Below are 56,827 nucleotides of genomic sequence, written 5' to 3'. Positions count from 1 at the left end.
CGACTGGAGCGCACACAACGAGCCTACGAGAATTCCCTGACAGGAGATGTCAGGGATAGGCGCGCACACTGGTCGACATGACCACCTGGCAGCAGTTCACCGACGAGGCCCCGACCCTGGCCGCGGCCGTCGAAGCCCGACTGACCGCGCACAAGCACCACGTACTCGCGACCCTGCGAGCGGACGGCTCACCGCGGGTGAGCGGCACCGAGGTGGAGATCTACGAGGGAGTGCTCCTACTCGGCTCGATGCCCGGTGCGCGCAAAGTCCTCGACCTGCAACGTGATCCGCGCTTCGCCCTGCACTCGAACCCTGGACACCACACGATGGACGGCGGCGACGCCAAACTTGCCGGCCGCGCACGACAACTGGCGGGCGACGAACTGGCCCCGGTGATCGCGCACTACCCCGAGGAGGTCCGCGACGCCGAGGTCTTCGAACTGGACCTCGCCGAGGTCGCCCTCACCACGGTGAGCGAGGACAAGCTCCACGTCGACCTGTGGCGCCCGGGGCGGGCGGTCGAGCGCTTCACCAGGTGAGTCCCGGTGTGCTTCTGCTACATTCGGATCGCGCCCCAGATGGGCCTACCCGGAGGTACTGGCTTTCACGCTCGAGTCACTCGACGACTGAGTGTCTTTCCGTGCATTGCACACCTGCCTTCGAGGTTCTGATCTTCCATGTGTGCACAGGGTGCGGCAGCTCATCTCCCGGGTGTCGACGCGCGCCGATCCAGCCCTTCGGTTGCCACACAACCGAAAGGCACGACAGCGATGTCAGCGACGTTCAATCACACGATCATCCCCGCAACCGATCGCAACGAATCGGCAACGTTCTTCCGTGAACTGCTCGATCTGCAGGCGGCGCCGGCGTGGGGCATCTTCACCAATGTTCGCCTCGACGGCGACGCCCTCCTCCAGTTCGCCGAGCCGCCGTTCGAGATCCAGATGCAGCACTACGCATTCCTCGTCGACGACGCACAGTTCGACCGGACTCACGTACGGCTGCGGGGGCGAGGAATCGAGTTCTGGGCTGATCCACAGATGACACGGCCGGGCGAAACGAACACCGAGCACGGCGGGCGGGGCGTGTACTTCAAGGCCCCAGCCGGTCACGCGATCGAAGTGATCACGCGGCCGTATCTGTAGGCCTGCCGGCGCTGCCCCCGGCGGATCACCGCAGGACGACTGACCCGCGGGGCTCTACCAGGTGAGGTTCTCCTGACAGTGTGAGCCCTCCGCACCGGACTCGACCTGCACGGTCGCGTGGCTGAGGCCGTGCCCGTCGAGCACGGCCTTGGCCGCGCCGAGCACCGCCTGACCGTCCACCTCGGTGGTCAGGTGCACGGTGGCGACGTCCATACCGGTGGTCAGCGTCCACACGTGCAGGTCGTGCACGTCGGACACCCCGGGCAGCGCGAGCAGGTCCGCCCGGACGACGTCGACGTCGACGTTCGCGGGCGAGGCCTGGGTGAGGATGCGCAGCGCCGCCCCCGCCAGTTTGAGGGCGCGCGGCACCACCCACAGCGAGATCGCCACGCCGACAACGATGTCCGCGTAGGTCCAGTTGAAGAGCAACACGACCGCGCCCGCGATGAGCACACCGACGCTGCCGACGGCGTCGGCGAGGACCTCCAGGTAGGCGCCGCGCACGGCGATGGAGTCCTTGGCGTCCGCGCGCAGCAGCAGCATGACCACCAGGTTCGCTGCGAGACCGGCGGCTGCGGTCAACATCAGCGGCAGGCCGGGGATCTCGGGTGCGTCGCCGATGCGACCGATCGCCTCGTACATCACCCAGGCGGCCACGGCCAGCAGCAGCACCGCGTTGGCCATCGCGGTGAGCACCTCGGCGCGGTGCCAGCCGAACGTCCGCGCCGCGGCCTTCGAACCCTGCCTGGCCAGCAGCAGCGCGACCAGCCCCATCGACATGCCGACCACGTCGGTGAGCATGTGACCGGCGTCGGCGAGCAGCGAGAGGGAGTTGATCGCGAGGCCGACGGCCACCTCGAGCGCGAGGAACGCGAGCAGGATCCCGAGCGCGATCAGCATGCGCCGGATCCGCGCCGACGACGGCCCCACTGTGCCCGTTCCGGTCGTGCCGTGGCCGTGGCCGACTCCCATGTCCGCTCCCCTTACCGGTTCGGCACCGCGCCGACCTCGCGGCCATCATATGCATATATTCGCATGTATTGAAACCCTCAGCCGCCGCACTCGGACTCACGAACACCCCACACCCACGCGAACCCAGACCTACACTTGAGCTCAACTTCAGCCAAGCGGCAGCGTCGCCCGACCGACGGGAGCCGCAGCCTCCAGCAGTTCGTCGCCGGGGAGATCACCGGCCCGCTCGGCGCCGACTTCCGGTACGTCGACCGCGCCGACTACGGACGGGTCGCGAACGTCGTTCCTCCACCGCCACTTCCGATCGACTTCGCGTCCCTGGACCCGGACTCGATCCTCGTCAAGACGTTCGGCAACCCGCCCGTCGACGCGACCGTCTCGTAGACCGACGGCTGGCGCGGCGCGCAGGTCGTCGCGGCCGCCTTCGCCGCCCTCGACTGACCCAGCCGTGAGTCCTTCCGGCCCGCATGGGGGCCAGAAGGACTCACGGGCGCGCAGCGCCTACAGGTCCGGCGGGTAGGCGGGCTTCGGCACGGTCGGCGGGAGCGTCGCGATCGCCGAGATCCGCGACAGCCCCGCGACCTGCAGCAGGTCCACGATCAGTGACCGGATCTGGGCGAACACCACGGTCGCCGAGATGCCCGCGTTCTGCACGAGCTCAGCCTTGGCGCCGGCCGCCACCGACCGCAACACGCGAGCTGCTTCGGCCCGGTCCGGCTGCTGACCGGGATCGGCGAGGACCATCCGGCGCAGCACCTCCACCGCGTGTGCGAGTTTCTCCACCTCGTCCACCAGGCGCGGGTCCAGGATCTCGTCGTCGCGCACCAGCGACAGCGACCGCCGTGCCAGCACCCGAATGTTGCGCAGCGCGTTGTCGATCGGGTCCGCCGCGCGACTGAGTCGCTCGAGCCGGTCGCGCGAGTTCCAGTACAGCGGCGAGAGTCGGCTGATCTCCCGGCCGCCGGTCAGGCTCGACCGGAGCCCGTCGATCGCGGCCTGTGTGTCGCGGGCCTTGTGCAGCGCCGTCACGATGGGCTCCGGGTCGTTGGCGACCAGACCGTCGGCCACCAACTGGAGCACCTCGGCCGCGGTGCCGAGAATGCCCGCGGCGCTCTGCCGCGCCCGCAGCACCGGGTGGGTCGGGACGAACGCGATGACCAGCAGGCAGACGAGCCCGCCGATCAACGCGTCGATCATCCGGTCCGGCCCGCCGCCCGCGCTCGGCGGGATCAGCGTTGATACCAGCACCCCGGAGGTGCCCGCCTGCATCGCGATGATCGGACCACCGTCGAGGAAGATCGCGGTGGACATCGCGAGCGCCACCACGAGCACGATCTGCCAGGCACCGGTGCCGATGAAGGAGATCAGCAGGTCCCCGACGCCGATGCCGACGGTGACGCCGGCGATCAGCTCGAACGACCGACGCACCCGCGCGCCGAGCGAGAGCCCCAGCGACACCACCGCCGCGATCGGCGCGAAGAACGGATTCGGGTGGTGGATCAGGTCGTTGGCGATCCACCACGCCAACCCGGCCGCCAGCGCGCACTGCAGGACCGGGAACGCGGACGCACGTAGCCGAGTGACCGAGGCCCGGAGGCGTTCCCGGCCACGGTCGAGGTTGAACTTGCGGAATCTATTCGACGCCAAGTGCTTCGGCGGCTCGGGGATCGCAGTCCTCCAGCAGGTCCAGGCAGCGGGCATGCTCGTCGGACTCGCCGATCCCCTTGGCCGCCTGCGACAGTGCGGCGACGCAGCGCAGGAATCCGCGGTTCTGCTCGTGGCTGTAGGGGACCGGACCGAAGCCCTTCCAGCCGTTGCGGCGCAACTGGTCCAGGCCACGGTGGTAGCCGGTGCGGGCGTAGGCGTACGCGGTGATCGTCTCGCCCTCGGCGAGCGCCGCCTCGGCCAGGTACGCCCAGGCGATGGAGGCGGTCGGGTGGTCGGCCGCGACCTGCTTGGGGTCGACATGGTTGAGGAGATCGGACTCGGCGTCCTCGTCTCCGGGGAGCAGAGTGGGCTGAGGGCCGAGCAGATCGCCGAAAGAAGTCATGGCCACCATTGTGCCCCGAAGGCCCCCGGCTCGATAGGCTGCCCACAGCCACGACCTCCGGTGTCGCCGTGACACCGGTCGAGCAACGAGGGGGCGCACGTGCCGGACGCCAAGGACCCCACCACCTCCGCCGCGCCGGACGACGCCGTCACCGCCGTCGTGCCGCACGTCGCCCGCGCGACGCCGGCCAGGGTGGGTCCCGGACTACCCCCTCCCGCCGCGGCGTCCGCCCCCGCGGCGGCCCCCGCCAAGATCCCGGCCCCGGAGACCGCCCGGCGCAGTCGCTGGCCCCTGGCCGCGGCGGCCGTCGTCGTCGTGGCGCTCGTCGCGGCCGGGGTGGCGTACTTCGTGACCGGCCGCGGCGACGGGTCGACCAGCCCGCAGGCGCAGGTCGAGTCCACGATCACCACCTTCGTCGGCGCCATCGCGGCAGGAGACCTGCCGACGTTGCGTGCCACCTCCTGCGGCCAGCTCGGCGACTACTACCGACAGATCCCGGACGCCCAGTTCACCGACGTGTACCGCTCGGCGCTCGCGCAGCAGTCGATTCCGGTGGTCGAGAAGGTCGACGCGGTCTCGATCACCGACGACGTCAACGCGATCGCGCAAGTGACCGTGCACACCGCCGCCGCCCCCGCCGACAGCTCGGCCCGCTCGTTCACACTGCAGCGCCAGGACGGCAGCTGGAAGGTCTGCAGCTGACCTCGGGTGTCAGGACCCCGGCCGCAAGACGTCCAGAGGGACAGCGCGACCGGCGGTACAAACACGAAAGTGCAGTTGCCGTCGCATCGGTCGAGTGACCGCGACGGCAACTGCACTTTCGGCGGGAGAAGCTAGCTGCCGGAGACCGAACGTCCGGCGGACTTGAGGTCGTTGCAGGCCTCGATGACGCGGGCGGTCATGCCGGCCTCGGCCTTCTTGAGGTAGCTGCGCGGGTCGTACACCTTCTTGTTGCCGACCTCGCCGTCGATCTTGAGGACGCCGTCGTAGTTGGAGAACAGGTGTCCGGCGATCGGGCGGGTGAATGCGTACTGGGTGTCGGTGTCGACGTTCATCTTGACGACGCCGAAGTTGAGCGAATCCTCGATCTCGGACTTGAGCGAGCCCGAGCCGCCGTGGAAGACGAAGTCGAACGGCTGCGAGCCGGCGGCCAGGCCGAGCTTCGCGGCGGCGACCTTCTGGCCCTCCTCGAGCACGGCGGGCTTGAGCTTGACGTTGCCCGGCTTGTACACGCCGTGCACGTTGCCGAAGGTCGCTGCCAGCAGGTACCTGCCGTTCTCGCCGACGCCGAGCGCGTCGACAGTCTTCTCGAAGTCCTCGGACGAGGTGTACAGCTTGTCGTTGATCTCGGCCTCGACGCCGTCCTCCTCGCCACCGACGACGCCGATCTCCACCTCGAGGATGATGTTCGCGGCCGCCGAGAGCTTGAGCAGCTCCTTGGCGATCTCCAGGTTCTCGTCGATCGGGATGGCGGAGCCGTCCCACATGTGCGACTGGAACAGCGGATTCCGGCCGGCATTGACGCGCTCCTGCGAGATGGCCAGCAGCGGGCGGACGAAGCCGTCCAGCTTGTCCTTGGGGCAGTGATCGGTGTGCAGTGCGATGGTCACGTCGTACTTCGCGGCGATGACGTGCGCGAACTCGGCGAGGGCGACCGCACCGGTGACCATGTCCTTGACGCCGAGGCCGGAGCCGAACTCCGCGCCGCCGGTCGAGAACTGGATGATGCCGTCGCTGCCTGCGTCAGCGAAGCCCTTGATGGCCGCGTTGACGGTCTCCGAGGAGGTGCAGTTGATGGCGGGGAAGGCGAAGGAGTGCTCCTTGGCCCGGCCGAGCATCTCGGCGTAGACCTCGGGAGTTGCGATAGGCACGGCGGCTGTCCTCCATAAGACGAGTGGTGTGGGCGCTTACCGATCGGGTCGGCCCGCGCGCGGGTGCTCCTTGCAGTATGGCAACCCGCGCGCGCTGCGTCTCCCCTGCCTCCGAGGATCGGACGTATGCGACTCAGCGGACTCTCAGCGGCCGCCGGTAGTCTGGTCCGCGTGATTGTGCAGGCGGCCTCGGAGCTCGCGACCAATGGACAGGCGTCCGTGACCAACCTTGCGCTGATGCCGCAGTGGATGGACCCGATGTATCTGCTCACCGAGTCCTGGCTCAAGAGTGCGGTGCTGCCGGCGATCCTGGCCATCGTCTTCATCGAGACGGGCCTGCTGTTCCCGATCCTCCCTGGCGACTCACTGCTGTTCACCGGTGGTCTGCTCGCCGCGCAGCCGAACCCGCCGGTCAACATCTGGGTGCTGCTCGTCGCCGTCTCGGTCACCGCCATCCTCGGCGACCAGTGCGCCTACTGGATCGGCCGCCGGATCGGACCGGCACTGTTCAAGAAGGAGGACTCGCGCTTCTTCAAGAAGGAGTACGTCACCGAGTCGCACGCCTTCTTCGAGAAGCACGGCCCCAAGACGATCATCCTGGCCCGTTTCGTCCCGATCGTGCGCACGTTCACCCCGGTCATCGCGGGTGTGTCGAAGATGAACTACCGCACGTTCCTCTCCTACGACGTCGTCGGCGGCATCCTCTGGGGTGGCGGCGTCACCGTGCTGGGCTACTTCCTCGGCAACGTCTCCTTCATCCGCGACAACGTCGAGGCCATCTTCCTGCTGATCGTGCTGATCTCGGTGCTGCCCGGCATCATCGCGATCGCGAAGAAGACACTGGCCGGGCGCCAGGCCAAGGCCGCGTCGGTCGTCGCCGCCCCGCAAGACGAGCCCACGCCGTAGTTTCATGATGCTCGCCGCCGGCAGTTTCGGCCCGCTCGAAACGGTCGGTCCGGTGGTCGTGTGGCTTGTCGTCCTGACGTTCGTCTTCCTCGAGTGCGCATTCATCATCGGACTGTTCCTGCCCGGCGACTCCCTGCTCGTCACCGCGGGCATCGTGCTCGCCGGCCAGTACACCGGGACCGCCCACGTGTGGCTGCTGGCCGTCGGCGCGGCGGTCGCGGCGATCGCGGGTAACCAGGTCGGCTACGCGATCGGCCACCGGACCGGTCACAGCCTCGCCGCTCGACGGGGAGGCAAGTACCTGAACACCGCGAACCTGCACAAGGTCAACGCCCTGCTCGACCGGCACGGGTTCTGGTCGGTGCTCGTGGCGCGGTGGATTCCGTGGATTCGCACGCTGTGCCCGCTGGTCGCGGGTGCCGCCCGGATGAACCATCGCAGCTACACGATCGCGAGCACTCTCGGCGCGGTGGCCTGGGCGCCGGTGCTGCTGCTGCTGGGGTTCTATGCGGGCGGCTTCCTCGAGCGGGTGCCGTGGCTGCTGCCCGCGGTGCTCGGTGTCATGATCGCGGCACTGGTCGTCGGGACCGTACTGGGGGTGCGCCAGTACCGGCAGGAGCTCGCGAGGCCGACGGAGGAGTACGAGGTCGAGTGAGGGGCCGCCGGAGCCCGGCGCCACCCGAACCCGGACACAACCCGCGCCGATACCGGTAAACTCCCTGCACAGCAGCGGTTTCTGCGACAGCGCGCGAACCTCACCCGGTGACTGCGAAGGACGGCCAACCATGTCCGACTTTCCACCGATCGACGACTACGCCTTCCTGTCCGACTGTCACACCTGCGCCCTGGTCGCCCCGAACGGCAGCGTGGAGTGGATGTGCGTGCCACGACCCGACTCGCCGAGCGTGTTCGGCGCGATGCTGGACCGCTCCGCGGGGTTCTTCCGACTGGCACCGGCGAACATGACCACCCCGTCGCAGCGCCGCTACCTGCCCGGGTCGCTGGTACTCGAGACCACCTGGTGCACCCCGACCGGGTGCCTCGTGGTGCGGGACGCGCTGGTGATGGCGCCCTGGCCCGGGGGACCGCGACTGGACGGGCACCGCCGCCCGCCCAGCGACTTCGTCGGGCTCGCCACCCTGGTGCGCACCGCGGTGTGCGTCGAGGGTCGGGTGGAGACCACCACCAACTGCATGCCGCTGTTCGACTACGGCCGGGCGGTCGGGTCGTGGGAGTACACCGGCGAGGACTACAGCTCGGCGCGGTGCGGCAGCGACGGGCACCAACCCGACTTGAGGCTCACCAGCAACATGCGACTGGGCCTCGGCGGTGCCCGGGCCGGCGCTCGCACCGACCTCGACGCCGGCGAGAGCGCGTTCATCGCACTGTCCTGGGGACCGAGCGCACCGGCGACGGTCGAGGAGGCGGTGGAGCAGATCGACACCACCGAACGGCTCTCCCGCGCCTGGCTCCGACATGCCAGGCTTCCCGACCACCGGTGGCGCCCCCACCTCGAGCGCAGCGCACTGACGCTCAAGGGCCTGACCTACGCCCCGTCCGGTGCGATCATGGCCGCGGCCACCACCTCGCTGCCGGAAGCACCCGGCGGCGAACGGAATTGGGACTACCGTTTCTCGTGGATCAGGGATTCCTCCTTCATCCTGCGGGCCCTCTTCGAACTCGGCCACGACTGGGAGGCGTTCGAGTACTTCGCCTTCCTGATCGACGCGCTGGCGGGCGGGCCGCTGCAGATCATGTACGGGATCGACGCGGAACGGGACCTGACCGAGCGCACCCTCGACCACCTGTCCGGCTACGACGGTGCCCGACCGGTCCGCGTGGGCAACGGCGCGTGGAACCAGCACCAGCACGACATGTGGGGCATGGCGCTCGAGTCGATCGCCACCCACGTCAGGCATGCCAGCCAGATCGGGCCGCCGGCCTGGGTCCTGGTCACCCAGCTGGTCGAGGGTGCCGCCGAGGCCTGGCGCGAACCCGACTGCGGGATCTGGGAGATTCGCGGCGAGCCACAGCATTTCACCGCATCGAAGGTGCAGTGCTGGGTCGCCCTCGACCGCGGCGCGAAGCTGGCGGCGGACCGCGGGGACGCCGAGCACGCGCGCCGCTGGCGCGAGATCGCCGACGAGATCCACGCCGACGTGTGCGCGAACGGGGTCGACGAACGCGGAGTCTTCGTGCAGCACTACGGATCCGCCACCCTGGACGCCGCGACGCTGCTGCTCCCGATGATGGGCTTCCTGCCGCCCGAGGACGATCGGGTCCGGGCGACGGTCCTCGCGATCGAGCGCGAACTCACCGACCACGGCCTGGTACTGCGCTACCGCACCGGCGAGACCGACGACGGTCTGAGCGGAGTGGAGGGCACGTTCGTGATCTGCTCGTTCTGGCTGGTGACGGCCCTGACCATGATCGGCGAGGTCGAGCGCGCCGCCGCGCTGTGCGATCGCCTCCTCTCCCTCGCCAGCCCGCTCGGGCTGTACGCGGAGGAGATCGACGCGGCCACCGGCACCCACCTGGGGAACTTCCCGCAGGCGTTCACGCACCTCGCGCTCATCGACGCGGTCACCCGGGTGATCAAGGCCGAGGGCGATCGGGGCCCGGCGCCCCGGCGCTGACCGTCTCGGACTGCGGAGCCGATTCGGCAACCCGCGTCGGCCACCAGAACGGGCGTCCCTCCAGCGCCGCAAGGCCCGGCACCAGCAGCGGCGCCATCGCGAACGCCGCGATCAGAATGCCAACGGCCACACCGAAACCCAACTCGGACAGGTTGGCCAGTCCGGTGAGCATCAGCGACGCGAAGGTGCACGCGAGGATCACCCCGGCGGCGGCGACCGTGGCCGCGTCGTTGGAGATCGCGATCCGGACCGCCGAGCGCGGGTCGTGACCACGGCGGAACTCCTCGTGGATGCGCGCGGCGATCAGGATGTTGTAGTCGGTCCCGATCGCCACCACGAACAGGTACAGCACGATCGGGATCGAGAAGTCGATGCCCGAGTAGCCGCGCACGTGCAGGAACAGCAGCACCACCGCGCCCAGGGTGGCCGCGAACGTCAGCGCCACGCAGGCAAGGAGATTCAGCGGGGCGAGGATCGCCGTCAGCAGGAGCGCGAGGATCACGAAGATGATGACCGCGGCGACCGGGAACACGCTGCGGGTGTCGGCGTGCAGTTGCGACCGGACGTCCACGTAGGTGGAGGTCTGCCCGCCGACGTAGACCTGCGCGCCCGGCACCGAGCCGTGCGCGGCCGCGCGCAGCGGACCTTCGACCAGGTCCAGGGCCGCGTTGCCGTACGGGTCGTCCTGGAGGACGACGCTGATCAGCGCCACCGCCGGGTCCTGGCCCGGCTTCGGTGGCGCGACCGAGGCGACGCCGGGCACCTGGGCCAGGTCCGCCCCGAGCGCGGTCAGCGCGCCCGGGTCCAGCGGGCCCGGACCGACGACGTAGACCTGCGTGGGGCTGAGCGCGCCCGCGGGGAACGACCGGCCGAGGGTGTCGAACGCCTGCTGTGAGGAGGTGTCCGACGGCAGTTCGCCGAGGGTGTTGTAGGTGGACCGGTAGCCGGTCGCGAACAGCCCCAGCACGATCAGCACCACCCCGACCGCCGCCGCGGACACGGCGGGCCGGCGCGCGGTGAACGCACCGACGGCCGCGAACGGACTGTGCGCGCTGTCGCGCCCCGGACCGCCCGGCCAGAACAACCGCGGGCCGAGCAGCGCGAACAGCGCGGGCACCAGGGTGAGCGCGGTGACCAGCATGACCGCGACCGCGACGATCAGCCCCGGCGCCAGTGTGCTCAGCGACTCGAGCTTCGCCAGCAGCAGCGCGGCGAACGCGCCGATGACCGTCAGCGCCGACGACGCGACGACCCGTCCGACCACGGCGACGGCGGTGACCAGCGCCTCGCGTGGTTCGACCCCCGAGCGCACCAGTTCCCGGTAGCGGAAGAGCAGGAAGACGATGTAGTCGGTGCCGATCCCGAACAGCACGACCACCAGGATCGACTGCAGCGTGGTGCTCACCTGGAAGTCGAGCAGGTACGCCAGTAGCGCGGTGAGGCCGCTGACCACCCCGAGCACCACCCCGATCACCAGGACCGGGATCACCGCGACGACCGCACTGCGGAAGATCGCCCCGAGCAGCGCCAGGATCAGGATCACGGTGGCGACCGTGATGATCCGGTCCGCATGGTCGTACGCCGCAGTGGTGTCGACCTGGATGGCGGCGTTCCCGGTGAGCCCGCTGACGAGCCCGGTGTCCTGCAGGGCCGCGGTGGCGTCGTCGCGGAGCACCGGGACCGCGGCGTCGACCTGGTCGTCGCCCGGCTGCCCCGCGAATGCCACCTGGATCGCGACCACCCGACCGTCCGGTGACAGCGACTGCGGGGTGGCCTGCACCGCCAGCACGCCCTCGATCGCCGCGTTCTGGAGGGTGGTGGCGAGGCCGGTCGCAGTCGCCTGGTCCGTGGGCGAGAGCGGCGCCCCGTCTGCCCGGGACACGACCAGGGAGCCGGTCGCGCCGGACTGCGCCGGGAAGTACTCGGTACCCACGGCCTGCGCCTGCACCGACTCGAAGGACTGCGGCAGGAAGGACTGTTGGTTGCCGGTTGTGTACTTGCCGAGACTCGGGGTGAACACGAGCACCGCGGCCGCCGCGATCACCCACAGCGCGATGACACGCCAGGGGTGGGCGACGACCGTGCGAGCGAGGTAGCCGAACATCGGATCGCCTCGATGGATGTCGTTGGTGACAAGCGCCGTTCCCAGCCTCGCACTCGTGCCCCGCCGTGACAAGGAGCAGGTCTACTGACGCGCGAGCGCTCCCGCCGCCACGTACGCGGCCTCCATCAGCATCCACCCGCCGAGTTGCACCGAGAAGTCGCGCTCGGCGATGTCCGAGGACCGCACGGTCCCGCCGGTGAAGGTGGCGATCCCCTCGCCGAGCCCCGGCAGTCGCGCCGGCTTCGACCAGTCGGACCCGAACAGCGGCAGACCCTCGACCTGCAGCCGGTTCTCCCAGGCAGCCTCCGCCGAGTCCACCACGATCCGGGCGGCCAGCAGTCGGGCCCGCACGTCCGCCTCCGTGTCGCCGGGCAGGTGCGAGGCGACCAACGCCAGGTACCGGGCGAGAATCCCGTCGAACAGGCCCCCGTCACCTCCCCCACCGCCGACGATCACGCCGTCCACGGTCAGCTGCTTGTCGACCGCGTCGACGAGCGCGTGCACCCGTTCCCGGTGTCGCGGCGTCCCGAATCGCACGGCAAGTTCCGTCTCCACCCCGAGCACCACGCCCTGGCAGTAGCTGTAGATCTCCCGGTCGAGTTCACTGGTGATGCCGGGGTTGCCCCCCGCCGTGCCCTCGGTGCGGACGCCGTCGAGCATCAGCCCGGTCGCGGGGTCGCGCAGGGTGTCGTCCATCCAGTCGGCCATGGCCTGGGCCCGCCAGAGCCGGCCCGTGCGGGCCAACAGGATTGCGGCCGGACCGTTCGCGGGGGTGTTGTAGAAGTTCGACTTCTTGCACCACGGGATGCCGCCTCCGCACTCGGGCGCCCAGGCGTCGAACAGTTCGGACTCCAAGTCGCCGATGGCGTTTCGGTAGTCGACGTGCTGCAGTCGCTGGACACGTTCCAGTGCGGCGCCGAGCCAGGCCATGTCGTCGTAGTAGCTGTTGGTCCAGCCGGTGATGTTCCGAATCCGGTGCGCCCGAGCTATTTTCGTGATCCTGCGGCGCCGCTTGGGACTCGGCGCCCGCTCGGCGGCATCGACCACACAGTCGAGCAGGTGTGCCTGCCACCAGTAGTGCCAACTGAAGAAGAGCCGCTCTCGGCGGACCGGCGGCCAGGCCACCACCCCGAGGGCGGTGCCGGGCAGCGCCCACAGTCGACGCACGTGCCGGGACACCACTGCTTCCTCTGCGGCGTCCGCCCTCCCCGACCACTGGTGCTGCATAACAAACGATCTTGCCTATTTATGTGACGATTCGCTACCAAGACTGTCTCAGATCGGCGTGTTGCCGGATCCAGGCGTGCATCGCGATGCCGGCCGCGACCCCCGCGTTGATGCTCCGGGTCGAGCCGAACTGGGCGATGGACACGGTCATCACGGCCGAACGTTTCGCGTGCTCGGTGACGCCGGGGCCCTCCTGACCGAACAGCAGGATGCACTCGCGCGGCAGGGTCGCGGTCTCGATCGGCACCGATCCGGGCGTGTTGTCCACGGCCACGACGGCGAGGTTCTCCCGCGCGGCGAACTCGAACATCGTCGCCGCGTCGGGGTGGTGCACGATGTGCTGATAGCGGTCGGTGACCATGGCGCCGCGCCGATTCCAGCGACGGCGGCCGACGATGTGTACCGCAGCGGCGGCGAACGCGTTGGCGGTGCGGACCACCGTGCCGATGTTCGCGTCGTGCCCGAAGTTCTCGATCGCCACGTGGAACGGGTGCCTGCGACTGTCGATGTCCGCGACGATCGCCTCGCGGGTCCAGTAGCGGTAGGCGTCGACCACGTTGCGCCGATCGCCGGTCGCCAGCAGTTCCGGGTCGTACCGCGGGTCGTCGGGCGGCGGGCCGTCGTGCTCGATGGTCCACGGCCCGACCCCGTGCGGGTGGTCGCCCCACTCGGTGGGTCCCGGCTCCTCGCCCGGTGCGGCGGGTTCGGACTCGTGGTCGGACATGGTCGTGCTCGCTCTCAGAAGAGGTCGTTGGACCCGGAGGCGATCCGGAAACCGTGACCCGTCTCGTCCTTCGTGCAGGTCACCCCGTCGGCCCCGGACTTGCAGGTGAAACCGAACGAACTGACCGTCTGTCCCACCGGCAGCACCCGATCCGCGGTGGCTCCGCCGGAGGTGTAGACCAATCCTCCCGCACACAGGAACTCCCCGCGCCCGGCGCCGGTCACCCGGATGCCGCTACCCCAGTCCACGACGCAGCTCTCCGGGCGCGGCGGGATCGGGGTGGTCGGGCCCTGGCAGCCGGCCTCGGTGCGGGTGGGCAGTTCGATGATCCCGCACTGGAAGCCACCCGACGGCGAGGTGAAGTAGACGGCCTCGTTGCGGTGGTACTCGACCGTGGGGGTCGGCGCGGTGGTCGTCGGCGGCGCCGAAGTGGTCGTGACCGCGGTCGTGGTCGGCGCCGCCGTGGTGGCGGGCGCGGTGGTCGTGCTCGTCGCGGCAACAGTGGTGGCGGGCGGAGCCTGGTCGGCCTCCGACGTTCCGCAGGTCACCAGCGCGGCGGCCGCCGCGGCCCCGATCAGAGCCGACAACACTCGACGTGAGCCCACTCGCACACCCTCTCCTCGACGACCCGCAGGACATTTGACGGTCGCGAACGACCCTAGGGGCTGCCTCCTCCGAGGTGAAACTCGCGCAGGTGGGGCTGGGTGCGGCGCACTACTACCCTGGAGGTGGAGGATTCGATGTTCCACGAACGAATAGTCCGCACCGTCCTCGCCGTGACCGCCGGCTATGTGATGGTCCTCGGTCTGTGGCTCGGCTGGCTGGTGCAGCGCACCCCGCCGGAGACCGTTCCGTACCAGATCATCGGCCTGCTGGCTGCGTTCGGCTCGGCGCTCGGTCTCGGCATGATCTGGTCCGACCGGCCGACGCGCGCCGACCGCAAGCTCGTCAAGCGCGGGCTGGAGGGCTGGGCGACGATCGAGAGCGCGAGGCGGCTCGCCGAGACCGCCGACCACGGCCAGATCACCTCGCTTCGGCTGCGACTGACTGTGCCGGGGTCGGCGACCTACACCGGCCGGGTGCTCTACGAGGTCCCCGAGGGCCAGGGCGAGCGCTTCACCCCTGGGGCCACCGTCTCGATTCGGGTCGACCCGAAGGACCGCGACCGCATCATCCTGTGTCCGTAGTGCGCCTGCGGCACCTGTGCGCGCGGTTCACCCCGATGGGGGTAATCGGCGCGCACAGGCACCGGAGGTGCTCACTTCGCGAGCATGCCCTCGACGAGCAGCAGTTGTGCCGCGGCGTAGCTGCCGAGGATCACGCCCTCCGACGCGCGACGGCCGGTCTCGCCGCGAATGAACAGGCGCCGCACCACGATCAGCGCGTCGGACCCGGTGAACAGCAGACCACCGAGGCCGAGCCAGCTGCGCCGGTCCCGATTGGGCACCGCCATGCCCGCGACCACCCGCGCGCCGGGGGCGAGGGCCGGGTCCGCCGACAGGGTGGACGTGGTGCCGAGCACGGCGCCGTACCCGGTCAGGGTCGGCGCCACCGCCGCGGCCCGCGCGCGCAGCAACCCGGCCGCGCCCAGCCAGCCGAGTAGCCGCGGCACCAGCGCGGCGGCGGTCGGGCGGGCGCCACGCCTCGCCAACACGGTCGAGTAGCCGGCCTGCATCACCGCGAACGACGACGCGCCGCGGATCAGCCGCTGGTCGTCGTCGGGGTCGATCATGAACACGTCGCCGACCGTCGCGGCCGCGAGTCCGGCGAGCAGCAGTCCGGCGTCCACCTTGTCGACGTCGGCCCGACCACGCAGCACCCGGACTGCCAGGGCGGGTGCGATCAGCGGCTTCGCGATCTGTTGCAACCGCTCGTTTCCGGTGACCGCACCGACCACCGTCGCCGCACTTGCCCCGATGAACACCGCGTGCTCGACCTTCATCCCAACCTCCGATACCGAATCGTCTGGCGAGCGTATCGGTCGGCCCTCGCCACGTGCGACGATCAGAACTGTGCGCCTGGGGTTGCATGCACTGGGAATCGGTACCGGTGCCCACCGCGCGGTGATCGACGCGGTCGCGGTCGCCGCGGACAGGCACGGCTTCGCGACCCTGTGGGCGGGCGAGCACGTGGTGATGGTGGACCGACCTGCCTCTCGCTATCCGTACGCCGACGACGGACGGATCGCAGTGCCCGCGGCCGCCGACTGGCTCGATCCGATGATCGCGCTCAGTTTCGCCGCGGCCGCGACGGACACGATCCGGATCGCCACCGGCGTGCTGCTGTTGCCCGAACACAACCCGGTGATCCTGGCCAAGCAGGCGGCGACGCTGGACCGGCTCAGCAGCGGCAGGCTCACGCTCGGCGTCGGCGTCGGCTGGTCGCGGGACGAGTTCGCCGCCCTCGGAATCCCGTTCGCACGCCGCACCGAGCGAACCGTCGAGTACCTCGCGGCGATGCGGACGCTGTGGCGCGAGGAGGTCGGTTCGTTCGACGGCGAGTTCGTCGCTTTCGACGACATCCGCGTCAACCCGAAACCCTTTCGCGCAGGATGCATTCCGGTGGTGTTCGGCGGCAACAGTGACGCCGCGCTGCGGCGGGTCGCGACCGTCGGGGACGGATGGTACGGGTTCAACCTCGACGGCGTGGACGCGGTCGCCGAACGAATCGGGGTACTGCGAGGATTCTGCCGGGACGCGGGTCGGGATCCGGCCGAGCCGACCGTTGCGGTCGCACTCGCCGAGCCCACCATCGGCGACATTGCTGCTCTCGTGGCGGCGGGCGTCGACGAACTGGTGCTCGTGGCGGCGCCGCGGGAGGATCCGGCCGAGGCCGGCGACTGGGTCGGCGAACTCGCCCGCCGGTGGCTGCCCGATATTCTCGACGCGACACCGCAGGAGCGGAGCCAGCGGAGCGAGCATTGAGCTGGAGGATCCGAGAAGACATGACATTCATCAAGATGTGCGGCCTGCGCGACGAGGCGACGGTCGACCTGGCTGTGCGCCTCGGCGTGGACGCGATCGGGTTCGTGTTCGCCGCCAGTCCCCGCCGGGTGACGCCGCAGCAGGCCGCGCTGCTGCGCGCCCGCATCCCCGACTCCGTTGTCGCGGTCGGCGTGTTCGTCGGGCAGAGCATCGAGGAGATCGTCGACGCGGCAACCACCGCCGGCATCACCACCGTCCAGGTACACGACCTGCGGTCCACTGCCGATGTGGCGGCGCTGCACGAGGCGGGCCTGACCGTGGTGCGCGCGATCAACACCGGCAGCGATGCCGACCACTCCACGAGCCTGGGCGAGGACCTGCTGCTGGTGGACGGGGCGGTCGCGGGCGCGGGCGTCACCTGGGACTGGCAGGACCGCAGCGCGCTGCCGACCGGGCGTTGGATCCTCGCGGGCGGGCTGAACCGTGACAACGTCGCGCGGGCCGTTGCGTCCTCCGGGGCGTGGGGCGTGGACGTCTCGAGCGGCATCGAATCCAGCCGCGGCGTCAAGGATCCCGAACTGATGGCGGCTTTCGCCGAGGCAGTGCGGGCCGCCGAGTCCTGAGGCCGCTACCGGGTCGTGAAGGTCGGGACCACGACCGAACCGACGCAGCCGGAGTCGTAGCCGTCCGGGTGATCGAGGAAGTCCAGCATCACTGTTCTGGCGCAGTCGGAGACGCCGAGGACGTCGTGGCCGAGGCCGGGGAACCGGACCACCGTGGACCTGGGCAGGGTGGTCGCCGCCTCGTCGGCCTGGCTCGGCGGAGTGACCGCGTCGAACGTCCCCGCCATCAGCAACGCCGGGACGTCCGAGTGGGTGGGGTCGTGCACCGAGGCGGGTGCCCGCCCGACGTCCCAGATCGAGCATTCGTCGAATATTCGCGGCACCTGCGGCGGCAGCGACAGCACCTCGTCGGGGAAGTCCGGCAGAGCCGTCTTCGCCGTGGCGAGCACGGTGGCGGTGTCGGTGAACGCCGCGTGCTCCCGGCAGAAGGTTCCGTAGGTGAGTCCGTATCCGACCAGCCCGGGCGGCGTGAGGGTGCCGAGCAGGGCGGTCGCCGCGGCGGTGCCGTCACCGCCCGCGATGGCATGGATCGTCGCGGGCAGGTCGGCGTACGTTCCCGGCGAAAGGCTGAGCGCGACAACTAGGTTCGCCAGCGTGTAGCCGTCGATCACCACGTGCCGCGGCGGCTGGCCGGCGCTACCGGGCAGGTCGACGGACAGCGGCTGCCGAGCGAGCCGGTTCACGGTGGCGGTGAACTCGTCGGCCAGATGCGGATAGGCCGCCGCGCAGGCGGACTGGGCGGCGCAGGCGTCGAACAGCGCCCGGTATCCCTCGGCCGCGCTGGGCCAGAACTGGTTCATCAGGACGGCCTGGGGCGGTACGAGCGAGTCGAGCACCACGCTGCGGATGCCCTCCGGGTGATCACGCAGCAGTTGCAGCGCCAGGTTGCTGCTGGCGGAGACGCCGTAGACGTTCCACTGATCGACACCGAGCGCCGTGCGCAGGTCGGCGATGTCGGCGGCGTTCTCTGTGGTGTCGTATGCGCTCAGGTCAGCACCTTTGTCCGCCAACCGATTCCGGCACGTCGTGACCGCGGCGACGTCATCGTCCCGTGTCGAGGGAGCCTGGACGGACATCCCGGTGGCCGCGGCCATGAAGCCGTCGACCTCAGGGCAGCCGAGAAACGGGTCGGCGTGCAGCGTGCCGCGCTGATCGACGAAGATGACGTCGCGATCGCGGTTGAGTCCGTACTTGACGAAGGTCGGCGCCAAGGCCAGGCCGGTCCCGCCGGGACCACCGGTCAGGTACACCAACGGATCCGGTCGCGGACTCGCCGAGGCCGCCTTGACGCGGGCGACGGCGAATCCGATCGTGCGGCCCTGCGGGTGCGCGCGGTTCTCCGGGACTGTCAGGAACCCGCAAGTGAAGTCCGGGCCGAGGTCGAGTTGTGGAACGCCAGGCACATTCGGCGACGGACAGGGCGCATCGGCATAGGTGCCCGCGGCGTGCGACGCGGTTGCCGGTGTCGTCTCGCCGGAGGAGCCCCCACCGCACGCCGCGACCGTCAGCCCGGCCGCGATCGCGAGCGCGGTGGGGCGCCGGCGCCTGGACCAGCCGATCCTGCCCGAACGGGTGGAGGTCACCGCCCCGACGCTACGCGGACGCCCGGAATCCGCGCTCCGGAACGGCGCATTCCTTTACTTACATAGTTTACCTATGCAATAATAGCGCCCATGGCTGCGGCGAACCACCCGGAAAGCGAACAAGCTCGACTACGTGAGGTTCTCGCGGAGTTGGTCACCAACACATCGCGATTCACCCGGCTCGCCTCGTCGATCGGCACCGACGACAGGCCCCGCGCCTGGATGCGGGCACTGTCCCACCTCGACGAGTACGGCGCGTTGCGGGTCAGCGAGTTCGCCCGCATCGACCGGTGCTCGCAGCCCACGGCGACGACGCTGCTCAAACAGCTCGCCGACGCCGGACTGGCCGACCGCCGACGCGATCCCGAGGATTCCCGGGCTGTCGTGGTCGAGATGACCGAGGTCGGCCACCGGTGGCTGATGGAGGCACGTCAGGAGATCGGCGCTGCCCTTGCCGAGCATCTGCCGAACCTGAACACCGAACAGGTCGAGCGCCTCTCGCGCAGCCTGGCCGATCTCCGCGCGGTCGTGAAGGCGGCCGTAAACCTCTAATCACCTAGTGACACAAAGGAAGTGCCCGTGAGTATCACCGACACGGCCACCAGCGCCGAGCCAGAGAGCACCAGCATCCTGCACCAGCCCAAGGCGGTGTGGGCGGTCGCCTTCGCCAGCGTCATCGCCTTCATGGGCATCGGCCTCGTCGACCCCATCCTCAAGCCGATCGGCGATCAACTGCACGCGACGCCGTCGCAGGTGTCCCTGCTGTTCACCTCGTACATGCTGGTCACCGGCGTCGCGATGCTGATCACCGGCGTCGTGTCCAGCCGCATCGGCCCCAAGAAGACCCTGTTGTGGGGCCTGGCGATCATCGTGGTGTTCGCGGCGCTCGCCGGCATGTCGGGCAGCGTCGGACAGATCGTCGGTTTCCGCGCCGGGTGGGGCCTGGGCAACGCCCTGTTCATCGCCACCGCCCTCGCGACCATCGTCGGCGCAGCCAGCGGCGGTGTCGCGAAGGCGATCATCCTGTACGAGGCGGCCCTCGGCATCGGCATCGCGGTCGGGCCACTGGTCGGCGGCGTGCTCGGCAGCGTCAGCTGGCGCGCCCCGTTCTTCGGCGTCGCCGCGCTGATGGCGGTCGCGTTCATCCTGATCGTGGTGATGCTCCCGGCCACCCCCGCCCCGAAGGCGAACCGCACCTCGTTGGCGGCGCCCTTCCTGGCGCTGCGGCACCGCGGACTGCTGACGGTCGCGATCACCGCGCTGCTGTACAACTACGGCTTCTTCACCCTGCTGGCGTACACCCCGTTCCCGCTCGACATGGGCACCTACGCAATCGGTTTCATCTTCTTCGGCTGGGGTCTGGCGCTGGCCGTCTCGTCGGTGTTCCTCGCACCGCGGCTGCAGCGCCGGTTCGGCACGCTGCCGATGATGATGCTGGCGCTGGCCCTGTTCGCGGTCGACCTTGCCGCGATGGCCCTGTTCACCGACAACAAGACGGTGCTGATCGTCTGTGTGGTGCTGGCCGGCCTGTTCCTCGGCGTCAACAACACCCTGATCACCGAGACCGTGATGATCTCCGCCCCCGTCGAGCGTTCCACCGCCTCCGCCGCGTACAGCTTCGTCCGGTTCGTCGGCGGCGCCGCGGCGCCGTGGCTGGCGGGCAAGCTCGGAGAGTCCAACGCGCACATGCCGTTCTGGATCGGCGCACTGTGCACGGCGGTCGCGATCGTGGTCCTGTCCACCGGACGCAAGGTGCTCGCGCACGTCGACGAGCACGACCCCGCCCCGCACAGCGTCGACGAGGCCATGGCCGTTACCGTCGGCGACGCCGACTGACCACTCCTCCCCTCCCTCAAGGATTGAGCGGGGGTTCAGTCGCCGGTTTCTTGTGAAACCTGGCCACTGAACCCCCGCTCAATGCATTCAGGACGGACCACGCGGTTGGTTTCGGGGCCGTCATCTGTGGCAGCATGTTCGGCGGATCGCGCACGGCTTCCATGACACGTGACGCGGCCTGGGGATACATCACAAAACGGGGGATTCACATGAACATTCGTAGCTTTGCCGTGCGCGCAATCAGCGCGGGTGCGGTCACCGTCGCCGCGTTCGCAGGCCTGACGGGCACCGCGGCCGCCGCGCCCGCACCGGCGCCCATCCTGCACCTGACCCTCAACGGACCGGTCATGCCGACCCTCGGCCAGAACGCATTCTGCAACGGCCTCATAGATACCGCGGTCGAGACCGATCCGGCGCGACCCGGTCTCGCCACCGTCTCTCTCACCTCGCGAGGCATGCACGGAGTGGGCCCGGAGTGGACAGTCAACCCGGTCTGCCGGGTGAAGGTCTCGATCTCCTGGGGTGGCGGCGCCTTTACAGGGCAGCTCAGGGAATTCGATCTCAACCTCGGCGAGCAGCCCGGCCAGACGGTGCGGACCGAGATCAATCCGGGCTCGGGCGCGCCCATGATCGCTATCGGCGCCTCGTATGTCGGCCCGCAGGGCGACTTCCGGCCGCAGTACTCGTACCCGGTCACGGCTGTGGTGATCGTTCCGTAACGGCAACCGCCTGAACTGTCGAACGGGGGTTCACGGTCCAATCCGCCCACCCGAATCCGGACCGTGAACCCCCGTTCAGTGCATCAACGCGACCTCACCAGCGGTTGTGGACGTCCTCGGCCCAGCCGACGAGATCCTCGACCCGCACCCACGCCCCCGTGTCGTCGCGAACCTTCCCGGACCAGTGACCGAAACACTGGTGGGTCTTCGCGGCGAAGACCTTGAAGTCGGTGACGGACTTCTTCAGGTGGAACGGGGTGAAGGTGAGATCGACTGTGGCGCCGGTGATCCGCCACGGCGCCATCCAGTCGTCGCGGTCGTAGGTCCAGACGAGTTCCTCGCTGATCTTCGACAGGTGCCCGTCGACGAGCAGTGAGTTCTCCACCGACCCGGTGCCGTCGGTCCACTGTCCGCCGACCTGGATGCCGATCACCCTGCCGTCGGTCCGCCCGGAGCCGGCACCCCAGTTCCAGCGCACCGAGTACGGCCAGCGACCTCGGCCGTGGTCGAGGGTCGCCCAGGACTCACCGGCGGGCACGTCGGCGGCGACGCCGTCGACGCGGATGGTCCCGGTTGCGGGCCGCGCGACGTCCTTGACCGTGTACTGGAAGAGCGTGTCGGACCACGGGACGACGACGCCGAGGCACTCGTGCCCGTCCGGCCGGTGGGCGATCACGTCGACCTCCACCCGCTCGCCGCGAGCCCGCAGCCGGGTCCCGCCGTCGACCTCGTCGATATCGATCCGCACCTTCTTGGTGCGGGACCCGGCCGGCCCGGCGCCGAGGGTGCCGGGCAGAGTGGCACTGCCACCGCCGACACCGATGGCGTCGTACGCCACGGTGTCCCCGGCCGTCCGGTCGAGCAGCCAGATGCCGTGCACCGCAGCGTAATCGATGTCGGAGAGCACCAGCGCGACCACGTGGGTCGGGGTGGTCACCGCCCAGTACTCCCAGCGCTTGTTGCGGCCCTTGCCCACTCGGCCCCGACCGATGCCGTCTGTGGTGATCAGTGGTGTGCGCGTCCAGCCGACCGCATCGGGGTTGAGGTGTCCGTCCGGCAGCGTCAACGAGACCGGCGCGGTGATCTCGCGTTCCTGCACCGCGAGTGGCAGCGCGGAACCTCCGGCGGCGTGGTCGTGCCTCTGCCGCAGGCGCTGATTCGAGGCACGAACCGCCTCGGCGTCCACCTTGAGCACCCGGCGGTCGTAGGTCATCAGGCCGTTGGTCTCGTCCTCCACGTCGGCGAGCTGGGTGTAGACGAAGGCCGTCAGGCCCTCGTCGACGGCGGGCCCGACCTGAGCGTGCTGCAGCCGCAGGAACGCTCGCTCGAAGGACCCCCGGTCGGCGTACTTGCGGTAGCCGAACTCCTGGTCGTTCCACACGTGACCCGGCACCCGGTGCGAGTAGCCGCCGTACTCCGAGAGCACCGCGGCGCGGTCGTCCTCGGTGTCGGCGCGCGAGAGCCGGTAGGGCCGGAAGTAGACGTGCCGGCTGGCCATGTCGCCGCCGCCCTGGTCGTGCCAGCCGCTGACGTGGTCGACGGGCCGGGTCGGGTCGAGCTCCTTGACCCGCGCGGTGGCCGCGACGGCGTCGAACTGCCCCCAGCCCTCGTTGAACGGCACCCACGCCGCGAGGCTCGGAACCGACCGCAGCAGCGCGACGGTCGAATCGAGCTCGGTGCGGAACTCGTCGCGGCCCTCGGCGTCCTGGCGGCCGAACAGCGCGTACCGGGAGTCGTCCAGCTTCACGGGCAGGAGGACGGGCGCGGTGACGACGGTCGACCGGTAGCTGCGGCCGCCGTTGACCATGTCCTGCCAGACCAGCATCCCGAGCCGGTCGCAGTGGTGGTACCAGCGCAGCGGCTCGATCTTGATGTGCTTGCGCAGCATGGTGAAACCGAGGTCCTTGGCCGTCCGGATGTCGTGGACGAACGCCTTGTCCGACGGCGCGGTGTAGAGACCGTCGGGCCAGTAGCCCTGGTCGAGCAGGCCCGCATGCAGGTAGGGCTCACCGTTGAGCAGAAGCGGGGTGCGGCCGGAGGCGTCAGGCCCGATCCCGAACGACCGCATCCCGAAATAGCCGCAGACACGGTCGTCACCGAGAACCACCTCCACGTCGTACAGGAACGGGTCCTCGGGCGACCACCGGCGCACGTCGTCGCCGAGTCCCCCGTTTCCGAGTTGCAGCCGGGTCGGGACGCCGACAGTGACGCTCCCGGAGACGATGTCGCGGCCGTCGGCGCTTACCACGACCTCGGCCGTACCGTCGCCGCCGGCGACCACACACACCTCGACCTCACCGGTCTCCAGGTGCGGTGTCAGCACGAGCTGTTCGACCCACCGGCGCGGAACCGACTCGAGCCAGACGGTCTGCCAGATCCCCGACTGCGGCGTGTACCAGATGCCACCCCGGTCGAGCTTCTGCTTGCCCCGGCTGCGCCACGACGTGTCGGTGACGTCGCGGACCCGCACCACGAGTTCATGTGTGTCACCGGCAGAGTCGTTGTTGGAGAGGGCGTCGGTGATGTCGAGGCTGAACGGCAGGTAGCCGCCTCGATGCCCGCCGACGGGTGTGCCGTCGACCCAGACCTCGCAGTCCTGGTCGACCGCGCCGAAGTGCAGCAGCACCCGATCGCGGACGAAACCCTCGGGCAGCGTGACGGCGCGGCGGTACCAGAGCGCCTCGTCCGGTTGCAGTGTGCGGTTCACGCCCGACAGCTGCGCCTCGGGCGAGAAGGGCACCACGATCTCGCCGTCCCACGTGCGGGGTCGCTCGGTGACGGCGGACGAGGTGAAGGCGTGGTCCCATCGGCCGTTGAGGTTGACGTACGAGTCGCGCACCAGCTGGGGGCGCGGGTACTCGGGCAGGACGTGGTCGGGGTCGAGGGTCTCGCCCCATTCGGTGATCACGAGGCGGTCTCCAGAGATTTCGGCGCGACCCCGACGGTTCGCAGAGCCGCGGCGGGGATGACGATGAGCACGACGACGGCGGCGGCGGTCAGGAAGATCCACGGGGTCGGCACCTGCTTCACGACGCCCAGATCGACGAAGGTCTCGTCCGCACCGGAGATGACGGCCGCGCCGAGGAACGGACCGATCACCATCGGGATGAGCACGGCGAAGATCATCCGCAGCCCCTGCACCTGCCCGGCCCGGTCGGGCGGCGTGAGGTTGCGGACGGTCGCGGAGATGGCGGCGACGCCGAGCATGAATCCCGACATCATCACGATCCCGGCGCCGATGACCGCGAGCATGCCCCGCGCCGGGAACATCAGGAACAGCCCGACGACGTAGATCGCGGCGACCGGCAGGATCGCGCGCGACGGTCCGACCCGGTCCAGCACCCGGCCGCCGAGGACGCTGATCACGGCCGCGCCGAGCAGGACCGCGGCGAGCACGACCGGGTAGCCGTCGATGGCGAGATAGCGCTGGACGTAGATGATCAGGTACGGCAAGAAGACCTGCGTGCTCGTACCGAGTACCGCCCACGCTAGCAGCGCCACGTACAGCCGCGGATGCTCGCGCACCGTGCTCGGCCGCAGCCCGTGGAGGACCGAGGACAGGTAGCTGCCGCCCGGTCGTGGCTGTCGCGGCTCGCGGAGTCCGAACCATGCGATGACGCCGACCAGTGCGGTGACGCCACCGATGATCGAGAAGAACAGGACCCAGTGGCCGCCCTTCGTCAGCGGGTCGAGTGCGCCGAAGACCAGCAGCATCGCGAGCAACGGCATCGTGGCGAGCACGCCGTCGACCCGACCGCGGTTGCCGGGGTGGGTGGAGTCGGTGACCCACGCGTTGAAGGCGGCGTCGTTGGCGGCCGAACCGAGCACGCTCATGACGCAGTCGAGCACGACGATGGCGATCACCGCGACCACCACCGCATCGACCATCGGCAGCATCGACGCGGCGGTGTCGACGCTCACCAGCCCGAAGCCGGCGGTGCAGGCACCCCACAGCACGTAACCGATCGCGATGAACTCGCGTCGCCGACCGGTGCGATCCGACGCGGCGCCGGCGAGCAGCGTCGCGATCGTCGCGGCCGCGGCGCTCGTCGCGACGAGAGTCGCCAGCGCCGTCGGCGAGTCGGTGATCGTGTCGTAGACGAACACGTTGAGGTACATGTTCTCGACCGTCCAGGCGAGCTGGCCCGTCAGACCGAGGAGGACCACCCAGGTCCAGAAGCGTCGATCCGCCAGGCGTTCGTGCATCACGCGACAATAGTGGCGCACGTCACCGTCGGATGCGCCGGGATTCGGGCAGCGCCGTCGAGCGGGATTCCGTTGCCGGTTTCGCGTGAAACCTCGGACGCCCCACAGGTGCACCGAACTCCCACGTTCCTAGATATTGAGAGATGTATTTCATAGTGTGGGCACCTTCTGCTCAAATATCCCCGCACAGAGAGATCGAATGTCGGGAGAAGCCATGAGCTACAGCGCACGCATCATCGCCGCCGTCGTTACCGCGACGGCCGCGATCACCCTGGGAACCTCCGGATGTAGTTCGGAGAGTGGGGATTCGGCACCCAATACGTCCTCGAGCACACAGCAGGTGCGATCCGGAATCCCCGACTCCGCCGCGACGTTCGAGGCGTCCAGCCCGGATGTGGCCGAGGGGCAGGCGATCCCGCGGGCGCAGTGGGCCGATGGCTTCGGGTGCACCGAGGCCGGGAAGGCACCGCGGGTGCGGTGGTCGAATGCGCCCGCCGGGACACGCAGCTTCGCGGTGACCATGTTCGATCGGGATGCGCCGACGGGAAGTGGGTTCTGGCACTGGGTTACCTGGGATATCGGCGCTCAGGCGACCGAACTCGGCGACGGGGCCGCCGCCGTCGCGGGGACGAACGATGCCGGTGCCACCGGATACCTGGGAGCGTGCCCGCCGAGCGGCGACCGGGCGCACAACTATGTGATCACCGTGCTGGCGCTCGACACCCCGAGCCTGGCGCTGCCGGCGTCCACTCCCCCGGCCGTGGCGACGTTCACGATGAACAGCCACGTCATCGGGTATGCGCGGCTGACCGCGAGCGCGGAGCGTCCGTGATCGTGAGCGCGGCCGTTCAGGGGATCCGGCGTGCCGGGCCGCCTCCGGTGTCGACGCGCAGGAACGCGGGGGTCACCAGTCCCCGCGATCGCGCCGTCGAAAGCACTTCGACCGCAACCTGATCCACCTCCGATGCCTCGACCAGCGCTATCGCGGAGCCGCCGAACCCGCCTCCGGTCATCCGGGCACCGTGTGCGCCGGCGGCGAGGGCGACGTCCACGGCGCTGTCCAACTCGGGGCAGGACACCTCGAAGTCCTCGCGCAGCGAGGTGTGCGAGGCCGTCATCAACGGACCGATGTCTCGGAGCCGACCGGAGTTCAGGAGCGGCAACACTTCTCGCACCCGCCCGATCTCGGTGACGACGTGCCGGGCTCGCCGCACCAGATCGCGGTCCCCCAGCACGGCGACGTCGAGACCCTCGTCGGCGGCCACCCGCAGCGTCGGCACCCCGAGAACCTCGGCCGCCTTCTCCACCGACCGCCGGCGTTCCGCGTACTGCCCGTCGACGAGCCGGTGCGGGGCGCGGGTGTCGATCACCAGCAGCGCCAGTCCATTTCCTGCCAGGTCGAACGGAACCTGTCCGACCGACCCGTCCGCTGAGTCGACGAGCAGCGCGTGAGCGGCAGTGGCGCGCAACGAGACCGCCTGATCCATGCCACCGGTGGGGGCGAGCGCGATCTCGTTCTCCGCGGCCACGCAGCAGGTAGCCAGCGTGGCCCGAACGCCGTCGTCGGTCGACAGCCCCGCCAGGTCCGCGAGCGCGATCGCCAGTGCGCACTCGAGCGCCGCCGAACTCGACAGCCCCGCCCCGATCGGGACCGCTGACGCGACGGCCACGTCGACACCGAAATTGCCGCCGAGCATTCCGTCCCGCCGCATCGCCCACACCACCCCGGCCAGGTAGGCGGCCCAGCCCGACGGCGCACCGGGCGCGACGTCCGCGACCGCGCCGTCCCACGGCGTCAACCCCGACCGCAGGCGCAGCCTGCCGTCACCTCGACCACGGACGGCGACGACGGTGCGATGCGGCAACGCGATCGGCAATGACAACCCGTCTGCGTAGTCGACGTGCTCGCCGATCAGGTTCACCCGCCCCGGCGCCGCCCACACCCCGTCGGGCAGGCCACCGAACTCGGCACGGAACAGCGCGGTCGCGGCCTCCGCCAGGTCCGCGTCCGACACCGGCGCCACCCAGTCGGTCACGACGGCACCGGGCCGGGTGCGATTGCCCGGAACCGCGCGGCGATCGCCTCGGGGGTGGTGTCGGAGATCCACGCACCCATCCCGGACTCCGATCCGGCGAGGAACTTCATCCGGTGCGGCGCACGCATCAACGAGAACACCTGCAGGTACAGCCTTCCCAGCTCCCGCCCCTCCTCGACCGGCGCCTGGTGCCAGCCCGCGATGTAGGGCAGCTTCCCGACCCCGTCGAAGAAACGGTCGAGGCGGCCCAAGACGTCGAGGTAGAGCGCGGCGAGGTCCTCGAGCTCGGGATCGCGCAGCTCGGTCAGGTCCGCGACGTCCCGGTTCGGCGCCACATGCACCTCGACCGGCCATCGCGCGGCAGCCGGGACGTACGCGGTCCAGTGCTCGGTGGTCGCGACAATCCTTCTGCCCGACCGCCGTTCGGCGTCGAGCACGTCGCGCAGCAGCACCCGACCGGTGCGCGCGTGGTGTGCCCTCGACTGCCGCAGCAGCGCCTCGGTCCGCGGCGGCAGCGCCGGATAGGCATAGATCTGGCCGTGCGGGTGGCCGAGAGTCACGCCGATCTCCTCGCCGCGGTTCTCGAAGCAGTACACCTGCGCGATGCCCGGCAGGGCGGACAGCGCCCGCGTCCGGTCGACGAGGGCGGCCAGCACGGTGCGCACCCGCGGGAGCGGCAGCTCCGCGAAGCCGAGGTCGTGGTCGCTGGTGAAGCACACGACCTCGCATCTCCCCGACGCCGGTCGCTGGGGCCAGAGGTCGTCGCCGTCAACGTGATCCGTCGCCGGCGGCTCCGCACCCCGCGCGAGGGAGGGGAAGCGGTTCTCGAACACCACGACGTCGTAGTCCTCGGCAGGGATCTCGGTGGCCGGCCGGTCCGCTCGGGTCGGGCACAGGGGACACTCGGCAACGGCAGGCAGGAAGGTGCGGCTGTTGCGGTGCGACGCCAGCGTCACCCATTCGCCGGTGAGCACGTCGTAGCGCATCGTCGATGTCGCTGCGACGGGGTCGAGGTCACGGCGGTCGCGGAGCTCACGCGTCGCGGCGCCGCTCGTATACGGCTCGGTGTCGTCGAAGTAGATGAGCTCACGCCCGTCGGCGAGAGTGGTCGCGGTCTTCCGGATCGGCACGCGCCCACGATAGGCGCCTCCGGCGCCTGTGAGTCCTTGTGGTCCGCCGCGGGGCCAAAAGGACTCACAGGCAGCGCAGCTGCCTACAGGCCCAGATCGTCGAGGCCGAGCAGCGACCGGTACTCGAGGCCCTCGGCCGCGATGATCTGGTCGGCGCCGGTTGCGCGGTCGACCACCGTCGCGACGCCGACCACGATCGCGCCCGCCTCGCGGAGCGCGCGCACGGCGGTCAGCGGGGAGTTGCCGGTGGTGGTGGTGTCCTCCACGACCAGCACGCGCTTCCCGACCACGTCGGGGCCTTCGATCTGCCGCTGCATACCGTGCGCCTTGGCGGCCTTGCGCACCACGAACGCGTCGATCGGGCGCCCCTCGGCGTGCATGACCGCCATCGCCACGGGGTCCGCGCCCATCGTCAGCCCACCGACCGAGGCGAAGTCCCAGTCCGCGACGAGCTCGCGCAGCAGCTTGCCGATCAGCGGTCCGGCGCGGTGGTGCAGCGTGGCGCGGCGCAGGTCCACGTAGTAGTCGGCTTCCTTGCCGGACGACAGGGTCACCTTTCCGTGCACTACCGCCAGCTCGCGCACGAGCCCCGCCAGCTCCGCCTTCTCCGTCATCGACCGCTCCTTCTCGCCTGCCATGTCGCCGTCGAGCCTAGTCGGCCACGCGGGGCTCGACCGCACGCGGCTCAGACGGTCGCGGACCCGACGACCTCACCATCGGTCAGTTCTTCGCCCCGGAGTTCGGCGGGCAGTTCCACCGGCAGTTCGGCAAGGGTTGCCTCGAACATCGGCGCCGGCCGTCCACCGAATACCCGTGCCACGGGCGCGGTACCGATCCCGCGCGACAGCGAGTTCATCGCGGCCGCGCTGGAGTTGTAGACGCGGGCTGCGCCGACCAGCCGCTGCTCGGTCCGCTGCAGTTCGAGCACGGGCCGCTGAATCGCCCAGTCGTTCTTGACCTTCGGGTCGCTGCCCGTCTCCAGGACGACCCGATGCAGGGCGACCGACAGGGCGTTCTCCGATCCGGCCTGATCGCCGAGCGTCATGCCTTGCTCGCGGAAGCCGAGGGCGAGCGAGCGTGCACCGGCCAGCGGAGCCAGTACGGACGAGTCCATGTTCGCGGCGCGCGCGGCGACGACGAGGTCGTTCACCTGCTCGTAGCGACGGCCCAGTTCCACCTCGAGCAGGCTTCGGCTCGCGGTGAGGTTCGCCTCGGTCCGGCGCAACCTCCGGACCACCGCGTACACCCGGGCAAAAAGGACAACAGCAACAACAGCCACTACCGCCACAAGAGTCACAAGCGTGGAATCTACCCACCCAGCGTGGGCACGCGCCACACCGGTCGGGCCGTGCGGCCACGCCGAAGGAAACCCGGGGTTGAAGTGGGCGTCGAGCGCCCGGCGCGGGCGACGGCCCGGCGGAGGAAACGAAGACACGCGACGGGCGTCAACCACCCCGCGAAACCGCGACGGTCAGCGCGGGACGTCGTCGTCCGAACGAACGTCGAGCGGGTGCGGGTACGGACGACTCGGGTCGTGGCTGAGATCGCTCATCTCGCCCGGTTCGGACACCGGCGGCAGCACATGCAGCAGGCCCGACAACCGGCCGACCGCGTCGATCGCCGCGTCCCAGTCACGCCCGGTGCTGGTGATCGGAAGCGATCCCAGCGTCCACGCACCCTCGCTCCAGAGCATCTGGACCTGCGGCGGCACCGACTCGGTGAAGTGCACCATCCGCTGGTCGCAGACGCGTCGTGCGATCTCGAGGTCGGTCGAGAAGACCACCCGGGGCCCGATCGCGCCGAGCAGGTTCAGGTCGTTGTCCCTCGGCGGCGGCGTGGACTTCAACCGCAGGTCGACGTCCACGTCGGAACCGACGGACCGCTGCACGGCGACGATCGTCGCGGTCTCGGGGAGGTCGAACAGCACGAAGTCCTCACCGCGCCGGACGCCGTGCACGACGTCGACGGCGCCGAGGTACTCCTGACGGGCCATGGCGGCCCGGTGCCACCGCGTCGGCAGCTGGTCGTCGGACTCGTTGTACGTGTAGCCCTGCGCCTTCGCCCAGATCTGCCGGACCCGACCGAACTGCTCGCGGCGGCTGCGGTCGACGTACAACAGCACGATCGCACCTGCGAGCGCGATCGCTGAGAGTCCGAACCAGATAAGCGTCATCGCCAGTCACAATATCGACAGCGCGGCCCGTTCGTGGCACTCGGCTCGCACCCGGACCGAAGTTCCGCCGGAATTGCCGTCATCGCCCGACTCCTCAGTTGCCGCCGCTGTGGCCGAGGTTCCCGAGGTCCGGGATCGACGTGTTCACGATGAGCCGGGCCGTGACCGCCCCGTCCGACGTCTTGTCGCCCTGCACGAGCACGGTATCGCCGACCCGCACGTCCGAGACCTTGGTGCCGTTCAGAGAGATCACCCGGGTCGACGGCGTGGTGGTGACGGTGACCGCGGAACCGCCGATGCCGTCGAGGATCAGGGTGGCCCCGTCGTTGGACTTCACCGTTCCGACCGCCGCCCCCGCGGCACCGATCGCCTCACCGAGGCCGCCCGGAATCTTCGACAGGTCGGGCGCGGTGGTGCCGGGCGTTTCGGTGGTGCGGGGCGGGGTGGTCGGGCGCGGCTGGGTGGGCACCTGCGAGCTGGTGACCGGGCCGGAAGCGGTCGACGTGTCGGACCCGCCGGAGTTGACGAGCAGCGCGCCGATCCCGACGACCGCGGCGAGCAGCAACGCCGCCACCGTCACGGCGGCGACGATCACCACCTTGCCGGGGCCCTTCTTCTCGCCGTCACCGGAGGGCGAGGCACCACCTGCCGCGGGCCCGTTCTGCGGCGGTTCGTTCGGGTCGTAGTAGGTCGGGTAGGCCTGGGTCGCGTTCGGCGGTGGCTGGTTCGGGTCGTACCCCTGATACGTCGGGTACGCCTGCGTCGCGTTCGGCGGCGGCTGGTTCGGGTCGTACCCCTGATACGTCGGGTACGCCTGCGTCGCCTCCGGCGGCGGCTGGTTCGGGTCGTACCCCTGATACGTCGGGTACGCCTGCGTCGCCTCCGGCGGCGGCTGGTTCGGGTCGTACCCCTGATACGTCGGGAACGCCTGGGTCGCGTCGCCGTACGCCTGGCGCGGATCGGAGGTGTACTGCGGCCCGGGGAACTGCTCGGTCGGCTGGTCCGGGGACTGGTGCCCGGGCTGCTGCTGTGGATGCGGACCCCACCCGGCGGTGGGGTCGGGTCCGGCGGGCAGTGCCTCGGTGCCGTCGGGGGCCTTCTCGGCCGGCGTGCGCTGATCGTCCGACTTGCTCATGTCTCGGGCCTGCTTTCCTGTCCAGAATCGACGCACCGCGTACTTCCGATTCGACGCACCGCGTACTTCCGATTTGACGCACCGCGTCGGCGGCTTAGGACCGACCATTCAGGGTAGAGCCGAATCCTGAGACATCCCTAAACACTGCAACCAGCGCCGGCTACTGCATCGCGTCCCAGGTGATCGGCCTGGCGAGCGCATCCGGAGATTTCGTATGCAGGTAGTTCGTCCATTCCGAGACGTGCAGCCGCATCGCGCCCTCTGCCTCGTCGGGATCTCCGGCCATGATGGCGTCGAAGATCGCCTGGTCCGCCTTGAGCACCTGAAGGCGCTGCTGAACCGGATAGTCGACGCTGAGCGACGAGCCGGCGAAGACCCCGTCCATCGCGTCGATGAGGAAGCCGAACAGCGGGTTTCCCGATGCCCAGGCGATCGTGTTGTGGAACTCCCGGTTCGCCTCGAGGAACACCTCCAGATCTGTGGTGCTCTCCCGCATCAGGGCCACCGCACCCTCCAACCGCACGCGTAGCTCGTCGGTGATCCGTTCCGCCGCCAGCCGAGCCATCAGTGGCTCGAGCCCGACGCGAGCCTCCACGATCGTGGCGAACTGGGCGCCCTCGAACTGCAGTAGCAATCCCAGACTGTTCATCAGGTGCGAGGCCTCGGGCTTCTCGACGATCGGCCCGCCGCCCGGACCCGGCTTGAGCGAGATGGCGCCGGACAGTTCGAGGAATCGCAGTGACTCGCGCAGGGTGCCGCGCCCGACCTGGTAGTGCTCGAGCATCACCTTCTCGGAGGGTAGGTGGTCGCCCGGCCCGAGCCCTTGTTGATCGATGTCCGAGATTATTCGCCTTGCAATGATCATTGCCGTCTTCTGCGGACGTTCCGACCTGATCACCATTGTGCTGCCCCCCCTGTACTGCCGCCCTCGCACCCTACTGAGCGGTAGGGACGATACCGGCCAATTCGTTAGATCATCGGCATGAACAGGGATCTATCGGACCCGAGGTCCCCAAGTGTGATGCGAGTCACTTCAATTGGCCGCTGTGGTGCATTGCATTCAATCTAATGATGCGGATAGTTTCTGGGCTGCGTCGGGAATGTCGGGGTCGCATTCTCCGATTGCCGCCGGTGCGTCGCCCCCGGCGAAGCCAGTCTGAACCCACCTCACAAGGGGAATTGATGAGCGAGTACCGCACGTCCGGCCTGCGCCGAGGCGCCCGCATCGCAGGCCTCGGCGCAGCCGCCGCAGCCGCGATCGGCCTGATGTCGACCGCCGCCGCCAGTGCCGACACCTTCGTACCGCTGCCCGACGGCAACAAGGCCACCCCCGGCGTAGTCGTCTCCCGTACCGGCGAGAGCGCCCTGATCTCCCCGTCCCTGGCAGCCAACGGCGCCGGACGCACCGCATGGGTCTCGGGCACCGTCACCGCCGACGTCTCGTCCATCACCAAGGACGGCGAGGCCGGTCCGTTCAACGGCCAGACCAACATCCCCGGCACGAACAACTCGTCCACGCACGGGATTTCGCGAATCAGCACCGGCTACATCATCGGTTGCCAGGTCGACATCACCGGCCTCGGCGGCTCCATCGGTGGCGGCTTCGATCTGAACGGCCCGTCCATGAACGCCTCGCTGACCGTCCCGGTCTCGGCGGGCCAGGTCAAGTTCGTGAACATCGCCGGCAAGGACATCAAGAAGAACGGCAAGTACTCGGTCCAGTACCAGGACACCCAGCTCGAAATCCAGAACTGCGGCGGCTACGCCCAGGCCCGGTCCTACACCGTCGTGGAGATCGTCGGCGACAACTACTCCAAGACCACCCTCTACGGCCAGCCCTTCAGCATCGGCTGACGCGCCTCCGGCGCCCGTGCGCGCGATTCACCCCCACCGGGGTGAACGGCGCGCACAGTCCCACACCGATCCTGAAACTGATCCCCTGAAAGGGAATTCATGAACGCCAGCAAGACCGGCCTCCGTCGCGGGCTGCAGATCGCCGCCTCCGGCGCGGCCGCCGCCGTCGCCCTCGGCTTCCTCTCCGTCGGTGCCGCCAACGCCGACACCCTCGTCCCGCTGCCGGACGGCTCCATCACGCAGATCCTGGTCGACGGCACCGTCGTCACGATCACCCGCACCGGCGAATCCGCGAACATCTCCCCGTCGCTCGGCGCCACCCCACTGCACCGCAACGCGTGGGTCTCCGGCTCGGCGAAGGTCGAACTGTCCGGCCCCGGCGGCGGCACCATCCAGCCCGGCTACATCGTCGGCTGCCAGCTGACCCTGGGCGGCAAGGCCGGCGCGGACAGCAACATGACGTCCAATTACGCCGGAACGACCACCACCCAGTCCGGCAAGGGCAGCGGCACCGTCTCCATCGGCCCCGGCCAGGCCGTGGACTACAAGATCCTCGACCTCGAGGTCGCCGACGCGTTCGGCGCCGAGCAGCACCGCAACGGCAACCCCTTCAAGAACAAGGGCAGCGTCACCTGGGCCGACTCGACCATGGCCGTGAACGGCTGCGCCGGCTACGCGCAGGCGCGCTCGTACGTCAAGGTCATCGTCAGCACCGCGAACGTGCAGAGCACGGTCACCCTGTGGGGACAGCCCTTCAGCCTCGGCTGATCGCCCCCACCCCAGACGCACCCGGCCACTGACGGTCTCGCCCCTCACGAGCCAGCGCCGGGTGTACTGAAACGCAGGCGCGCGGTCCACCAACCCTCCGGACCGCGCGCCTGTGTTCTACCCACCCGACGGCGGGATCGTCACCACGACGATCCCGCCGTCGTGCGTCAACCCAGCACCAATCGTTCACCGTCGACGGAGACGTTCACCGGAACCGTGTCGCCGTCGTGAATCTCGCCCGCCAGCAACAGCTTTGCCAGCTGGTCGCCGATCGCCTGCTGCACCAGCCTGCGCAGCGGTCGGGCCCCGTACAGCGGGTCGTAGCCGCGCTTGGCCAGCCACGCCTTCGCCGGCTGCGAGACCTCCAGCGTCAGCCGCCGTGCGGCGAGCCGCTTGGCCAGCTGACCCAGCTGGATGTCGACGATCGACTCGAGCTGCTCCTCGGAGAGCGGATCGAAGACCACCACGTCGTCGAGCCGGTTGATGAACTCCGGCTTGAAGGCGTGGCGCACCGCTTCCATCACCTGTTCCTTGTCACCGCCGGCACCGAGGTTGGAGGTGAGGATCAGGATGGTGTTGCGGAAGTCCACCGTCCGGCCCTGACCGTCGGTCAGACGCCCCTCGTCGAGGACCGCCAGCAGGATGTCGAACACGTCGGGGTGCGCCTTCTCCACCTCGTCGAACAGCACCACCGTGTACGGGCGCCTGCGCACGGCCTCGGTCAGCTGGCCGCCCGCCTCGTAGCCGACGTAGCCGGGCGGCGCGCCGACCAGCCGCGCGACCGAGTGCTTCTCGCCGTACTCGGACATGTCGATCCGCACCATCGCCCGCTCGTCGTCGAACAGGAAGTCCGCCAACGCCTTCGCGAGCTCGGTCTTGCCGACGCCGGTCGGCCCGAGGAACAGGAACGAGCCGGTCGGCCGATTCGGGTCCGCCACTCCCGCGCGGGCCCGGCGCACCGCATCCGAGACGGCTTGCACGGCCTCGGACTGTCCGACCACCCGCTTGCCGAGTTCGGACTCCATCCGCAGGAGCTTCGCGGTCTCGCCCTCCATCATCCGGCCCGCGGGGATCCCGGTCCACGCCGCGACCACGTCCGCGACGTCGTCGGGCCCGACCTCCTCCTTGAGCATCACGTCGCCGTCGCTGGCGCCGCCGGACGCCTCGACCGCCGCGTCGAGCCGCTTCTCCAGCTCGGGGATCCGCCCGTAGCGCAGCTCGGCGGCCTTACCGAGGTCGCCGTCGCGCTCGGCCCGATCCGACTCGCCGCGAAGCGATTCCAGCTGCTCCTTGATCTCGCGGACCGAGTCGATGGCCGACTTCTCGTTCTGCCAACGCGTGCTGAGCTGGTTCAGCTTCTCGCGGTCGTCGGCGAGTTCCTGGCGCAGCTTCTCCAGGCGTGCCTTGGAGGCCGCGTCGGTCTCCTTCTCGAGCGCCACCTCCTCGATCTCGAGCCTGCGGACGGTGCGCTCGACCTCGTCGATCTCGACGGGGCGCGAGTCGATCTCCATCCGCAGCCGCGACGCCGCCTCGTCCACGAGGTCGATGGCCTTGTCGGGCAGGAACCTCGAGGTGATGTAGCGGTCCGAAAGGGTCGCCGCCGCAACGAGTGCGGAGTCGGTGATCCGCACGCCGTGGTGTACCTCGTAGCGCTCCTTGAGCCCACGGAGGATGCCGACGGTGTCCTCGACGGACGGTTCGCCGACGAGCACCTGCTGGAAACGCCGTTCGAGGGCGGCGTCCTTCTCGATGTACTTCCGGTACTCCTCGAGGGTGGTCGCGCCGACCAGTCTCAGCTCGCCGCGGGCCAGCATCGGTTTGATCATGTTGCCCGCGTCCATGGCCGATTCGCCGGTCGCGCCCGCACCGACGATGGTGTGCAGCTCGTCGATGAAGGTGATGACCTGTCCGGCCGAGTTCTTGATGTCGTCGAGGACGGCCTTGAGTCGTTCCTCGAACTCGCCGCGGTACTTCGCGCCCGCGACCATCGAACCGAGGTCGAGGGAGACGACGGTCTTGCCGCGCAACGACTCCGGCACGTCGCCCGCGACGATCCGCTGGGCCAGGCCCTCGACGATGGCGGTCTTGCCGACACCGGGCTCGCCGATGAGCACCGGGTTGTTCTTGGTGCGGCGGCTGAGTACCTGTACGACGCGACGAATCTCGGTGTCGCGGCCGATCACCGGGTCGAGCTTGCCAGCACGGGCGGCCTCGGTGAGGTCGGTGCTGTACTTCTCGAGCGCCTGGTAGCTGCCCTCCGGGTCGGGACTGGTCACCCGCGCGCTGCCGCGGACCGCCGTGAAAGCCTCACGCAGCGCCTGCGGGGTAGCACCGTGTCCGACAAGGAGTTTCGCGACATCGGAGTCACCGGACGCGAGTCCGTAGAGGACGTGTTCGGTGGAGACGTACTCGTCGTCCATCTCCGTCGCGAGGTGCTGCGCGGCGGTCAGCGCGGCCAGCGACTCGCGCCCCAACTGCGGTGTGGTGGTGGCACCGGTGGCCTTCGGCAGCCGGTCCACCATGGTCTGCGCCTCGCGGTGCACGACGGCCGGGTCGACACCGACGGCCTTGAGCAGCGGTGCCGCAATGCCGTCGGTCTGGTCCAGCAGTGCTGCGAGCAGGTGCGCCGGGCGGATGTCCGGGTTGCCGGCGGCGGAAGCAGACTGCAGTGCGGCCGACATGGCAGCCTGAGTCTTGGTGGTCGGAGAGAACGAGTCCACTTGTCACCCCTTCGGAAGACATAGGTCGTCGTCTGCGAGCGCAGCGACGGTGATGTCACTGCCGAGCCTAGGCATGGCCGCTCGGCGCTGTCACCTTCTCCAACGCACGAAAGGTTGAGTCTGTTCCGCTCAACTTTGTCGGCTTTCGAATCACTCCACCCGCTACATTCGACACCGTGACCACGCCGCCGCAGCCTCGCCGCCGTCGCCGCGCCCTCTGGGTCACGGCGCTCCTCGCCGCGGTCGCCGTCGTCGCGACCGGCGTGCTGTGGCTGGCGCCGAGCCGCTACCTGCCCTGGGACACCGCCGACTTCCCGACCGTCGACCGGGCCGCACTCTCGCAGTCGCAGGCCCGGATCGTCGACCTCCTCGACGCCGAGCACCGCGCGCAACGCCCCGGCACCTTCTACGCCGAAGGTACGGAGGAACCGTGGTGTGCCGACTTCGTCAGCTGGATCATGCGCGAGGCCGACCTGCCGCTGTCGAACCCGAACTCCGGGCACTGGCGGATCCCCGGCGTGTACACGCTGCGGGAGTACTACGCCTCCCAGGGACGGTTCGAGAAGGCCGGCGAGGGCTACCGGCCGGCGGTCGGCGATGTGGTGCTCTACGACAACAGCAGCTGGGTGGGCCAGCACACCAACATCGTCGTGGCAGTCGACGGGGACACCGCAACGACCGTGGGCGGCAACGAACTCGGCAAGATTCGCGTGCACGACCTCGACTGGGCCTCGGATTCGGCGGTGGTCGGCTTCGGCCGGCTCGACTAGATGAACCCGGCCGTCAGGCTGGTGGCGGGCGGCGGGGGGGCAGTCCCCACGCTCACAGAGTCGGCGCCGACGGACTTTCACCCACTCTCAGCGAGGCTATGGCCGCCTGCAGCGAAAGGGGATTGAACCACTCGCGCCAGCCTGTGATTCGGCCACCGGAGAGGATGAAACGGCCGATGTAGTGCTGGTGGTAGTCGAAACCGGTGGTCGTACGCGCGGCAGCGGTGTATTCGGCGAACACCACACCACGGCCGCCGGTTTCCGCGCTCGTCAGGGCCATCGTCCATTCCTGATACATGCCGATCCCGACGGTGAGCGCCTCACCGAGGGCTGCGGCGCCCTCGATTCGACCCGCACCGCCGGGCGCGAACGGCATGTCGAACACCACGTCGACTGCAACCAGATCCAGGATCGCTGACACGTCGCCCGTCGCCTCTCGATCGATCAGCGTGCGCACCACGGCGATGTCATCGGCAGCGGTGTCATACATGGTTGTCGTCCTTGTCGATGGTGAGCACGACCTTGCCCGGAAGTCGGCCGCTACGAACGGCTTCCAACGCCGCCGCGGTGGCGGACCACGGTTCCAAGAGGCCGATCTCGGCTGTCAGCACGCCGGTGGCGGTGATCCGCACCAGTTCGGCCAGGTCTCGCGCGTCGTCGGCGTCAGGAAGGTCCGAGTAGACGAAATGGCGCACCGTCAACGACGAGCGGCCGTCGAGAAGCTCGAAGAAGTCCAAGGTGATGGGTTTCCCGCCCGCCTGGCCGAACCACAGCACCAGCCCGTTCCGACCGAGTCGCGTGATGGCTTGCTCGGCGGTGGCGCCACCGACGGATTCGAACAGCACATCCACGGGATCGGGCACATCGACTGCATCGCGCACCACGACGGCCCCCAGGCGCGTCAGATGTTCGGCGTCATCCTCCGGCCGTGCGAGCACGGTCACCTGCGCACCGCGCGCGGCGGCGAGCTGGACCACGAACTGGCCGACGCCTCCGGTCGCGCCGGTGATCAGCACTCTGCGCCCGGCGAGGGACGGTGCGGACCGGACCAAGCGCAGCGCGACCATACCCGCCAACGGCAACGCGGCGGCGGTCGGCGTGTCCACTGCGTCCGGCAGTTCCACCAGCCGTGCTGTGTCGACGGCAACGAACTCGGCACCGCCGCCGCCTTCGGGCAGGTGCATGAGCACCCGCCGGCCGGCGGGTGAGCCGGAACCGTCCGCGGCGGGGGTGACCACCCGACCAGCGGCGTCGATGCCGACGCGCCAGTCCGCGCCCGCCTGCTCCAGGCGGCGCGCACTGTGATGCGCACAGCGGGGATGGAGGTGAGTATCGAAGAGATCGCCGCGACCGCCGGAGTCGGACCGTCGACCTTCTACCGGCACTTTCCCAGTAAGGACGCGCTGCTGGCGGCGCTACTGGAGGAACTGGGTGCCGGTGCCCGTGAGATCGCCGAACAGGCCTCGCGCCTGCCGGACCCGTGGCAGGCGTTCGCATTCGTGTTCAGCAACGGCTGCGTGCTCGACCCCGACGATCTGCTGATGTTCGACCAGATCGCCCGCGTGAGCCGCGAGCTCGGCGAGCAAGCGGAGAGCGAGACCGCGAGCATCGTCACGGTCCAGGTCACCCGCGCCCAGCGCGCGGGGGTCCTGCGCGGCGACGTGGACGCCACCGACGTGGCCGCCTTGATGCGCGCGGCCGATGGCGGTACCCCCGAACAGCGTGAGCGGCGGGTGAAAGTGCTACTGCAAGGGCTCCGGCCAGCGAGTGATCTCGGCTGACTCGTTCACCGGCTCTGCATGATTCGCGATCCTCAACCGGGGACGACCTGGACACCGAGAGCGGTCGCGAGCACGGTCGCCTGGCTCGAGTCGACGATCGCTCGGCTGATCGTGGTGGTCAGCGGGTCGAGCGATGAGATATCGCTGCCCCGCAGGTCAGCGGAGGTGAAGTCGGCTTTGCTCAACCATGCACCGGACAGGTCCACATCGCGGAAGACAGTTTTCTGGCAGCGCGCGAAAGTCAGGTCGACCTCGCGCATACGCAACCCGGCGAACTTGGTACCGCGCAGGTCAGCACCGGGAAGGCCGACGAAAGACCAGTCCCCGCCGGACGCTGTGAGCAGGGAGAACGTGCAGCGATCGAACATACTGCCGGTGAGTTTGCAGCCGGTGAACTCCGCCTCGAAGAACTGGCAGGCGGTGAATGTGCAGTTCAGGAACGCAGTATTGGCGTGAATGGATTGGCTGAAGCTCACGTTACGGAAGGCACATTCGGTGAAAACCGTATTCCGAGTGACTGATTCGCTCATGTCGACATCGAGAAACTCGACCCGCGTATGACTTTCCTGGATCAGCTCTCGCCCGTACCAGTCGACCCCACGCACGGTGCTCTCGGTCGGTGGCGCATGCTCACCGTTTCGCCGATCAGCCACGGAGTCGCCCCAGGACGGAGGTCTCGGGATGCGCGCCGCACGGCAGACCGCACATCCGTGATGCCCCCTGGACCTCGGATGCGGCGAGGCTTCCGAGCATCCGCAACGCCGCATCGGAGCTGCTCCCCGACACGGCGTGATACACCACAAGTTGCTGACCCGGCGCACTGTTCACCGTCAGAGTTTCGTAGACCAGTTCCAGATCACCCACCATGGGGTGCCGCATGCGCTTGAACTCCGAGGTCTTTGCACGAACATCGTGTCGCGCCCACAACTCGGCGAATTCGTCACTGCGGACGCACAATTCACCGACCAGCGACACGAATCGGCGATCGGCCGGATCCCGGTGCAGTCGCAGCGAGGCCACACAGTTTTCCGCGACCGTGGACCAGTCGCGATAGAAATCGCGGGCTGCGGGATGCAGGAAGATCGCGCGGACCAGACTGCCTTCCGCACCGAGCCAGTCGAACAGCGCCTGCCCCAGCGGATTCGCGGCCAGCACTTCCATCCGCTGCCCCATCACCACCGCCGGGGTATCCGGCCAGGACCGCATGAGCGCCTGCAGGTTCTCGCTTACCTGATCCCCTGCCCAGACACGGCGGGCCACCGGGCGACCCAACCCGTGCAGATACGCTGTCGCTTCATCGCTCAGCCGGAGCACCCGGGCCAGCGCCTCGAGCACCTGCGCGGACGGGTTCCGCTCCCGCCCTTGCTCGAGCCGTACGTAGTAGTCGGTACTGACCCCGGCCATCACCGCAACCTCTTCCCGGCGGAGCCCCGGCGTCCGCCGGCGTCCGCCGAACGGCAATCCAGCCTCCTGCGGCGAGGTCACCGCGCGGCGGGCCCGCAGATAGTCCCCCAGACGATTGTCGGAATCCATGCGGCCACACTACGTCGGACCTGGACTGCGAGCGTGGGTGCGTGACACCCAGGAAAACCGCTGCCTGCCGCCGCGAACCGATCCCCGCCAGCATTGCTCCCATGACATCGAACACTTCAGGCAATCAGCGGTCGGACAACCAGAAAGTCGTCCTCGTCACCGGGGCCAGCAGCGGTATCGGCTCGGCGATCGCCGAACGGCTCGCCCGCCGAGGACATCTCGTAGTCGCAGGCGCGCGCCGCACCGACCGGCTCGCGGCCCTCTCCGAGCGTGTCGCGACGGACCGAGACGCGGCCGGTGAGGTCCTCCCCGTCCGGCTCGACGTCACCGACCGCGCGGACGTCGCGCGCTTCGTCCAGACGGCCGTCGAGAAGTACGGACGAGTCGACGTGTTCATCGGGAACGCGGGCGTGATGCCGCTGTCGCGACTGGACTCGCTACTGGTCGACGAATGGGAGCGGATGATTGATGTGAACGTCCGTGGGCTGCTGTACGGAATCGCCGAGGTACTCCCACGCCTGCAAGCCCAAGGCAGTGGCCATGTGGTGACCATCGCGAGTATCGGTGCACACCAGGTGTCGCCGACCGCTGCCGTCTATTGCGCGACGAAGTACGCGGCGTGGGCGATCACCGAGGGACTTCGACAGGAATGCGATCCGTCGATCCGGGTCACGACGATTTCTCCGGGGGTAGTGGACTCCGAGCTCTCCACCACCATCACCGAACCTGGTGCAGCGCAAGCCATGCGTACCTACCGCGCGCACACGATCGAACCCGACGCGGTCGCGGCAGCGGTGTCGTTCGCACTCGACCAGCCCGCCGATGTCGATCTCAACGAGGTCGTCATTCGACCGACTCGCCAACGGTAGACCGCGCGTTCCGGTCGCAGCGCCGGCGGGGGGGGTGGCGCTGCCGCCATGGTCGGTTTCGGCCGGCTCGACTGATGGGGACTGGTCAGCCCGCCGCCGCGACGCGGTAGGTCTCGAGCCGCTCGACGAGCTCGCGCGGGCGTGCCAGAGCCGGCAGGTGCCCGCTGTCGATCTCGTCGGGCGTGATGCCGAGACGGTCGCGCACCACGCGGCGCTGGAACTCGGCGGGGAAGAAGCGGTCGCCCAGGCACAAGAGGAATCGTGTCGGAATGTCCGGCCAGGCCGGCATCGGCAGGGCCTGCTGGAACGGGGTGTCGGACTGCCGGCGCGCCCCTGCCGCCAGCACCGTGGTCAACACCTCCGGCGTCAGGTCGTGCAGGAAGGTGGTGACGGGGTCGAACTCGGCGTCCGGGTCGCGCCCCTCGCGCTTGTCGAGTTCGCGGCGCGCGGCCTCCTGTCCCGTGTTCGACCACCAGTCGCCGGGCGACTCCCCCGCCGCGGGGACCATCGCGGCCACCAGGACCGCCAGCTCCACCGGGACACGCGAACACACCAGCGGGACAAGGAAGCCCGCCATCGACTGCGCGACGAGGATCACCCCGGTGCGGCGACCGATCGCGTCGACCACCACGTCGGCGTACTCCACCAGGCCGGCCGAGTCGTCGTCGCACGGCAGGTCCGGCGTGAGCACGTCGTGCCCGAGTTCACGCAGCCGTGGGGCCACGAACTGCCAGTACGAGGAGTCGGATCCGGCACCGTGGAGCAGGACGTACGTCGCCATGCCGCGACGCTACGCCGGATCCAGACCGGCGAAGGGCCGCCTAGCTCACTCGACAACCCGCCGGCGCCCGCCGGACTGCGAGAGGCTTGGCGCTCGGTGGGAAAGACTGTTCGCGGATCTTCTGCAAGGGGTTCGCGTAGTCGAAGCACCCCCGACTGCGCAGTACGCCCCGTTCGGACAAATCGACCGAATTACCTGGCCTGCGACTGCCCCAGCCGTCCTAGACGCCGCGCGCCCTCCATTCGACTCCGCGGGCCAGCTGTGGCCGGTCTCGCACCCCGAGCCTGAGAAGAACGCGGCGGACTACCCGCATACCGTGGTACGAGATAGGTGCCACTACAAACCACCCCGTGGCCCAGATGAGACGCGAACACAGATCGCGTCTAGCCGATATCGGAGCAATGAACAGAATATGAGCGTGGACCAACCAACCATCATCTACACGCTGACCGATGAAGCGCCGATGCTCGCCACGTATGCCTTCCTGCCAGTGATCGAGACCTTCGCCGAGGCAGCCGGGATCAACGTCGAGACCCGCGACATCTCCGTCGCGGCCCGCATCCTCGCCGAGTTCGGCGACCACCTGACCGAAGCGCAACGGGTACCTGACACCCTGGCCGAACTGGGCCGGCTCACGCAGCTGCCCGACACGAACATCATCAAGCTGCCGAACATCAGTGCCTCGGTCCCGCAGCTGCTCGCGGCCATCAAGGAACTCCAGGCGCACGGCTACGACATCCCGGACTACCCCGAGAACCCGAAGTCGGACGAGGAAACCGCGATCAAGGACCGGTACACCAAGTGCCTGGGCAGCGCGGTGAACCCCGTCCTTCGCGAGGGCAACTCGGACCGCAGAGCGCCCCGGGCGGTCAAGGAGTACGCCCGCGCCCATCCGCACAGCATGGGCGAGTGGTCTCCGGCATCGCGCACGCACGTCGCCCACATGCGGCACGGCGACTTCTACAACGGCGAGAAGTCGATGACCGTCGTCGGCGACCGCGAGGTCAAGATGGAGCTGCTGACCACCAGCGGCGAGACCATCGCCCTCAAGCCGAAGGTGTCCCTCACCGACGGCGACGTCATCGACAGCATGTTCATGAGCAAGAAGGCGCTGATCGACTTCTACGAGGAGCAGATGGAGGACGCCCGCAAGACCGGCATGATGTTCTCCCTGCACGTCAAGGCCACGATGATGCGCGTCTCGCACCCGATCGTCTTCGGGCACGCGGTCAAGGTCTTCTACAAGGACGCGTTCGCCAAGCACGGCGAACTGTTCGACGAGCTCGGCGTGAACGTCAACAACGGGCTCTCCGACCTCTACGCCAAGATCGAGTCGCTCCCCGCGTCCAAGCGCGAGGAGATCGTCGACGACCTGCACAAGTGCCACGAGAACCGGCCCGAGCTGGCGATGGTGGACTCGGCGCGCGGCATCTCGAACTTCCACTCCCCCAGCGACGTCATCGTCGACGCGTCCATGCCCGCGATGATCCGAGCCGGCGGCAAGATGTACGGCGCCGACGGCCGGACGAAGGACACCAAGGCGGTGAGCCCCGAGTCGACGTTCTTCCGGATCTACCAGGAGATGATCAACTTCTGCAAGACCAACGGCGCGTTCGACCCGACCACCATGGGTACCGTGCCGAACGTCGGTCTGATGGCGCAGAAGGCCGAGGAGTACGGCTCGCACGACAAGACGTTCGAGGTCCCCGAGGCGGGCGTCGCGAACATCACCGACCTCGCGACGGGTGAGGTCCTGCTGACCCAGAACGTCGAGGAGGGCGACATCTGGCGCCTGTGCATCGTCAAGGACGAGCCGATCCGGGACTGGGTCAAGCTCGCCGTCACCCGCGCCCGCAACTCCGGCATGCCGGTCGTGTTCTGGCTCGACCCGTACCGCCCGCACGAGAACGAGCTGATCACGAAGGTGCAGACGTACCTTCTCGATCACGACACCGAGGGCCTCGACATCCAGATCATGTCGCAGGTGCGCGCGATCCGGTACACGATGGAGCGGCTCATCCGTGGCCTCGACACCATCTCGGCCACCGGCAACATCCTGCGCGACTACCTCACCGACCTGTTCCCGATCCTGGAGCTGGGCACCAGCGCGAAGATGCTCTCCATCGTGCCGTTGATGGCCGGCGGCGGGCTGTACGAGACCGGTGCGGGCGGTTCCGCCCCCAAGCACGTCAAGCAGCTGCTGGAGGAGAACCACCTGCGCTGGGACTCGCTCGGCGAGTTCCTCGCCCTGGCCGTCAGCCTCGAGGACCTCGGCCTCAAGACCGGCAACGAGAAGGCGACCGTCCTGGCAAAGACCCTCGACGCCGCGACCGGGAAGCTGCTCGAGAACGACAAGGGCCCGTCCCGCACCACCGGCGAGCTGGACAACCGCGGCAGCCAGTTCTACCTGGCCATGTACTGGGCCGAGGAGCTCGCCGCGCAGACCGAGCACGAGGAGCTGCGTGCGCACTTCGTGCCGCTCGCGGCCGCGCTCGCGCAGAAGCAGGGCGCGATCGTCGGTGAGCTCAACGACGCGCAGGGCAACCCGGTCGACATCGGCGGCTACTACGCGCCCGACGCCGACCTGACCACGGCGGTCATGCGCCCGAGCACGACGTTCAACGAAACCCTGGCGGCCGCACGCGGCTGAGTCGTACGGTGCTCGACGAGTGAGGCCCGCACCCCTTCCGGGTTGCGGGCCTTACTCGTCGGCACGAATCGGGTTCGGCGTCCCGGCTACGTGCCCGTCCGGCGCGGTCTCCGGAAGCAGGGACCCTGGCCGCGCACGGGCGCGGCGCCTACACCGCGCGCGAAGCGCCCTCCCAGTACCGCGCCCGCAGCGCCTTCTTGTCCAGCTTGCCGAGCGGAGTCAGCGGCAGCGAGTCGACGAAGTCGACGCTCTTCGGTGAGTGCACCGCACCCTTCGCCTCCTTGACCATCGCGGAGAGTTCGGCGCCCTCGACGGTCTGGCCGTCGCGCAGCACGACGCACGCCTTGACTGCCTCGCCCCACTTCTCGTCCGGCACACCGACAACCGCGACGGACGCCACGGCGGGATGCGCCGAAATGACGTCCTCGATCTCCCGCGGGAAGACGTTGAACCCGCCGGTGATGATCATGTCCTTCTTGCGGTCGACGATGAACATGAAGCCGTCCTTGTCGAGGCGGGCGATGTCGCCGGTGTGCAGCCAGCCGCCGCGCAGTGCCTCGGCCGTCTCGGAGGGCTTGTTCCAGTACTCCTTCATCACCAGCGGACCGCGCACGCAGATCTCGCCGAGCTCGCCGCGGGGCACCTCGTTGAGGTCGTCGTCGAGCAGCTTGACGTTGAGCCACGGCACCGGGCGACCACACGACGCGAGCCGCTCCGGGTCGTCGACGAGGTGCTCCTCCTTGCGGAGGACGGAGATGGTCATGCCGCACTCGGACTGACCGAAGTACTGGAAGAAGATCGGCCCGAGCTTGGCGATGCCCTCCTGCAGGCGCGCCGGCGACATCGCGGCCGCACCGTAGAACAGCGTTTCCAGGCTGGACACGTCGCGGGTTTCGAGGTCGGGATGGTCGAGCAGCATGTAGATCATCGTCGGCACCAGCATCGTCGAGGTGATCTTGTACTTCTCGATCGCCTCGAGCACCGCGGCGGGCTCGAATGCGGGCAGCACGACGAGCGAGCCGCCCCGCATGAGCGTCGGCACGAAGAACGCCATGCCCGCATGCGAGAGCGGAGTGCAGGCGAGGAAGCGCATCTCGTCGGGGAACTGCCACTCGGCCATCTGGATCTGCGGGAGGGTGACGCCGGAGGCGAAGGTGTTCACGACTCCCTTGGGCTTGCCGGTGGTGCCGCCGGTGTAGACCATGCTCGACGCGTCGTCGCCGGCGACGTCCGCAGCCACCAGCGGCGCCGGCGCGAAATCACGTGCCAGGGCGAGGATGTCGATTCCTACCTCGGACGGGCCGAGGGAGAAGAAGTTCTTCAGCGTCGGGACGGCGGCCTTGAGTTCGGCCGCCCGCGCCTCGAACGCGGCGGGGTCGAAGATCAGGGTCTCGATCTCCGCGTCGCCGAGGATGTAGGCGTGGTCGTCGACCGAACCCATCGGTGCGAGCGCGGTGTTGCGGCAGCCGGAGATCATCTGCGCGCCGACGCTGATGAGCACCTCGGGGCGGTTCTTCGACAGCATCGCGACGGTCGAGCCCTTGCCGATGCCCTGCGCGGCGAGCGCCTGGACGAAGGAGCTGATCTGGTCGCGCATCTGGCCGCCGGTGAGCACGACGTCGCCGAGGTAGAGCGCGGGACGGTCGGCATTGCGGTCGAGCGCGGTGATCAGCAGGTCCGCCAGGAACTGCGGGCGGTGCAGGTCGGCGAGCTCGTCCGTGGTCATGTGTTCTCCGCTCTGAGGTCGATCAAGGCATGGCGCCTCGCGTGGTCTGCCTCACACATTAGATCGAAAACTGACACATGTTCTAGTGGCAATTTCGTTTGCGCAGCCAGACCCCCTTTCCCGACTAGGCTCTGCTGTCATGCAGACCGAGAACGACCAGCAGCAGGACCTGTGGACCGCGACCGTGGTCCAGCACCACCGGCTCCGCCAGGACCTGGCCGTGGTCCGACTCGAGGGCGAGTTCGTGCCGTTCACCGCCGGGCAGTCGGTCGCGGTGACGGTGCCGCAGAATCCCAACGTCAGTCGCCGATACTCCCCCGCGCTGCCGCCGTCGCTGGACGGCAAGCTCGAGTTCCACGTCCGCACCGTGCCCGCCGGATGGATCAGCGGAGCGATCGTCACCGGCACCGCCGTCGGCGACCGCTGGCAGATCGACGCCCCCACCGGGCGACTGTCGGTCGATCCCGCGGCGCGCGAGGTGGTGATGATCGCGGGCGGAACGGGGCTCGCCCCCCTGCGTGCGCTGGTGCTCGACCTCGCCCAGCGGCCCACCCCGCCGCGGGTGTACCTGTTCGTCGGCGGCCGCTACCCGCGCGACCTGTACGCCTCGGACATGCTGTGGATCCTCGACCAGCAACTGGATTGGCTGACGGTGATCCCGGTCGTCGAGGAGGTCACCGACCCCGACTGGGCCGACGAGTGGCACGAGCGCACCCGCGTCGACGTCGGGTTCGGCGACGACCACCTGATCCAGGGCACCCTCGCCGAGGTCGTCAGCTCCTACGGCGCGTACAAGAACCACCAGGTGCTGGTCGTCGGGTCGCCCGCGATGGTCCGCGCGACCGTCCGCGCACTGGTCGACACCGGGACCCCCGCCGGGGCCATCCAGGTCGGGTAGGCGGCTCCGCCGCCCGTGAGTCCTTCTGGTCCCTCTGCTGGCCAGAAGGACTCACGGGCGCGGAGCGCCTACCGCTGGGTACTGCCGGCGTCCACAGGAAGGGCGACCGCGGTGATATACCGCGCCTCGTCGGACGCCAGGAACAGTGCGGCATTCGCGACGTCCACCGGTTCCACCCACGGCACGTCGAGCATGTTCATCGACACCGCGGACGCCGCGAACTCCTCCCATGTCGGCGGTCGGTCGAGGTCGGGGCGAAACTTGGACCGCACCATGTCGTTCTGGATCATGGTGGTGTCCACGTTCGTCGGGTGCACCGTGTTGACGCGAACGTTGTGCGGCGCCAACTCCTTTGCCATCGAGCGCATCAGCCCGACCACCCCGTGCTTGGCCGCCGTGTAGTGCGCGACGCCGACCAGCCCGCGCAGCCCGGCGATCGAACTGGTCAGCACCATCGCCCCACCGCCGCGAGCGATCAGGTGGGGTGCGGACACCGCGCAGGTCTGCCACACCCCGGTGAGGTTGACGTCGAGCATGGTGTTCCAGGTCTGCTCGTCGAGCTCGAGAGCGGGAGCCGACGAGGTGATTCCCGCGGTGGCGCACGCGATGTCGAGGCCGCCGAGGGAAGCCACGCCCGCGTCCACCGCCGCGGCCAACGAGGCACGGTCGCGGACGTCCACCTCGAATACCTCGACGCGCCTGCCGGTTCCGCGCACCAGCCGCTCCGTCTCGGCGAGATCCTCGGAGTTCGACGGCGGGGTGATCACCGTCTCGACCGGCCCGCAGAGGTCGACGGCGATGACGTCCGCGCCCTCCTGCGCGAACCGCAGCGCCTGCGCCCGCCCGATCCCCCGCGCTGCGCCGGTGACCAGCGCGACCTTGCCTGCTACCCGTCCACTCATGTTCACACCTTCTGGGTCAGGCCGGCGTCGACGACCAGCTGGGTTCCGGTGACGTACCGGGACTCGTCGGAGACCAGGAACAGCAGTGCGTTGCTCACGTCCTCCGACTCCACCCACGGCACCGGCAGCAGGTGGTTGCGCGCGAGCACCTCCATCACGTCCTCGGCGGAGGGGTTCTCCAAGTCCGGGCGCAGGCGGGCGAAGGTCGCCGGGTTCAGCGTCATCTTGGTCCCGACCGCACCCGGAAGCAGCGCGTTGACGCGGATCGAACGTGGACCCAGTTCGTTTGCCAGGGTGCGCATCAGACCGATCACCGCATGCTTGCTCGCCGAGTAGTGCGCCGCACCCGCGACCGCCTTCACGCCGGCGGTGGAGCTGACGATCACCACGGAGCCGCCGTCCGCGCCGATCGCCGGCACCGCGGCCTTCACCGTGTGCCAGGCCCCGGTCAGGTTGATGTCCAGCGATCGCCGCCACACCGATTCGTCGATGGTCCACGCCGGCCCCGGGTTGTCGCTGACGCCGGCGTTCGCCACCACCACGTCGAGCCGACCGAACTCGTCGACGCCGCGGTCGACCCCGGCCTGCACCGCGGCGAGGTCGCGCACGTCCGCACTCGCCACCACCGTGCGGCACCCGAGTTCGCCTACCAGGCGGGCTGTCTCGGCTAGGTCGGCAGCCGCGCCGGGGAGGTCGAGGGCGATGATGTCGGCACCCTCCGCCGCCAACCGCACCGCGTGACTGCGACCCATCCCGTTCGCCGCACCGGTGACGACCGCAACCTTGCCCGTCATTCGAGACACAACTGCCCCCTTCCACGTCCAGATCGACGCTAGGGCCCCGCCCCCTGGAACGACACCGGCCCTCCCGCGCAGCGGGAGGGCCGAAAGACGACGAACGCCGAACTCCCGGCTCACTGTCGGATTCGACGCGAGCCGGGAGTTCGGCGCTCCGCCTATACCCGACCGAAGTAGGCGTCGCGCAATACGGCCAGGTCGTCGATGTCGGCGGCGTCGGCGTCCATCACCACCCGCCCGATGTCGAGCACGGTGACGTGATCGGCCACGCTCATCGCCGCTTCCACCGCCTGCTCGACGAGCAGCACCGCCAGTCCGGTCTCCTTGAGTGCGGCGACCCGCTCCATCACCTCGTTGACGATGACGGGCGCGAGACCGCCGGACGGCTCGTCGAGCAGCAGCAGCTTCGGTTGAGCCATCAGCGCCTGACCGATTGCCAGCATCTGCTGCTGGCCGCCGGACATCGCCCCGGCGAGCAGTCCACGCTTCTCACCGAGGATCGGGAAGAGTTCGTAGATGCGGTCGACCTCCTGTCGAAGGGCCGAGCGACGCAGCCGGCGGGTGTACCCACCGAGCAGCAGATTCTGCTCGACGGTCTGCCGGTGGAAGACCCTCTTGCCCTCCTGCACATAGGCCATCCCCCGCCGGACGCGCTGATGCGGCGCCAGCTTCGAGATGTCCTCGCCGTCGAACTCGACCGTGCCGGCGGAGACCTTGTTCAGACCCGAAATCGCGCGCAGGGTACTGGTTTTGCCCGCCCCGTTGCGACCGAGTAGTGCAGTCACCCTGCCTGGGTGGACATCGAGGCTCACGTCCCAGACCACCCGCAGGTCGCCGTAACCGGACTCCACGTTGCGCACACTCAGCAGCGGCTTGTCGGTGTTCACTGGCCAACCTCTCCGGCCAGCGCGGCCTCCTCGTCGCCGAGCGTTCGTCCCCCGGACTCCTCGACGCTGACGCCGAGGTACTCGCTCAGCACGCGGGGGTTCTCCTCGATCTCGTGAGGACTGCCCACCGCGATGACGCTGCCCTGGGCGAGAACGACGATGCTGTCGGCCAGCTCCAGCACGAGTCGGAAATTGTGCTCCACCAACACGATCGTGCCGCCTGCGTCGCGCAGCGCCCTGATGAGTTCGGCGAGGCGCTGCACCTCGTTCTCGTCCAGGCCCGAGGCCACCTCGTCCAGGAGCAGTACCCGGGGGGAGGACACCACGGACCGAGCCACCTCGAGCAACCGGCGCATGCCCAGCGGCAGCGAGGAGGCGGTCTCGTCGGCGAGGTGCGCCATGCCGACCATCTCCAGCGCCCTGCGGCCCTCGTCGAGATCTGCCGCCCGTACCTTCCGGAATCGCGGCAGCCGCAAGACCGTCGAGAACATGGACGCCCGATCGGTGCTGTACCGACCGGCCGCCACAGCGTCGAGCACGGTGATGTTGTCCGGAATGTTCGGGGTCTGGAAGGTGCGCGCGACGCCCACCCTTGCCACCCGGTACGGAGCCAGCCGCTGAACCTCGTTGTCACCGACCAGGATTCGACCGGAGTCCGGGCGATAGAAGCCGCAGATCATGTTGAGCATGGTGGTCTTGCCGGAGCCGTTCGGTCCGATCAGCGCCGTCACCTTGCCCGGTTCGGCACGCAGCGAGGCCTCCGACAACGCCTGGTTGCCACCGAACTTCTTCGATATTCCCTCGACAACGAGTGGGGCCCCACGCAGAGTGCCGATCTGCATCTCGACCCGCCCGTCCCCGTCGGGCGCCGCAGAGCCGTCAGCGGAGCCGACCCCGGCCCGCCGGTCGAGGCGCGACACCAGTCCGCGTCCGAGCCGCGCCAGACCACCGGAGAGCAGTACCCCACCGACGATCAGGAAGGCGCCGTAGAACACGAGCGCGTACTCCTGGAATGCGGAGGACTGGTTGGGTCCGATCTGCATGATGAAGGCACCGACCAGCGCGCCGTAGACGCTGGCCGAGCCGCCGAGGATCGATGCTGCGAGAACCGCTGTGGCGAAGGTGAATCCGAACGCCTCCGGGGAGATGTACAGGTCCAGGTTCGCGAACAGTGCACCCGCCAGACCGGCGGGGAAGGCGCCGATCGCGTATCCGAGCAGTTTCATCCGGAAGACCGAGACCCCGACCGACGAGGCCAGCACCGGGCTCTGCTTGAGAGTGCGGAAAGCGATGCCGTGCCGCGACACCACCAGGTTCCGGAACACGGCAAACCAGGCGATGGTCACCACCGCGATCACCACGTAGAACTGCGTGCCGTCCATCGGCTGCCCGAACAGCGTGGCGGGCACGATTCCGCTGAGTCCGTTCCGGCCGCCCGTGGTCTCCTTGAACACGGAGAGGATGTCCGGCACCAACAGCACCAGGAAGAACGAGGTCATGGCCATCGACCACGCCCCGAGTCGCAATCCGGGAACACCCGTCACGATTCCCACGAGCAGTGCCACCAGACCGGACACCAGCAACTGCAGCACGATGTCGGTGTGCCCGTGGATCGACATCAGTCCAGCTGTGTACGCGCCCGCCGCATACATCGCCGCCTGCCCCAGCGCGAGTTCGCCGGCGTACCCCAGACTCAAGTTCAGGCCTGAGACCACGAGCGCCAGGATGCAGGCGAGCTGGATCTGTCGGGAGGCGGCGAAACTCAGTCCCGCATAAGGCAGGACGACGACTACGACGGCCAGGATGGCGGGGATCAGCCAACTCGGCAGTGCCCTGTACATACGCCAGAGAGCCATGGCTAGACCACCCTTTCCCGCACCCGGCCGAACAGTCCGGCAGGTTTGACCAGCAGCACCACGATCAGCACGACGAAGACCGCGATACTGCTGTATTCGCTACCGAAGTTCAGCGCGGAGAACGACTCGATCAATCCGACCGACAACCCGCCGATCAACGCTCCGGGGAGCGAGCCGAAGCCGCCGATCGCCAACGCGACGAAGCCCTTGATCGCGAGCGCGGCGCCGAGAGTGGCGACGGCAAAGGTCTTGGGCCCCACGAACAGTCCCAGGAACCCGGCGAGTGCACCCGAGAATACGAACGCGCCGAGGGCGAGCCGCCGTACGTTGACACCGCGGAGCATCGCCGCCTCACGGTCCTCCGAGATCCCCATCAGGGCGAGTCCGGTCATGGTGCGCCTGCTGACCTGACTCAACACGATCACCAACACGATCGCCAGCACCAGGAGCGCGATCTCGGCGGGATAGGTGCGCCCGCCGAGTAGCGTGATCGGGTCGCCGGATCCGAAGAACGGAACCGTCAACGGCTCACTGCCCCAGATCAACTGGGTGGCACCGTTGAGCAGCGTCGCGACGCCGAGGGTGGTGACCAACTGGTTCTGATGGTCTGAGACCGGCCAGACCGCCACCATCTCCTCCACCGCCGCCAGGATCATCACCGTCACCGTGGCCAGCACCGCAACGACCAGAACCGGAAGCTTCAGCGTGACCAGGCCCGTGTAGGCCACGAAGGTGCCGACCATCATCAGCTGCGCCTGCGCGAAGTTGAAGGTGTTCGAGGAAACGAACACGATGTTGTAGCCGATCGCGACCAAGGTGTACACGGCTCCGAGTGCGAGCCCGGACCAGAGCAGGGTCATGCGTTCGGGTTTCCGAACTGGCCGTTGACGATCTTGCTCGGCGCGACGAACTTGTAGGCGTCGGTGTTCGGGGCAGCGGCGTGCGAGTCCGCGGTGAAGTTGTACCTCGGCAGGAAGGCCGTCTCGGCCTTCTCGAGCACGGAGCCGGTCTCGAGCGCCGCGGCAAGCTTCTTGGCGTCGGTGGTGGTGCCCGCGTGGTCGGCGGCCGCCGCGACGAGCTGGAAGGCGTCGAAATTGTCGGCGAGGATCAGCGTCGACGGGATGTCGCCGAGCGACTTCATCGTGTCGACCATCTGGTTGACCTCGGTGTCGTTCGCGTCGTGGACGGTGCTCCGGAAGACCTGCGTGACCAGGTTCGCCACCTGAGGCGTACCGAGCACGCCGGTCGGCGGGTCAGTGGCGATGAGATTCGTTGCGGAAACGGTGGTCTGACCGATCAGCGGCACGTTCCAGTCGAGCCGCTGGAGGCTCTGCAACAGGTAGCCGAGCGGCGCGCCGTAGGCGTCGACGACCAGAGCCTTGGCACCGGAGTTCTTGAGCGACTGCAGCTGCGGGGTCATGTCCAGCGCGGCGGGGTCGAACACCTGGTTGTCGGTGACCTTGATCCCGGCGTCGGACAACGCCTTCTTCGCCGCCGCGCCGTACGCCTCACCCGACCCGGAACTCGAGTGGATGATGCCGACCGCGTCGTAGCCCTTGCCCTTCGCGTAGCCGGCGATCGCGACGTTGTTGACGTCCGGTCCGGGTGCCAGGTCGAAGTTGAGCGGGAACTGCTTCGGGTCCGAAGTCGCCTCGGTGGGGCTGATGTTGAACGAGAGGATGCTGTTCTGCTTGAGGATCGGCAGCACCGCGAGCGCCACCGTCGACGGCCCGGAGTCCAGGAACAGGTCCGGCTTCTTGTTCGACGAGATCGCCTCGCGCAGCTTGGTTACCGCCGTGGTCGGGTCGCCGCCGTCGTCGACGACGGTCAACTCCACCTGGCGACCGCCGACGCCGCCCTTGCCGTTGACGACCTGCGCACCCGCCTTCGCCGCGAGCACCGACGTCTTGGCGTTCGCCGCGAGGGCGCCCTGGCCTCCGAGCCCGGCGGTGATCATGACCCGATAGGGCTGGTCGGCCCCGCCGCCGCCCGCCTGGTCGGAGCTCGAGCCGGCGCAACCAGCCAGCGCGAGGGTGGACGCCGCGACTGCCGCGACGAGTGCGGAATGCCGAATCTTCAAGGGTTCTCCTTGGTGCGAAAGATGCCAACGGATCGATCAAGCACTTGCTTGGTGGCGAGGCTAGTGAGTGATCCAGGTCACGTCAAACTGTGAGCATAATTTGCCCAGTTGGCGGTTCCGCTTACCACACAGCGCAATTCAGCAGGCGTCAGGGCGCCTCGATGACGTCGAATCCCTTGTAGCCCGCGGCCGCCACGTCCGCGATGATCTGTCCGTACACGCCGAACCCGCCGACGAAGGGCATGAACACGCGGGGGCGGCCGGGGATGTTCGCGCCGACGTACCACGAGTTCGCGGTCGGCATCAGGGTCGCGGCGGCACGGTCGGTGCACTCCTGGACCCAGTCCGCGACCGCGTCCGGACGAGCCTCGAGCGCGGCGGCGCCGTGCGCGTCGAGGTGGGCGATCGCGTCGGCCACCCAGTTCACGTGCAGCTCGGAATGCAGCACCATGTTCGCGAGCACCGAGACGCTCCCCGGGCCGGTCATGTTGAACAGGTTCGGGAACCCGGCCACCGAGAGCCCGAGGTAGGTCTGCGGACCCGCAGCCCACGCCTGCTTCAGCGTCTGTCCGCCGCGGCCCACGATGTTCAGCTTGTCCATCGACCCGGTCATCGCGTCGAATCCGGTTGCGAGGACCAGCGCGTCGAGTTCGTAACGTTCGCCGGTGGTCTGCACACCCGTTGCGTCGATGCTCTCGATCGGCGTCGCCTTGAGGTTGACGAGGTTCACGTTGTCGCGGTTGTAGGTCTGGAAGTAGTTCGCGTCCGTGCAGATCCGCTTGGTGCCGATCGCGTGATCCTTCGGGATCAGCAACTCCGCGACCGCCGGGTCGTCGATCACCGCGCGGACCTTTTCCTCCCAGAAGATCCGGGCGGTGTCGTTCGCCTCGGTGCTGAGCACCTGGTCGGGGAAGGTCTTGCTGAACAGCACGCCGCCGAGCTGCCAGCGCCGCTCGTAGGCCTCCCGCAGCTCCTCCTCGGACGCCTCGAGCGCCGACTTCGGATGTGCCTCGTGCGGCGAACCGCCACCGCTCAGGAACGAGAGCCGACGCCGCTCGGCGTAGTTCGCCTTCTGCGCCGCTCGATCGGCGTCGCTGAGGGGGACATTGCCCGCCGGCACGCTGTAGTTGGCGCTGCGCTGGAACACGTGCAGCTGCGCGGCCTGCTCCGCGATGCACGGAATCGTCTGGATACCAGAGGATCCCGTGCCGATCACACCGACCCGCTTGCCGGTGAAGTCGACGCCCTCGTGCGGCCAGTGTGCGGTGTGGAAGACACCGCCCTCGAACGAGTCGAGGCCCGCGATGTCGGGGATGTTCGCGTTCGACAACGGGCCGACCGCCAGGACGACGAAACGCGTGGACACCACGTCGCCGGAGCCGGTGCGGACCTCCCATCGCAGTGCCTGCTCGTCGAGCACGATGTCGGTGACGCGGGTGCCGAACGTGATGTCCCGCCGGAGGTCGAACCGGTCGGCGACGTGGTTGGCGTAGCGCAGGATCTCGGGCTGCGTCGCGTACTTCTCGCTCCAGTCCCACTCCTGCTGCAGTTCTTCGGAGAACGAGTAGGAGTAGTCGACGCTCTCGACGTCGCAGCGCGCACCGGGATACCGGTTCCAGTACCAGACACCGCCGACCCCGTCGGCCGCCTCGATCACCCGCACGCGCAGGCCGTCGGCGCGTAGGCGGTGCAACGCGTACATTCCCGCGAAGCCCGCACCGACGACGACGGCGTCGACCTCGGTGGGTTCGGTTCCGGCGGACGCTGAAGTAGAGGCGCTCACGTTGCCTGCCTTTCGCTGATGATTGTTGCGAACGACGCTAGGAGCGGCCCGCGACCCGCGCCTACGGCCACTCCCGCTGACCGGACATACCGCGCACGACCTCCCGTTCACCGGGCGGCGGCCGGCCGGGTCGTGGACGATGGCACCTGTGACGGGCAACGATCAGGGCGGC

The 56,827-nt window shown here is 68.9% G+C and carries 56 protein-coding genes (2 of these 56 running past the window's edge); 22 read left to right on the top strand and 34 right to left on the bottom strand.

Annotated features, from left to right (window positions below):
• Positions 1-14, bottom strand: partial view of a helix-turn-helix transcriptional regulator gene (locus tag FK531_RS11245; RefSeq protein ID WP_142099234.1) — the beginning only. The gene continues 1,003 nt to the left of window position 1, outside the view; the window shows 14 of its 1,017 coding nt (coding positions 1-14); the start codon lies at positions 12-14; the stop codon falls past the left edge of the window.
• A gap of 63 nt (positions 15-77) precedes the next feature.
• Here FK531_RS11245 and FK531_RS11240 point away from each other — a divergent pair, with 63 nt between their 5' ends.
• Positions 78-539 carry a pyridoxamine 5'-phosphate oxidase family protein gene (locus FK531_RS11240; protein WP_142099232.1) on the top strand — a complete coding sequence of 154 codons (462 nt, stop codon included), beginning with the start codon at positions 78-80 and terminating at the stop codon, positions 537-539.
• Positions 540-770: 231 nt separating this feature from the next.
• Entirely contained in the window at positions 771-1,145 is a 375-nt protein-coding gene (locus tag FK531_RS11235; protein ID WP_142099230.1) for a VOC family protein, read from the top strand.
• Positions 1,146-1,199: 54 nt separating this feature from the next.
• On the opposite strand, the gene FK531_RS11230 is transcribed toward FK531_RS11235, so the two are convergent.
• Entirely contained in the window at positions 1,200-2,117 is a 918-nt protein-coding gene (locus FK531_RS11230) for a cation diffusion facilitator family transporter (RefSeq protein ID WP_142099228.1), read from the bottom strand.
• Positions 2,118-2,252: 135 nt separating this feature from the next.
• Here FK531_RS11230 and FK531_RS11225 point away from each other — a divergent pair, with 135 nt between their 5' ends.
• Entirely contained in the window at positions 2,253-2,501 is a 249-nt protein-coding gene (locus tag FK531_RS11225) for a hypothetical protein (protein WP_181762910.1), read from the top strand.
• Between the two features lie 117 nt (positions 2,502-2,618).
• Here FK531_RS11225 and FK531_RS11220 read toward each other — a convergent pair whose 3' ends face one another.
• Positions 2,619-3,764 (bottom strand): FUSC family protein, encoded by a 1,146-nt coding sequence (locus FK531_RS11220; RefSeq protein ID WP_246098101.1) that lies wholly within the window; start codon positions 3,762-3,764, stop codon positions 2,619-2,621.
• Positions 3,751-4,167, bottom strand: coding sequence for a DUF3151 domain-containing protein (locus FK531_RS11215; RefSeq protein WP_142099224.1), 417 nt, complete (start codon positions 4,165-4,167; stop codon positions 3,751-3,753). The genes FK531_RS11220 and FK531_RS11215 overlap by 14 nt, the downstream gene beginning before the upstream one ends.
• Positions 4,168-4,266: 99 nt before the next feature.
• Between FK531_RS11215 and FK531_RS11210 the strand changes: the two genes are divergently transcribed.
• A complete protein-coding gene (locus FK531_RS11210; protein WP_142099222.1) occupies positions 4,267-4,869 on the top strand; it encodes an Rv0361 family membrane protein in 603 nt (200 codons plus the stop codon).
• 131 nt (positions 4,870-5,000) lie between these two features.
• On the opposite strand, the gene fbaA is transcribed toward FK531_RS11210, so the two are convergent.
• On the bottom strand, positions 5,001-6,038 hold the full coding sequence (gene fbaA / locus FK531_RS11205) for a class II fructose-bisphosphate aldolase (RefSeq protein WP_142099220.1): 1,038 nt from the start codon (positions 6,036-6,038) through the stop codon (positions 5,001-5,003).
• A 237-nt stretch (positions 6,039-6,275) separates the two neighbouring features.
• Between fbaA and FK531_RS11200 the strand changes: the two genes are divergently transcribed.
• From FK531_RS11200 to FK531_RS11190, 3 genes are all read left to right on the top strand, one after another.
• A complete protein-coding gene (locus FK531_RS11200) occupies positions 6,276-6,944 on the top strand; it encodes a VTT domain-containing protein (protein WP_246098117.1) in 669 nt (222 codons plus the stop codon).
• 4 nt (positions 6,945-6,948) lie between these two features.
• Positions 6,949-7,599 carry a DedA family protein gene (locus FK531_RS11195; protein WP_142099216.1) on the top strand — a complete coding sequence of 217 codons (651 nt, stop codon included), beginning with the start codon at positions 6,949-6,951 and terminating at the stop codon, positions 7,597-7,599.
• A 130-nt stretch (positions 7,600-7,729) separates the two neighbouring features.
• Positions 7,730-9,580, top strand: coding sequence for a glycoside hydrolase family 15 protein (locus FK531_RS11190; RefSeq protein ID WP_142099214.1), 1,851 nt, complete (start codon positions 7,730-7,732; stop codon positions 9,578-9,580).
• Here FK531_RS11190 and FK531_RS11185 read toward each other — a convergent pair.
• From FK531_RS11185 to FK531_RS11170, 4 genes are all read right to left on the bottom strand, one after another.
• Positions 9,540-11,684 (bottom strand): MMPL family transporter, encoded by a 2,145-nt coding sequence (locus FK531_RS11185; RefSeq protein WP_142099212.1) that lies wholly within the window; start codon positions 11,682-11,684, stop codon positions 9,540-9,542. The genes FK531_RS11190 and FK531_RS11185 overlap by 41 nt on opposite strands.
• A gap of 81 nt (positions 11,685-11,765) precedes the next feature.
• Complete coding sequence (locus FK531_RS11180; RefSeq protein ID WP_142099210.1) at positions 11,766-12,911, bottom strand: glycoside hydrolase family 76 protein; 1,146 nt, start codon at positions 12,909-12,911, stop codon at positions 11,766-11,768.
• 34 nt (positions 12,912-12,945) lie between these two features.
• A complete protein-coding gene (locus FK531_RS11175) occupies positions 12,946-13,635 on the bottom strand; it encodes a TrmH family RNA methyltransferase (RefSeq protein ID WP_142099208.1) in 690 nt (229 codons plus the stop codon).
• Between the two features lie 14 nt (positions 13,636-13,649).
• Positions 13,650-14,240, bottom strand: coding sequence for a DUF6636 domain-containing protein (locus FK531_RS11170; RefSeq protein WP_142099206.1), 591 nt, complete (start codon positions 14,238-14,240; stop codon positions 13,650-13,652).
• 135 nt (positions 14,241-14,375) lie between these two features.
• On the opposite strand from FK531_RS11170, the gene FK531_RS11165 reads away from it, so the two are divergent.
• Positions 14,376-14,822 carry a DUF4175 domain-containing protein gene (locus FK531_RS11165; RefSeq protein ID WP_142099204.1) on the top strand — a complete coding sequence of 149 codons (447 nt, stop codon included), beginning with the start codon at positions 14,376-14,378 and terminating at the stop codon, positions 14,820-14,822.
• Positions 14,823-14,893: 71 nt separating this feature from the next.
• Here the strand turns inward: FK531_RS11165 and FK531_RS11160 are convergent, their stop codons facing one another.
• Positions 14,894-15,577: a lysoplasmalogenase family protein gene (locus FK531_RS11160; RefSeq protein ID WP_142099202.1), complete on the bottom strand. Its 684-nt coding sequence runs from the start codon at positions 15,575-15,577 to the stop codon at positions 14,894-14,896.
• Between the two features lie 70 nt (positions 15,578-15,647).
• Here FK531_RS11160 and FK531_RS11155 point away from each other — a divergent pair, with 70 nt between their 5' ends.
• Together FK531_RS11155 and FK531_RS11150 are read left to right on the top strand one after the other, a co-directional pair.
• Positions 15,648-16,559: an LLM class F420-dependent oxidoreductase gene (locus tag FK531_RS11155; RefSeq protein WP_142099200.1), complete on the top strand. Its 912-nt coding sequence runs from the start codon at positions 15,648-15,650 to the stop codon at positions 16,557-16,559.
• 20 nt (positions 16,560-16,579) lie between these two features.
• Positions 16,580-17,182, top strand: a complete 603-nt coding sequence (locus tag FK531_RS11150) for a phosphoribosylanthranilate isomerase (RefSeq protein ID WP_142099198.1) — start codon at positions 16,580-16,582, stop codon at positions 17,180-17,182.
• Positions 17,183-17,187: 5 nt separating this feature from the next.
• Here the strand turns inward: FK531_RS11150 and FK531_RS11145 are convergent, their stop codons facing one another.
• A complete protein-coding gene (locus tag FK531_RS11145; protein ID WP_142099197.1) occupies positions 17,188-18,765 on the bottom strand; it encodes an alpha/beta fold hydrolase in 1,578 nt (525 codons plus the stop codon).
• Positions 18,766-18,855: 90 nt separating this feature from the next.
• On the opposite strand from FK531_RS11145, the gene FK531_RS11140 reads away from it, so the two are divergent.
• The 3 genes from FK531_RS11140 to FK531_RS11130 all read left to right on the top strand — a co-directional run bounded on the left by FK531_RS11140 (position 18,856) and on the right by FK531_RS11130 (position 21,320).
• Positions 18,856-19,317 (top strand): MarR family winged helix-turn-helix transcriptional regulator, encoded by a 462-nt coding sequence (locus tag FK531_RS11140; RefSeq protein ID WP_142099195.1) that lies wholly within the window; start codon positions 18,856-18,858, stop codon positions 19,315-19,317.
• Between the two features lie 27 nt (positions 19,318-19,344).
• Positions 19,345-20,601, top strand: a complete 1,257-nt coding sequence (locus FK531_RS11135) for an MFS transporter (RefSeq protein ID WP_142099193.1) — start codon at positions 19,345-19,347, stop codon at positions 20,599-20,601.
• Positions 20,602-20,810: 209 nt separating this feature from the next.
• On the top strand, positions 20,811-21,320 hold the full coding sequence (locus FK531_RS11130) for a hypothetical protein (protein ID WP_142099192.1): 510 nt from the start codon (positions 20,811-20,813) through the stop codon (positions 21,318-21,320).
• A gap of 94 nt (positions 21,321-21,414) precedes the next feature.
• Here the strand turns inward: FK531_RS11130 and FK531_RS22360 are convergent, their stop codons facing one another.
• Both FK531_RS22360 and FK531_RS11120 read right to left on the bottom strand, forming a co-directional pair.
• Positions 21,415-24,228, bottom strand: a complete 2,814-nt coding sequence (locus FK531_RS22360; RefSeq protein ID WP_181762909.1) for a DUF2804 family protein — start codon at positions 24,226-24,228, stop codon at positions 21,415-21,417.
• Positions 24,225-25,526: an MFS transporter gene (locus FK531_RS11120; protein WP_142099189.1), complete on the bottom strand. Its 1,302-nt coding sequence runs from the start codon at positions 25,524-25,526 to the stop codon at positions 24,225-24,227. The genes FK531_RS22360 and FK531_RS11120 overlap by 4 nt, the downstream gene beginning before the upstream one ends.
• 214 nt (positions 25,527-25,740) lie before the next feature.
• Here FK531_RS11120 and FK531_RS11115 point away from each other — a divergent pair, with 214 nt between their 5' ends.
• Positions 25,741-26,358: a YbhB/YbcL family Raf kinase inhibitor-like protein gene (locus tag FK531_RS11115; protein ID WP_142099188.1), complete on the top strand. Its 618-nt coding sequence runs from the start codon at positions 25,741-25,743 to the stop codon at positions 26,356-26,358.
• Positions 26,359-26,374: 16 nt separating this feature from the next.
• On the opposite strand, the gene galK is transcribed toward FK531_RS11115, so the two are convergent.
• The 7 genes from galK to FK531_RS11080 form a co-directional block, all read right to left on the bottom strand.
• Entirely contained in the window at positions 26,375-27,562 is a 1,188-nt protein-coding gene (gene galK / locus FK531_RS11110; protein WP_246098100.1) for a galactokinase, read from the bottom strand.
• Positions 27,559-28,686, bottom strand: a complete 1,128-nt coding sequence (gene galT, locus FK531_RS11105; protein ID WP_142099584.1) for a galactose-1-phosphate uridylyltransferase — start codon at positions 28,684-28,686, stop codon at positions 27,559-27,561. Before galT ends, galK begins: the two co-directional genes overlap by 4 nt.
• A gap of 89 nt (positions 28,687-28,775) precedes the next feature.
• The gene (gene pyrE, locus FK531_RS11100) at positions 28,776-29,306 is read right to left on the bottom strand and encodes an orotate phosphoribosyltransferase (protein WP_142099184.1); all 531 of its coding nucleotides are present in this window, start codon (positions 29,304-29,306) and stop codon (positions 28,776-28,778) included.
• Positions 29,307-29,377: 71 nt separating this feature from the next.
• Positions 29,378-29,971 (bottom strand): LemA family protein, encoded by a 594-nt coding sequence (locus FK531_RS11095; protein WP_181762908.1) that lies wholly within the window; start codon positions 29,969-29,971, stop codon positions 29,378-29,380.
• A gap of 192 nt (positions 29,972-30,163) precedes the next feature.
• Complete coding sequence (locus tag FK531_RS11090) at positions 30,164-30,865, bottom strand: TtfA family protein (protein WP_181762907.1); 702 nt, start codon at positions 30,863-30,865, stop codon at positions 30,164-30,166.
• Between the two features lie 94 nt (positions 30,866-30,959).
• Positions 30,960-32,000, bottom strand: coding sequence for a hypothetical protein (locus FK531_RS11085; protein ID WP_142099180.1), 1,041 nt, complete (start codon positions 31,998-32,000; stop codon positions 30,960-30,962).
• Positions 32,001-32,160: 160 nt separating this feature from the next.
• Positions 32,161-32,865 (bottom strand): FadR/GntR family transcriptional regulator, encoded by a 705-nt coding sequence (locus FK531_RS11080; RefSeq protein ID WP_142099178.1) that lies wholly within the window; start codon positions 32,863-32,865, stop codon positions 32,161-32,163.
• Between the two features lie 317 nt (positions 32,866-33,182).
• Here FK531_RS11080 and FK531_RS11075 point away from each other — a divergent pair, with 317 nt between their 5' ends.
• Together FK531_RS11075 and FK531_RS11070 are read left to right on the top strand one after the other, a co-directional pair.
• Positions 33,183-33,854: an MspA family porin gene (locus tag FK531_RS11075; protein ID WP_142099176.1), complete on the top strand. Its 672-nt coding sequence runs from the start codon at positions 33,183-33,185 to the stop codon at positions 33,852-33,854.
• Positions 33,855-33,953: 99 nt separating this feature from the next.
• A complete protein-coding gene (locus FK531_RS11070; RefSeq protein WP_142099174.1) occupies positions 33,954-34,622 on the top strand; it encodes an MspA family porin in 669 nt (222 codons plus the stop codon).
• Between the two features lie 167 nt (positions 34,623-34,789).
• Here FK531_RS11070 and clpB read toward each other — a convergent pair whose 3' ends face one another.
• The gene (clpB, locus tag FK531_RS11065) at positions 34,790-37,342 is read right to left on the bottom strand and encodes an ATP-dependent chaperone ClpB (protein WP_142099172.1); all 2,553 of its coding nucleotides are present in this window, start codon (positions 37,340-37,342) and stop codon (positions 34,790-34,792) included.
• A 176-nt stretch (positions 37,343-37,518) separates the two neighbouring features.
• On the opposite strand from clpB, the gene FK531_RS11060 reads away from it, so the two are divergent.
• The gene (locus FK531_RS11060) at positions 37,519-38,112 is read left to right on the top strand and encodes a CHAP domain-containing protein (protein WP_142099170.1); all 594 of its coding nucleotides are present in this window, start codon (positions 37,519-37,521) and stop codon (positions 38,110-38,112) included.
• Between the two features lie 52 nt (positions 38,113-38,164).
• On the opposite strand, the gene FK531_RS11055 is transcribed toward FK531_RS11060, so the two are convergent.
• On the bottom strand, positions 38,165-38,602 hold the full coding sequence (locus FK531_RS11055) for a nuclear transport factor 2 family protein (protein ID WP_142099168.1): 438 nt from the start codon (positions 38,600-38,602) through the stop codon (positions 38,165-38,167).
• Complete coding sequence (locus FK531_RS11050) at positions 38,595-39,350, bottom strand: zinc-binding dehydrogenase (RefSeq protein ID WP_142099166.1); 756 nt, start codon at positions 39,348-39,350, stop codon at positions 38,595-38,597. The genes FK531_RS11055 and FK531_RS11050 overlap by 8 nt, the downstream gene beginning before the upstream one ends.
• Before the next feature lie 42 nt (positions 39,351-39,392).
• Here FK531_RS11050 and FK531_RS11045 point away from each other — a divergent pair, with 42 nt between their 5' ends.
• A complete protein-coding gene (locus tag FK531_RS11045) occupies positions 39,393-39,893 on the top strand; it encodes a TetR/AcrR family transcriptional regulator (RefSeq protein ID WP_290367622.1) in 501 nt (166 codons plus the stop codon).
• A gap of 32 nt (positions 39,894-39,925) precedes the next feature.
• Here the strand turns inward: FK531_RS11045 and FK531_RS11040 are convergent, their stop codons facing one another.
• Positions 39,926-40,546 (bottom strand): pentapeptide repeat-containing protein, encoded by a 621-nt coding sequence (locus tag FK531_RS11040; protein WP_142099162.1) that lies wholly within the window; start codon positions 40,544-40,546, stop codon positions 39,926-39,928.
• On the bottom strand, positions 40,539-41,426 hold the full coding sequence (locus FK531_RS11035; protein ID WP_142099160.1) for a helix-turn-helix domain-containing protein: 888 nt from the start codon (positions 41,424-41,426) through the stop codon (positions 40,539-40,541). Before FK531_RS11035 ends, FK531_RS11040 begins: the two co-directional genes overlap by 8 nt.
• Before the next feature lie 101 nt (positions 41,427-41,527).
• Between FK531_RS11035 and FK531_RS11030 the strand changes: the two genes are divergently transcribed.
• Positions 41,528-42,295 (top strand): SDR family oxidoreductase, encoded by a 768-nt coding sequence (locus FK531_RS11030; protein ID WP_142099158.1) that lies wholly within the window; start codon positions 41,528-41,530, stop codon positions 42,293-42,295.
• An 85-nt stretch (positions 42,296-42,380) separates the two neighbouring features.
• Here FK531_RS11030 and FK531_RS11025 read toward each other — a convergent pair whose 3' ends face one another.
• Positions 42,381-43,076: an alpha/beta hydrolase gene (locus tag FK531_RS11025; RefSeq protein WP_142099156.1), complete on the bottom strand. Its 696-nt coding sequence runs from the start codon at positions 43,074-43,076 to the stop codon at positions 42,381-42,383.
• Between the two features lie 412 nt (positions 43,077-43,488).
• On the opposite strand from FK531_RS11025, the gene FK531_RS11020 reads away from it, so the two are divergent.
• Positions 43,489-45,726: an NADP-dependent isocitrate dehydrogenase gene (locus FK531_RS11020; RefSeq protein ID WP_142099154.1), complete on the top strand. Its 2,238-nt coding sequence runs from the start codon at positions 43,489-43,491 to the stop codon at positions 45,724-45,726.
• Positions 45,727-45,874: 148 nt separating this feature from the next.
• Here the strand turns inward: FK531_RS11020 and FK531_RS11015 are convergent, their stop codons facing one another.
• Complete coding sequence (locus FK531_RS11015; protein WP_142099152.1) at positions 45,875-47,452, bottom strand: AMP-binding protein; 1,578 nt, start codon at positions 47,450-47,452, stop codon at positions 45,875-45,877.
• Between the two features lie 139 nt (positions 47,453-47,591).
• Here FK531_RS11015 and FK531_RS11010 point away from each other — a divergent pair, with 139 nt between their 5' ends.
• The gene (locus tag FK531_RS11010) at positions 47,592-48,350 is read left to right on the top strand and encodes an FAD-binding oxidoreductase (protein WP_142099150.1); all 759 of its coding nucleotides are present in this window, start codon (positions 47,592-47,594) and stop codon (positions 48,348-48,350) included.
• Positions 48,351-48,418: 68 nt separating this feature from the next.
• Here FK531_RS11010 and FK531_RS11005 read toward each other — a convergent pair whose 3' ends face one another.
• The 7 genes from FK531_RS11005 to FK531_RS10975 all read right to left on the bottom strand — a co-directional run bounded on the left by FK531_RS11005 (position 48,419) and on the right by FK531_RS10975 (position 56,655).
• Positions 48,419-49,252, bottom strand: coding sequence for a mycofactocin-coupled SDR family oxidoreductase (locus FK531_RS11005; protein WP_142099148.1), 834 nt, complete (start codon positions 49,250-49,252; stop codon positions 48,419-48,421).
• Positions 49,253-49,254: 2 nt separating this feature from the next.
• Complete coding sequence (locus FK531_RS11000) at positions 49,255-50,046, bottom strand: mycofactocin-coupled SDR family oxidoreductase (RefSeq protein ID WP_290367621.1); 792 nt, start codon at positions 50,044-50,046, stop codon at positions 49,255-49,257.
• 161 nt (positions 50,047-50,207) lie between these two features.
• Entirely contained in the window at positions 50,208-50,936 is a 729-nt protein-coding gene (locus FK531_RS10995; RefSeq protein WP_142099145.1) for an ABC transporter ATP-binding protein, read from the bottom strand.
• Positions 50,933-52,792 (bottom strand): branched-chain amino acid ABC transporter ATP-binding protein/permease, encoded by a 1,860-nt coding sequence (locus tag FK531_RS10990; RefSeq protein WP_142099143.1) that lies wholly within the window; start codon positions 52,790-52,792, stop codon positions 50,933-50,935. Before FK531_RS10990 ends, FK531_RS10995 begins: the two co-directional genes overlap by 4 nt.
• A 2-nt stretch (positions 52,793-52,794) precedes the next feature.
• The gene (locus FK531_RS10985) at positions 52,795-53,652 is read right to left on the bottom strand and encodes a branched-chain amino acid ABC transporter permease (RefSeq protein ID WP_142099141.1); all 858 of its coding nucleotides are present in this window, start codon (positions 53,650-53,652) and stop codon (positions 52,795-52,797) included.
• Positions 53,649-54,872 (bottom strand): ABC transporter substrate-binding protein, encoded by a 1,224-nt coding sequence (locus FK531_RS10980; protein WP_142099140.1) that lies wholly within the window; start codon positions 54,870-54,872, stop codon positions 53,649-53,651. The genes FK531_RS10985 and FK531_RS10980 overlap by 4 nt, the downstream gene beginning before the upstream one ends.
• Before the next feature lie 148 nt (positions 54,873-55,020).
• The gene (locus tag FK531_RS10975) at positions 55,021-56,655 is read right to left on the bottom strand and encodes a flavin-containing monooxygenase (RefSeq protein ID WP_142099138.1); all 1,635 of its coding nucleotides are present in this window, start codon (positions 56,653-56,655) and stop codon (positions 55,021-55,023) included.
• A gap of 148 nt (positions 56,656-56,803) precedes the next feature.
• Here FK531_RS10975 and FK531_RS10970 point away from each other — a divergent pair, with 148 nt between their 5' ends.
• Positions 56,804-56,827: the 5' portion of a hypothetical protein gene (locus FK531_RS10970; RefSeq protein WP_246098099.1), read on the top strand. It continues 732 nt past the right edge of the window; the window shows 24 of its 756 coding nt (coding positions 1-24); its start codon is at positions 56,804-56,806; the stop codon falls past the right edge of the window.

Origin of the sequence: Rhodococcus spelaei (assembly GCF_006704125.1) — a bacterium.
In the GTDB taxonomy this organism is placed as follows: Bacteria; Actinomycetota; Actinomycetes; order Mycobacteriales; family Mycobacteriaceae; genus Rhodococcus_G; species Rhodococcus_G spelaei.
The sequence above is the reverse complement of the archived record's forward strand: the minus strand, read 5'-3'. Positions and strand labels throughout refer to the sequence as shown.

Excerpts from the sequence above, each read along its gene's own strand:
- FK531_RS11230 (WP_142099228.1), bottom strand. The coding sequence starts at position 2,117 with ATGGGAGTCGGCCACGGCCACGGCACGACCGGAACGGGCACAGTGGGG.
- FK531_RS11000 (WP_290367621.1), bottom strand. The coding sequence starts at position 50,046 with ATGACGGGCAAGGTTGCGGTCGTCACCGGTGCGGCGAACGGGATGGGT.
- FK531_RS11025 (WP_142099156.1), bottom strand. The coding sequence starts at position 43,076 with ATGGCGACGTACGTCCTGCTCCACGGTGCCGGATCCGACTCCTCGTAC.
- FK531_RS11015 (WP_142099152.1), bottom strand. The coding sequence starts at position 47,452 with ATGACCACGGACGAGCTCGCCGACCTGCACCGCCCGCAGTTCCTGGCG.
- FK531_RS11200 (WP_246098117.1), top strand. The coding sequence starts at position 6,276 with ATGCCGCAGTGGATGGACCCGATGTATCTGCTCACCGAGTCCTGGCTC.
- FK531_RS10990 (WP_142099143.1), bottom strand. The coding sequence starts at position 52,792 with ATGGCTCTCTGGCGTATGTACAGGGCACTGCCGAGTTGGCTGATCCCC.
- FK531_RS11235 (WP_142099230.1), top strand. The coding sequence starts at position 771 with ATGTCAGCGACGTTCAATCACACGATCATCCCCGCAACCGATCGCAAC.
- FK531_RS11160 (WP_142099202.1), bottom strand. The coding sequence starts at position 15,577 with ATGAAGGTCGAGCACGCGGTGTTCATCGGGGCAAGTGCGGCGACGGTG.
- FK531_RS11180 (WP_142099210.1), bottom strand. The coding sequence starts at position 12,911 with ATGCAGCACCAGTGGTCGGGGAGGGCGGACGCCGCAGAGGAAGCAGTG.
- FK531_RS10985 (WP_142099141.1), bottom strand. The coding sequence starts at position 53,652 with ATGACCCTGCTCTGGTCCGGGCTCGCACTCGGAGCCGTGTACACCTTG.
- FK531_RS11185 (WP_142099212.1), bottom strand. The coding sequence starts at position 11,684 with ATGTTCGGCTACCTCGCTCGCACGGTCGTCGCCCACCCCTGGCGTGTC.
- FK531_RS11010 (WP_142099150.1), top strand. The coding sequence starts at position 47,592 with ATGCAGACCGAGAACGACCAGCAGCAGGACCTGTGGACCGCGACCGTG.
- FK531_RS11085 (WP_142099180.1), bottom strand. The coding sequence starts at position 32,000 with ATGAGCAAGTCGGACGATCAGCGCACGCCGGCCGAGAAGGCCCCCGAC.
- FK531_RS11175 (WP_142099208.1), bottom strand. The coding sequence starts at position 13,635 with ATGTCCGACCACGAGTCCGAACCCGCCGCACCGGGCGAGGAGCCGGGA.
- FK531_RS11005 (WP_142099148.1), bottom strand. The coding sequence starts at position 49,252 with ATGAGTGGACGGGTAGCAGGCAAGGTCGCGCTGGTCACCGGCGCAGCG.
- FK531_RS11075 (WP_142099176.1), top strand. The coding sequence starts at position 33,183 with ATGAGCGAGTACCGCACGTCCGGCCTGCGCCGAGGCGCCCGCATCGCA.
- FK531_RS11130 (WP_142099192.1), top strand. The coding sequence starts at position 20,811 with ATGAACATTCGTAGCTTTGCCGTGCGCGCAATCAGCGCGGGTGCGGTC.
- FK531_RS11240 (WP_142099232.1), top strand. The coding sequence starts at position 78 with ATGACCACCTGGCAGCAGTTCACCGACGAGGCCCCGACCCTGGCCGCG.
- FK531_RS11140 (WP_142099195.1), top strand. The coding sequence starts at position 18,856 with ATGGCTGCGGCGAACCACCCGGAAAGCGAACAAGCTCGACTACGTGAG.
- pyrE (WP_142099184.1), bottom strand. The coding sequence starts at position 29,306 with ATGACGGAGAAGGCGGAGCTGGCGGGGCTCGTGCGCGAGCTGGCGGTA.
- FK531_RS11120 (WP_142099189.1), bottom strand. The coding sequence starts at position 25,526 with ATGCACGAACGCCTGGCGGATCGACGCTTCTGGACCTGGGTGGTCCTC.
- FK531_RS11215 (WP_142099224.1), bottom strand. The coding sequence starts at position 4,167 with ATGACTTCTTTCGGCGATCTGCTCGGCCCTCAGCCCACTCTGCTCCCC.
- FK531_RS11190 (WP_142099214.1), top strand. The coding sequence starts at position 7,730 with ATGTCCGACTTTCCACCGATCGACGACTACGCCTTCCTGTCCGACTGT.
- FK531_RS11020 (WP_142099154.1), top strand. The coding sequence starts at position 43,489 with ATGAGCGTGGACCAACCAACCATCATCTACACGCTGACCGATGAAGCG.
- FK531_RS11165 (WP_142099204.1), top strand. The coding sequence starts at position 14,376 with ATGTTCCACGAACGAATAGTCCGCACCGTCCTCGCCGTGACCGCCGGC.
- FK531_RS11070 (WP_142099174.1), top strand. The coding sequence starts at position 33,954 with ATGAACGCCAGCAAGACCGGCCTCCGTCGCGGGCTGCAGATCGCCGCC.
- FK531_RS11055 (WP_142099168.1), bottom strand. The coding sequence starts at position 38,602 with ATGTATGACACCGCTGCCGATGACATCGCCGTGGTGCGCACGCTGATC.
- FK531_RS11115 (WP_142099188.1), top strand. The coding sequence starts at position 25,741 with ATGAGCTACAGCGCACGCATCATCGCCGCCGTCGTTACCGCGACGGCC.
- FK531_RS11080 (WP_142099178.1), bottom strand. The coding sequence starts at position 32,865 with ATGATCATTGCAAGGCGAATAATCTCGGACATCGATCAACAAGGGCTC.
- FK531_RS11035 (WP_142099160.1), bottom strand. The coding sequence starts at position 41,426 with ATGGATTCCGACAATCGTCTGGGGGACTATCTGCGGGCCCGCCGCGCG.
- FK531_RS11195 (WP_142099216.1), top strand. The coding sequence starts at position 6,949 with ATGATGCTCGCCGCCGGCAGTTTCGGCCCGCTCGAAACGGTCGGTCCG.
- FK531_RS11030 (WP_142099158.1), top strand. The coding sequence starts at position 41,528 with ATGACATCGAACACTTCAGGCAATCAGCGGTCGGACAACCAGAAAGTC.
- FK531_RS11090 (WP_181762907.1), bottom strand. The coding sequence starts at position 30,865 with ATGACGCTTATCTGGTTCGGACTCTCAGCGATCGCGCTCGCAGGTGCG.
- FK531_RS11150 (WP_142099198.1), top strand. The coding sequence starts at position 16,580 with ATGACATTCATCAAGATGTGCGGCCTGCGCGACGAGGCGACGGTCGAC.